Consider the following 49,917-nt stretch of genomic DNA (forward strand, 5'->3'; position numbering starts at 1 on the left):
GGTCACGGGCCGTTCGGCTACGCTCGCAGGGTCCACACGGGTGCCCCAGGAGGGGCTGAGATCGAGCTGACCGCTCGGGACCGTCGAACCTGTCCGGGTCATGCCGGCGTAGGAAGTTGAGGGCTCGAATGAGCAATTCCCTGGAAACACCCACCACCATTCCGTCTGCCTCCACGGGGACCAGCACGCCCGGGGCTGGGGGTGAAACACCCACCACCTGGGAGCAGCATCCGCAGCACCGGCTCCACTGGCTCGAGGATCCCGACCACGGCCTGCGCGTTCCGGTCACCGCCATTTCACTGGCCGACTCCCCCGACAGCCGGCCCAACGAACCGCATCTGGCCTACCGGACTGCGGGGCCCGGTTCCGAGCCCACTGCCGGACTGCCCCGGCCACGCACCGCCTGGATCGCCGCCCGCGGCGACACCGAGGAGTATGAGGGCCGGCGCCGAAACCTCCACGACGATGGCCGATCGGCTGTGCGCCGCGGCGCCGCATCGGCCGAATGGACCGGCACCGCCCCCATCCCCCGCCGCTCCCACGAGGGGCAGACGGTCACCCAGATGCACTACGCCCGTCGCGGCACCATCACCCCCGAAATGCGCTACGTCGCACTGCGCGAGGGCTGCGATGTGGAGCTGGTGCGCAGCGAGGTCGCCGCCGGCCGGGCCATCATCCCGGTGAACATCAACCACCCGGAGTCCGAGCCGATGATCATCGGCAAGGCGTTCCTGGTCAAGATCAACGCCAACATCGGCAACTCGGCAGTGACATCCTCGATCGCCGAGGAGGTCGACAAGCTCACCTGGGCCACCCAATGGGGCGCCGACACGGTCATGGACCTGTCCACCGGCGACGACATCCACACCACGCGTGAATGGCTGATCCGCAACTCCCCGGTCCCGATCGGCACCGTGCCGATCTACCAGGCCCTGGAGAAGGTCGACGGCGACGCGGCGAAGCTGACGTGGGAGATCTTCCGGGACACCGTGGTCGAACAGTGCGAGCAGGGGGTGGACTACATGACCATCCACGCCGGCGTCCTGTTGCGCCACGTCCCGCTGACCGCTGACCGGGTGACCGGGATCGTCTCGCGCGGTGGTTCGATCATGGCCGGATGGTGCCTGGCCCACCACCAGGAGAACTTCCTGTACACGCACTACGACGAGCTCTGCGCGATCTTCGCCCGCTACGACGTGGCCTTCTCCCTGGGAGATGGATTGCGGCCCGGGTCGTTGGCCGATGCCAATGATGCAGCACAATTTGCCGAACTGGACACCCTCGCGGAGCTGACCAGCCGCGCCTGGCACTTCGACGTCCAGGTCATGGTGGAAGGGCCCGGCCACATCCCCCTGCACCTCGTCCGCGAGAACGTCGAACGCCAGCAGGAGCTGTGCCAGGGGGCACCGTTCTACACGCTGGGCCCGCTGGTCACCGACACGGCACCGGGGTATGACCACATCACCAGCGCCATCGGGGCGACGGAGATCGCCAGATATGGCACGGCCATGCTGTGTTACGTCACCCCGAAGGAGCACCTGGGGCTGCCGGACAAGGACGATGTGAAGACCGGGGTGATCACCTACAAGATCGCCGCCCATGCCGCCGACGTCGCCAAGGGGCACCCCGGGGCCACGGCACGTGATGATGCCCTCTCCCGGGCGCGCTTCGAGTTCCGTTGGAACGACCAGTTCGCCTTGGGCCTGGATCCGGCCACCGCCCAGGCGTTCCACGACGAGACGCTCCCGGCCGAACCGGCGAAGACGGCGCACTTCTGCTCCATGTGTGGGCCGAAGTTCTGTTCCATGCGCATCTCCCAGGACATCCGCGACGAGTTCGGCGGGGCGTCGAGGCAACGCGAACTGGCCGATGGCATCGCCGCGGGCCTGGAGGCCAAGAGCCGCGAGTTCGCCGCAGCCGGCTCCAGCGTCTACCTCCAGGCGACGATCCCGGTCGGTCCCGCGGCCGGCTGATGCCCGCGGGCCCCGGACCGCTGCGCCCTGCCGTCAGAGTCCGGGGACCCGCGCCAGCCGGGGATGTGCCTCGCCGCGTTCGATCCAGGCGCGGACCATGGCATTGAAGAACAGGGGGTCCTCGATGCTCCACTGGTGGTGCATGCCCGGTGCCAGGCGGAACTCGGTGTTCGGGCGCACGGCAGCCACATCGGCGAAGCCCTTGCGCACCACCGCGGGCTCCCGGGCGCCGGCCACCATCAGCAGGCGCCCGGCGAAGTCTCCGAGCCCCCCGGGCAGCCCGCCGGCATAGACCTCCTCGACCAGTGCCTTCATGTTCTCCGGGCGCAGGCTCAATCCGTGGTCGGAATAGAGCTGGCGGGAATGCGCGGGGATCCCGAACGCGCCGGCCTGGACCTTCCAGAACCATTCGGCGTCCCCGAAGCGCAGCTGGGCCGCGGAGGAAACCCGGGCCGCCGCCCCGACCGGGCGCACGGAAGCCCCGGAGAACAGGGCGCTGGCAAACAATTCGGGATGCCGGGCCACCGCCCGCAACCCCACGACGCCACCGAGCGAGAGCCCGACCAGGTGGACCCTCCCGTCCTCGACCTCCTCGGCGATGAACGCTGCGACGTCGTCCGCCGCACTGTCCAGGCCCTGCCAGTCCTCCTCGGCACGGGCACCGAAACCGGGCAGGTGCGGGGTGAAGACCTGGTAGGCGGGAAACGCCTTGACCTGTGGGTCCCACATCCAGTTGGCGACGTTGCCCCCATGCAGGAACACCAGCGTCTGGGCGGATTTGCCGTCCGCCCGCGCCCGCTGAGGCCGGTGGATCTCCGGGTAGCCTGCCGGATCGGGCCGCGCGGCCGGGCCGGCGGCGGCTGCCTGCTGTGGGTCGGTGGCAGGGCGCTCTTTCATGGCAGGTCCCCTTCGACGGAGTCCAACCAGGCAAGCTCCGCATCGACGTGGGCTATGCCGTGGTCCAGCGTGGCGGCCATGAGGTAGCCGCGGCGGTCGGTGAGTGCTGCCTCGTCGAGTTCGGCGCGCAGTGCCCGGTAGGCGTCGAGCAGGTCACGCGCCTCGGTGCGTCGGGCGGCCAGCAGGCCCAGCACCTCGTCACGGGCGAGGGAACCGGAGAAGAAGATGCGCCCCAGGAACGGTTCACGGGCCGGCTGGCGGTCCAGGGTGCCGGTGAGCCATTCCTGCAGCGCCGAGCGGCCGGCGCGGGTGATGTGGTGCTCCTGCCGGGCCGGATAGTTCTCCTGCGGGACGGTATGCACGGTGGCCAGCCCCTCGGACACCAGCTGGGCGAGCGTGCGGTAGATCTGCGCCTTGTCGGCGTTCCAGAAGTGGTTGATGCTCGAGTCGAAATGCTTCTTCAGGTCATAGCCGGTCATCGGCGAAAGGCTGAGCAGCCCGAGGATCAAGCGCGCGAGGATCATGAAACCATCATGCCAGCCCGCTAGGTGAAAAGTCGCCCATGGCGGCGGCGTGTGCCTTGTCGGGCGCCGCCCGGTGGCATGACCTCCACCACGCACGACGGCGGGGAGCCCACCCGGGTGCCGGGCCGGGCTCCCCGCCGTCGTGCGGGTGGACTGCTAGGCGCCGAGGCGCTGCTTCAGTCCGTCCAGTTCGTTCTGCAGCGAAGCCGGAAGCGAATCGCCGAAGTTGGCGTACCACTCCTCGATGCCTGCCAGTTCCTGCTTCCATTCCTCCGGGTCGACCGTGACGGCAACGTCGACATCTGCGGCGGTGAACCCGTCCAGGCCGGTGAGGTCCATCGACTCGCCGGTCGGCACGTTGCCAATGGGGGTCTCGCGGGCATCTGCGGTGCCTTCGATGCGCTCGATGATCCATTTGAGCACCCGCGAGTTATCACCGAACCCGGGCCATGCGAAGCCACCCTCGGGAGTGCGGCGGAACCAGTTGACCAGGAAGATGCGCGGCAGGCGCTCCGGATTGGCCTTGGACTCGATGGAGTCCCAGTGGTTGAGGTAGTCCCCGGCGTCATAGCCGATGAAGGGCAGCATGGCCATCGGGTCGCGGCGGACCCGGCCCACGGCGCCGGCCGCAGCGGCGGTCGTCTCCGAGGAGAGGGTCGAACCCATGAAGATGCCGTTGGTCCACGAGCGGGCCTCGGTCACCAGCGGAATCGTCGTCTTGCGGCGTCCGCCGAAGAGGATCGCATGGATCTCCACGCCGTCCGGGCTGTAGAACTCCTCGGCGAGCATGTCGATCTGGTTGATCGGGGTGCAGAAGCGGGAGTTCGGGTGGGCAGCCGGGGTCCCGGACTCCGGCGTCCACTCGTTGCCACGCCAATCGGTGAGGTGGGCGGGGACCTCTTCGGTCATGCCCTCCCACCAGACACCGCCGTCGTCGGTCAGGGCGACGTTGGTGAAGATCGAGTTCCCCTTGATGATGGCACGCATGGCATTGGGGTTGGTCGCCCAGCCGGTGCCGGGGGCGACGCCGAAGAGGCCGTATTCGGGGTTGACCCCGCGCAACTCGCCTTCCTTGCCGATGCGCATCCAGTTGATGTCATCGCCCAGCGTCTCGGCCTTCCAGCCTTCGACCGTTGGATCCAGCAGCGCCAGGTTGGTCTTGCCGCACGCCGAGGGGAACGCGGCGGCGACGTTGTAGCTCTTGCCCTGCGGGCTGGTGAGCTTGAGGATCAGCATGTGCTCGGCGAGCCAGCCCTCGTCGCGCGCCATGACGGAGGCAATGCGCAGCGCGAAGCACTTCTTGCCCAGCAGGGCGTTGCCGCCGTAGCCGGATCCGTAGGACCAGATCGAGCGGTCCTCGGGGAAGTGGACGATCCACTTGTCCTCGTTGCACGGCCACGGCACGTCGGCCTGGCCGGATTCCAAGGGTGCACCCACCGAGTGCACGGCGGGGACGAAGAAGGCGTTGGTGGCTTCCATCTTGCGCAGCACGTCGTTGCCGATGAGTGCCATGATCCGCATGGAGGCCACGACGTAGGCGGAGTCGGTGATCTCGACGCCGAACTGCGGCTGCTCCGCATCCAGGGGGCCCATGACAAACGGGATGACGTACATGGTCCGGCCATGCATGGACCCCTTGAAGAGATCCTGCAGGATCGGGGTCATCTCCTTCGGGTCCATCCAGTTGTTGGTGAACCCGGCGTCGCGCTTCTCGGGCGAGCAGATGAACGTCCGCTCCTCGACCCGGGCGACGTCCTTGGGATCGGAGAACGCCGCAAAGGAGTTGGGGAACTTCTCCTCGTCGAGCCGGACCAGCGTGCCGGCGTCAACCAATTCGCCGGTCAGGCGGTTGACCTCTTCCTGGCTGCCATCGACCCAGTGGACAGCTGCCGGTTCGGTGAGTTCGACGATGCCTGACACCCAAGCCAATAGCTCGGCGTGGGTCGTCGGTGCCGTCTGACGCTCCGCGTCGAGGACCGTCTGATCGGAGCGCTCGCTCATGTCCATTCCCTCCATTGGGCTGTTGCTGGTCCTATCGATGCTAGGGCCGGACACGTTGGGCGGAATGGCACCTCGAAGTGCCACAGGTCTCGATCCGGCACCGCAACTGGCCTCTCCCCCGGATTTTCGGGCCCAAACCACGACAGAGTGTGATCAAGATCACGTAGACCGGTCTAGTTAAATATGTCGTTTCGGCGCGTTGGCGCGGAACGACCTACCCCGATTTTGCACCCCCGCCTTCAGTCTGTATAGTTATTCGAGGTCAGCGACGAGGTCGCAGATCAAGCGCCCATAGCTCAGCTGGATAGAGCGTCTGTCTACGGAACAGAAGGTCAGGGGTTCGAATCCCTTTGGGCGCACCAACAGAAAGGCCCCGCTTCGGCGGGGCCTTTCGTTGTTTCCGGCTCCGCACGCCGCCCCTCACTCCCGGGATGTGCCGCACGGCCCGAGGGTGGCCATGACCGGCGCCTGCCACCCCCTGCCCCGAGGGGCCAGGGGACCTCTTGGCACCTTTTTTGCACACTAATTGAACTGACCGGTCAGTTTGATTTAGACTGGTGGAGTGCTGATAGCAAATGAACTCTTCATCAACGGACGCCACGGGGCCCTGGTCGAATCCACCAGCCTCAGCGTGGCGGCCGGGGAACTCCTCGTGGTCCAGGCCGAGCCGCAGACCACCCGGACGGCCTTGGCCCTTGGTCTGAGCGCCCGCATGCGTCCGGACTCCGGGGCCGTCGCCTGGGAGGGTGACTCCTCCCTGGCCGGCGTCCGTCACGCCAGCATGATCGTTGATTCCCCGGAGATCAACGAACCCGAATCCCACTCCAAGGTCAGGGACCTCGTCGCCGAGGACCTGGCCCTGCACCCGGGGCCCTTCTGGCGTCGCAGCAGCATCGACGATTGGTTGGAACGCCACCATGTGACCGATCTGGCCGGCGAGTTCATCGATGCCATCGATCCGCTGGAACGACTGAAGATCATGACCCATCTGGCCCTCGAGGAGCACCAGACCAAACTCCTGGTCCTGGACACCCCCGACCGGCACGGCATTCCCGACGCCGACTGGATCGCCCACCTGGTCGAGACTGCCGCCGGACGGCGGCATCCGGCAATCATCGCCATTGTCCAGCGCATTCCCGATGCGTGGACCGGCAAGGTGGCCACCGCCGGCCGCGACAACCTCCCCCACCCCACGGAGAACCCCGCATGACCACTCTTCGACTGGCATTATCCGAACTCAAGCGCATGACCAGCGGCGTCCTGCCGTGGCTGGCCATCGTGGCCATGACCCTGGTCCCGCTGCTCTACGGCGCGCTGTACCTCTACGCGAACTGGGACCCGTATTCCCACCTGGACAACGTCAAGGTCGCGCTCGTGAACGAGGACCAGGGATCCCAGCAGGACGGCAAGGACCTGCACGTCGGGGACGACGTCGTGGACTCCCTGCTCAAGGACGCGACGTTCGGCTGGAACGTCGTGGATTCGGAGGCAGCCGCCGAGGAAGGCGTGCGCACCGGCGAATACGCCTTCGCCATGACGATTCCGAAGGACTTCTCGAAGAACCTGGCCTCCCCCGAGGACTTCGACGCGGCGAAGCAGGCCATCCTGCAGGTCACCACGAATGATGCCAACAACTACATGGTGGGCACCTTCGCCGACAAGCTAGCCGGCGAGGTCCACAACACCGTGGCCAAGGAGGTCGGCACCGAAACTGCCGACACCCTGTTGACCGGATACGGGCGCATCCACTCCCAGATGGCCAAGGCGGCCGACGGAGCCGGGGATCTCCACGACGGCGCCGTGAAGCTCGACGACGGCATCGGCTCCCTCGGCCAGGGGGCCAAGAAGCTCGACTCCGGTGCCGGTGAATTGGACGCAGGGGCCCGCAAGCTCCACGATGGCACCTCATCACTGGTGGCGGGCGAGCAGAAGCTCGTGACCGGCACGGGGCAATTGGCCTCGGGAGCCGGCAACCTGCAGGACGGCGCGGACCGCCTGGCAGGCGGCTTGGGGACGCTGGAATCCAAGACCGCGACGCTGCCGCAGAAGACCCGTCAGCTCTCTGACGGGGCTGCCTCGGCCAACGCCGCAGGAAAGAAGCTGGCCACCGGCGCGGACCAGGTCGCCGACGGCAACGAGGAGCTCAGCGCCAAGGTGGGAAGTGCAGCCGACACCATCAAGGCCCTCCAGTCCGACGCCGACCAGCGCCTGGACGGCTCCGTCCAACAGCTGATCGATGACGGCGTGATCACCGCGGACCAGGCCCAGGCCGCCCGCGCCTCGGTCAAGAAACTGGCCGCGGACTCGGGCGTCACCGCCGAAGCCGAGAAGACCAAGAAGGAACTGGCCACCGCGCAATCGCAGATCGACCAGCTCGCGGCGGGCTCCCGGCAGGTCGCCACCGGAGCCTCCCAGCTCAGTGGCGGACTGGGAACCCTCGCCACCGGAGCCGACACCCTGGCTGATTCCACACCCGCCCTCGTCGGCGGCATCTCCGACGCTGCCGACGGCGCCGACCAGCTCTCCGCCGGAGCCGGAAAACTCGCCAGCGGAGCCAACACCCTGCAATCGGGGCAGAAGAATGCACTCTCCGGCGCCCAACAGCTCAACACCGGTGCGGCATCCCTCGTCACCGGCACCGGATCGCTGAAACAAGGCACCACCGACCTGCGTGGGGGGATCTCCAAGCTGTCGTCCGGGGCGGATCAACTGGCCGACGGTTCCGGAACCCTGGCCACCAAGCTCTCCGACGGCACGAAACGGGTCCCCAACCCCTCGGACCCGCAGAAGACGCAGGTCTCGAACGTCATCGGCGACCCCGTCTCCGTGGCACAGACCGACCAGGCCAGCGCCGGGACCTACGGAGAGGGCCTGGCCCCGTTCTTCATGACGTTGGCCGTCTGGATCGGCGCCTTCATCCTGGTGCAGATCATGCGTCCGGTGACCCACCGGGCCCTGGCGTCCAACGCCGCCTCCTGGAAGATCGCGATCGGCGGCTGGCTGCCGTTCCTGTTCCTGTCCATGCTGCAGGCCACGGTGCTCTACGGCGTGGTGCTTTACGGCCTCGGCCTGGAGACGGCCCACCCGTGGCTGACCTGGGGGTTGTTCCTGATGGCGAGCGTCGCGTTCACGGCGCTGGTACAAGGCATCTGCGCCCTGCTCGGCACCCCCGGCAAGCTCGTGGTGCTGGTGCTGCTGGTGCTGCAGCTGGTCTCCGCCGGCGGCACCTTCCCCTGGGAGACCACACCGGATCCGCTGCATGTGGCCCACAACCTGTTGCCCATGGGCCACGTGATCACCGGCCTACGGCACCTGATGTATGGTGCGACGCTCGACGGACTTGTCCCGCTCGTGCTGGCGTTGCTGGGCTACGCGGCGATCGGCTTGGCCATGAGCGTGCTCGCCGTCCACCGCGGCAAGACCTGGACCCTGAAGACGCTGCACCCCGAGCTGGCGGCATGACCGGTCGGCAACGCGTCCGGGCCACCGGCTCGAAGCACAAGCTCTTCGCCGCCTCCATGACGCTGATCGGCGAGCGGGGCCACCACCAGGTCACCGTCGACGAGATCGCCGCTGCGGCCGGCGTCTCCAAGGGTACGGTCTACTACAACTTCGGCTCCAAGGCCCAGCTGATCGGCCAGCTGATCCGCTTCGGCGCGGATGTGCTCTTCGAGCGGTTGGAAAAGGGCGTCGCGGATCCCGATCCGCTCACCGGATTCCGGGACATGATCGCCGCTTCGTTGGAGTTCATGGAGGAATACCCGGCGTTCGCGCAGCTGTGGATCACCGAGCAGTGGCAGACCCCCAGCGAGTGGTCCGATACCCTCTTGGAACTGCGCGGGGAGATCATCGGCGTCATCGCCGACGCGTTGGAGCGTTTGCGCGCAACCGGTGGGCACCCGGCGCTGGAGCGCGCGGACCCGGCTGCCCTGGCCACCGCGGTCTTCGGTGCGGTGCTGATCATCGGCCGCGACAGGCATGTCTTCCACGCCGAGCGCAGCATCGCCACCTGTGTCGATGCCGTGACCGCGTTCGCCGCCATCGGCTGAGGCACCGGGCGACGCCGACTCAGGGCCGCGGGACCATGAACCCGGTGACCCGGGCGTCCCGGCCGTCGAGTTCGGCCCACGGCTTCCGCGATTCCAACAGGGTCAGCCCCAGCGTCGGATACCGGGTGGCCAGCTCCATCACCGGCTCCTCCTCCGACTCCACCGAGGCCAAGGCCATTGCCACCTCCTGGACGGTCGGCAGGTGTCCGATGACCAACAGGGTCGAGACGGCCTCGGGCGTCTCGTTGATGACAGAGACCAGTTGCGTGGCCGAGGCGCCATACACCCGCGAATCCAGATACGGGGTGGGGCCCTTCTCCCCCAGCTCGCTGGATACCCAGGCGCAGGTGGACCGGGCGCGCAGCGCGTCCGAGCACACGATGTAGTCGGGGATCCAGCCGTTCGCCACCATCCAGGCGCCCGCCGACGGGGCCTCGCGGTTGCCACGGGTGGCCAGCGGCCGCTCGTGGTCCTCGACGCCGAACGGGAACTCGGCCTTGGCATGGCGCAGGAGCATCAGGCGCTTCACATCGTGCTGGCTCATGCCACCAGTTTAGGTGCCAGCGGTTGCCGGAACAGCAGGCGGCGGAACCGTGGAGACGACGACGGCGATGCCCCGGGAAGGGGGCATCGCCGTCGTGCGCTGTGGTGCTGGATCAGATGCTGTACTCCGGGGCGGCCCAGACGATGACCTCGGGGTGCTCGTAGAAGCGGTAGCCCTGCCCACGCACAGTGCGCACGGTGTTGGCCAGGCGGCCGAGCTTGGAGCGCAGGCGGCGGATGTGCACGTCGATGGTGCGCTCGTTGGGGACCTCTTCGGCGTTGCGCCACAGGTTGGTCAGCAGCTCGTCGCGGCCGACGGTGCGGGCGCCGTTCTCCACCAGGTAGTTCAGCAGCTCGAACTCCTTGAAGGTGAGGTTCAGCGTCTGGCCATCCAGGTGGACCTCGCGGCGCGAGAGGTCGATCAACACGCCGGAGGGCCGCGGTGCGGCGGCCTGCTGGCGGGTGGCTTCGGTGCGCGGGCGGCGGGCCACCGTCGGGTCCCCCAGGGCCTGGCGCACGACGTCGATGCTCTCACCCGGGGCGCTGGCCGGTGCCAGGGCCACGGCGGCGTGGGTCTGGGCCTCCGGGGACAGCGTCTGCAGGTAGGCGCGCACCTGGGTGGCCAGCTTGCCCAGCGAGGTGCCCTGCTCCTGCGCGGTCGCCTCGTCGAGGCCGACGTAGAGAACGAAGCCGCGGGCCTCGGTGTCGCGTTCGACGGCCTGCGGGCCCGGGGTGCCATTGCCGGCCACGACCGGAGTGGGTGCGGTCACCGGCTGGCGCTCCTGCGGTGCGGGCACGGCGTGGAGCTGGCGGTAGCCCTGCGGTGCGCCATATTCCCCATGGCCGCCCCCTTGACGCTGGGCAGCCGCGCGGTTCTGCGCGTTGCGGATGGAGATGTGGACGTATCCGGACGTAACAGACATGGTGGAACCTCTAACTGTGCGAAAAGTCGGTGAACTGTCTTGGGGGCAGCTGTCCGGCGTCGTGCAGGTGGCGGCGACCGGTCCAGCCGTGCTTCGGATCTTCGGCGGGTGGGAAGAAGCTAGGCCGACATTCGACAACAGCTGCGCGCACGTCCGACTCCATGGCCCCAACGGGGGCCGCTGGCCGCGAGTGCTGCTGGTTCGATGTTCACAAGGACCAGTCTTGCCGTAATAAAACGAACCCGCAAGTAATATTCATCGCATCTGTCCATATAGTGAGACGGAATCCTTACTTTGTGAGGTGTTTCACATTGCGCAGTTCTCTGAAGTGAACCCTTTGGATGCAGCGGTTTGGCCAGTCAAGCGCTTAACGAGTGTTCGAATTGACCACTCCGAGGGCGTGATGCGAATCCTAAAACAAGGCATGCATAGTTATGCGTGACAGGCATTTTTCCGGTTCATGGGCTTGACTATCCCGGCGCTGCGGTGGGTAATTCGGGGCTCACCACCACCACGACGGGCCGGTTAGTGTAGGAGGCACAGGGTTCACAGCCCGGACACAGCTTCATCCCAGCCCGGCCCTATAGGTGCAGAGGAGTATCGACTCATGACGAACTCGCAGTTCTCCCCGAACCAGCTCCCCCGACTGGAACACCCCGATGGAACCCCCATCCGGGCCCTGGTGGTCGACGACGAGCCGTCGCTGGCCGAATTGGTGAGCATGGGGGTGCGCATGCTCGGATGGCAGGTCAAGGTTGCCGGCGATGGCCCCTCTGCGGTGCAGGAGGCGAGGTCGTTCAATCCGGACATCCTGGTGCTGGACTGGATGCTCCCCGGATTCGACGGTCCGGAGGTGCTGCGCAAGATCCGTGCGTTCCAGCCCGAGGTCCCCGCCTTGTTCCTGACCGCCAAAGATGCGGTGGAGAACCGGATCGAGGGCCTCTCCCTCGGTGGCGACGACTATGTCACCAAGCCGTTCAGCCTCGAGGAGGTGCTGCTGCGCCTGCACCGGCTCGTGGAACGCTCCGGGGCGGCGAAGGCCGACGCCGCCGAACTGGTGGTCGGGGACCTGGTCATGAACCTGGACATGCGTGAGGTCAGCCGCGGCGGGGACATCGTGAACCTCACCGCCACCGAGTTCGACCTGCTGCACTACCTGATGGAGAACTCCCGGCGGGTGATGTCCAAGAACCAGATCCTGGACAGCGTGTGGCAGTACGACTTCGGCGGCCAGGCCAACATCGTGGAGCTCTACGTCTCCTACCTGCGCAAGAAGATCGACGCCGGGCGAGAGCCCATGATCCACACGGTCCGCGGCGCCGGGTATGTGCTGAAGCCCGCGCCGTGAGCTCCACCGCTCCCCCGAAACCCACAGAGCCACCCACCGGAGCGGACCACCCGACAGGTCCCGGGCATCCGGCCAAGCACTGGTCGCTGCGGGCCCGCATGCTGGCCGCGCTCATCGCACTCCTGGCCCTGATCTGCCTGGTGATCGGCGTCTTCACGCACACGGTGATGAGCAACAGCCTGTACGGCCAACTGGACGAGCAGCTGGAACAGGCCTCCAACCGCGCTGCGGCCTTCGACGGCAACGCCTCGGGCCAGGGCAGCAATGCCCCCGACCCCCTGAATGCCCCGGGGCAGGGATCCGGCACGTTGAATGCGCGCATCGAGGGCAATACCATCCTCATCGGCGGCGTCCTGGACCGCGAGACCGGGGTACGCAAGCAGCTCAACGAGAAGGACGCCCAGCAGCTGGCCGAGGTGGCTGCCGATGCAACGCCGTCCACCCAGGACCTCTCCGTGGGCCGCTACCGGCTCATGGCCGTCACCTCCACCGATTCCGGGCACCCCGCGGCGGGCGCCTCCGGGAAGTCGATCCTGATCACCGGGCTACCCGTGGAGAACACGCGGCGGACCCTGTTCTCGCTGGACATCACCATGCTCCTGGTGGCGTCCTCCGGCCTGGTGGCCACCGGCCTGATCGGGTCGGTGATCGTGCGCCGGTCGCTGGTCCAGCTCGAGCGTGTCTCCTCGGTCGCCGGGTCGGTCGCCGAACTGCCCCTGGATGTGGGCGAGGTCCGGCTGGCCCAACGCGTCGCCGCCGCCGATGCCGAACCGGGCACGGAGGCAGGGAACATGGGCCATGCGCTCAACGCCCTGCTGGACAATGTCGAGTCGGCGCTGGAGGTCCGCCAGAATTCGGAGGCACGCATGCGCCGATTCGTCGCCGATGCCTCCCACGAGCTGCGCACCCCCTTGGCCGCCGTACGGGGGTATTCGGAACTCGTGGCCGCCACCGAACACCTCAGCGCCGACGGACGGACCTCCCTGGGACGCGTCGTGGAGCAAAGCCACCGCATGGGCTCGCTGGTGGAGGACCTGCTCCTGCTGGCCCGCCTCGACGAAGGACAGAAGCCCACCACCGTCGACGTCGACCTGACCCAGGTCGCCCTGGAAACCGCGCGCGACTTCCAGGTGGCGGCCCCCACGCACCGGTGGCGGCTCAACCTGCCCGACGAGCCGGTGGTGGTCCGCGGCGACGGGACGCAGCTGGCCCGCGTGCTGAACAACCTGCTCTCCAACGCGCGCAAGCACACCGTGGAGGGGACCACCGTGGACATCGGCGTGGCCCGCTCGGCCGACGCCCGGCATGGGGTCCTCACCGTCACCGACGACGGCGAGGGCATCGACGCGGAGTTCCTGCCCCAGGTCTTCGCCCGCTTCACCCGGGCCGACAATGCCCGCTCCGGCGCCGAGGGGACCGTGGGGCTGGGGTTGCCGATCGTGCGCGGCATCGTCGAATCCCACGGCGGAACCATCCACGTCAGTAGCCGTCCCGGGCACACCGAGTTCGAGGTCCGGCTGCCGCTGGCCTTCGACCTGCCCCCGCGTCCGGACCAGCCCCCGCAGTCCGCCGCGTAACCGGCAACCGGAGGACGTTCACAGATCCACCACAGCCCCACCCCATCGCCGCCACAAGTGCGGTGGGGAAGCTGTTTCCATGAGCCAACCACCACCCCCACCCCCTGTCAGCACCGCATCACCGACCCACTGCGCAGGACCCGCCCCGCGGACCTTCGCCCCGGTGACGGCGGCACCGATCCTGCCCGTCGCGGGGATCCCCGTGGTGGACATCGTCATCCCGGTCCACAACGAACAGGAAGGCATCGAGGCCAGCCTCCGCCGCCTGGATGCACACCTCGCGCAGACCCTGCCCTTCGACTACCGGATCACCGTCGCCGACAACGCCAGCACCGATGAAACGGTGGCCATCGCCGAACGGGTCGCCCGGGAGGTGCCGGGCATCGCCGTCGTGCATCTGGAGGAGAAGGGGCGCGGACGCGCGCTGCGTGCCGTCTGGGCCGCCTCCGACGCCCCGGTCCTGGCATACATGGACGTGGACCTTTCCACCGACCTGTCGGCGTTCGGCCCGCTGATCGCCCCGCTGCTCTCCGGGCATTCGGACCTGGCGATCGGCACCCGGCTGGGCCGCGGGGCCCGCGTGGTGCGCGGGGCCCAGCGCGAATTCATCTCCCGCGGCTACAACCTGATCCTGCACGGCTCGCTGGGCACCCGGTTCTCCGACGCCCAATGCGGGTTCAAGGCCATCCGCAAGGACGTCGCGGACCAGTTGCTGCCGCTGACCGTGGACAACGCGTGGTTCTTCGACACCGAGCTGCTGGTGCTCGCCGAACAGTGCGGGCTGCGCGTGGCGGAGGTCCCCGTCGACTGGACTGACGATCCGCACTCCAGCGTCGCGCTGGCCCGCACCGCGGCCGACGACCTGGCCGGCATCTGGCGGATCGGCAGATCGCTGGTCTCCGGGAAGATCCCGGTGGAGCGCATCCGGCGCGAACTCGGCCGCTCCGAACCGGCCCGGAACCGCAGCAACACGCTCTTCGGGCAGCTGGTGCGCTTCGGGGCGATCGGGGTGGTCTCCACACTGGCCTACCTGGCCATCTTCCTGCTGCTGCGCCACGTCACCGGCGCGCAGGCCGCCAACTTCACCGCGCTGCTGCTGACCGCGATCGGCAATACAGCGGCGAACCGGCTGTTCACCTTCGGCATCCGCGGCCGCCAGTCGGTGGTGACCCACCACGTCCAGGGGCTGCTGGTCTTCGGGATCGGCCTGGCACTGACGTCCGGTGCGCTGGTGCTGGTCCACCGCGGCGCCTCCCCCGGCAGCCTGTTGGAGATCATCGCCGTCGTGCTGGCCAACCTGGTGGCCACCCTGCTGCGCTTCGTGTTGTTCCGCCACTGGGTCTTCGGATCCACGTCCCCGATGAAGAAGTCCGAGGTCCCCGCATGAGCACCCTCTCCGATACCCAGCACGACGGCGGCACCCGGGTACCGCCGTCGTCCCCCTCCCGCTTCTCCACCGCGTGGCAGCACCTGCGCGCCCCCGCATCCACCGTGGTGCGCCAGCGCCTGGCCCTGGGGATCCTGCTGGTGGGCACCGCGGTGCTCTACCTCTGGAACCTGGGCGCCAATGGGTGGGGCAACGCGTTCTACGCGGCGGCCATCCAGGCCGGGTCCGAGAGCTGGAAGGCGTTCCTGTTCGGTTCCTCCGATGCGGCGAACTCGATCACCGTGGACAAACCGCCGGCCTCGTTGTGGATCCCGGCGCTGAGCGTGCGGATCTTCGGCCTCAGCAGCTGGTCCATCCTGGTCCCCGAGGCGCTGATGGGCGTCGCCTCGGTGTGGCTGCTGTATTCCACCATCCGCCGGGTCGCCTCGCACGCCGCTGGCCTGCTCGCCGGGGCGGTGCTGGCGCTGACCCCGGTGGCGCTGCTGATGTTCAGGTACAACAACCCCGAGGCGCTGTTGCTGCTGCTGATGACCGCCGCCGCCTACACCGTGGTGCGCGCCGTGCAGGCCGGCGAACCCCGGCCCGCGGTGGAGCCCACGGCGGAGCCCGCGGCGGGGTCCACGGGCCATGCCGCCAGCGGGAAACCCCGGATGGCGTGGTGGCACAGCACCAGCCCGGCCCTGCGCTGGATGGTGCTGTGCGGGGTGCTGATCGGCTTCGGGTTCCTGGCCAAGCAGCTGCAGGTCCTGCTGGTGGTCCCCGGGTTCGCGCTGGCCTACCTGCTCGCGTCCCCGCTGACGTGGGGCCGGAAGCTGCTGCACGTGCTCGGCGCGGGAGCCGGACTGGTGGTGGCCGCCGGCTGGTGGATCGCCCTGGTGGAGCTGTGGCCCGCCGATGCGCGTCCCTACATCGGCGGCTCGCAGGACAACTCGTTCCTGGAGCTGACGTTCGGCTACAACGGACTGGGCCGCATCAGCGGCAACGAAACCGGAAGCGTCGGCGCCTCCCAGTGGGGCGATACCGGCATCGGCCGGCTGTTCACCGGCGACTTCGCCTCCCAGATCGCCTGGCTGCTGCCCGCCGCCCTGTTGCTGGTCCTGGTGGTCGCGGCGATCGTGGTGCGCACCCACGCACTGCGGGATGCGCGCGGCCGGGCTTTCACCGCAATGTTCGTCTCCTCTGCCGCCTGGCTGGTGGTGACCTGGCTGGTGTTCAGCTACATGCAGGGCATCATCCACCAGTACTACACCGCGGCCCTGGCCCCGGCGATCGCTGCCCTCATCGGGATGGGCGGGTGGTTGCTGCACCAGTTCCTCGACCAGCTCTGGGCGCGCATCACCGCAGCCGTACTGGTGGCCGGAACCGGGTTCTGGAGCATTCACCTGCTGCACCTCTACCCCGACTTCCTGCCCTGGCTCGCCCCGGTGGTCGGCGTCGTCGCCGTCGTGGCCGCCGCGGTACTGCTGGTCCCACCGTCCTTCTGGACGTCGGAACAGACCTCCGCCCGGGTTCCCTTCCTGCGCCGCGTCGCTGGCGCCGGGCTGGTGCTGGCTTTGGCTTCCACGATCGTGGCGCCCGCCTCGTACGCCGCGGTCACCACCACCGAGGGGCGCAGCGGGTCGATCATCACCGCTGGTCCTTCCTCCGGCGGGCCCGGAGCCTTCGGCAACACCTTCGGCGGCAGGGGTGGTGGCCCCCGCGGCCCCGGTGGCCCCGCTGGCCCCGGCGGGCAAGGGGGGCAGACGCCTCCCACCATGGGCCGACCTCCCACGGGGATGGGCCCGGGCACCGGCACGATGCCGGGGCAGAACGGCATGGGCACCCTGCCCGGAGGTGCGGGCGGCGGCATGAGCGGCGGGGGGCTGCTCTCCGCGGCGACGGTCGGCGACACGTTGAAGGCGCTGCTGGAGAAGGATGCCGCTTCCTACCGTTGGGTTGCCGCTGCCGTCGGGTCGAACAGCGCTTCGGGTTACCAGCTGGCCACCGAGGACCCGGTCATGCCCATCGGTGGTTTCAACGGCTCGGACCCGTCACCGACGCTGGAGCAGTTCCAGGCCTACGTCCAGAACGGCGACATCCACTACTTCATCGGTGGCGGGATGGGCCTGCGGGCCAATGGTGGATCGAGCGCCTCCTCGGAGATCTCGGCCTGGGTGGAGGCGAACTTCGACTCCCAGACCGTCGACGGCGTGACCGTGTACGACCTGGGGTCGGCCTCGAGCACCCTGCAGGGGTAGCCATTCCCGAGGTTGTCCCGGTTCCAGGCGTCGGAACCGGGACAACTTCCGCGGGCTATCCTCGCTTGAGGCGTTCTGCCCACGCGGCCAGCAGGGCATGCACAACGCCGGGCTGGTCAAGGTGGACGTTGTGCCCCGCAGCGTCGAGTTCGGCAACGGTGGCCCGCGGGAACTGCACGGCAAGAGCTCGCTGGTCTTCGAATCCGACCACTGCGTCCTGTTTCCCCGCGACGATCAGTACGGGTCGTTCGAAACCCATCAACCGGTCCTCCGGTGGCTCGGTCAGGAAATACCGCTGGCCTAAACGGGCCATGGCACGCAGGTCCGCGGCCCGAAGCCCCGGGAGCGCTGCCCGTTGAAAGCGCTGCCAGTTCTCCTGCGACTGGATGACCGCCAGCTCGGTGTAGAGACCGCGGTCGGCAGCGTCCAGGGTTTCCAGCAACGCAGCGTCCAGCTCGAGGACCACGTGATCGGGCAAGGTCCGGTGCGCTGGCACCGGGTCGACCACCGGGGCCAGCAACGCCATGCCGAGCACCTGGTTCCCTCGCCGCGCGGCGAGCTCACGTGCCAGCAACCCGCCAAGTGAGTTCCCGACGATGGCGAAGCGCGCCGATCCGATCAGCTCCGTGACGGCCTGATCCAGCCACTCGGCGATCTCCGGCAGGCCGCCGGGGGCGTCGAGCCGTGTGGTCGATCCGAATCCGGGAAGATCCAGGTAGATCCGCTCCCAGTCGCCGGACGCGAAGACGTCGTCGAGCTCCAGCAGCACACGGTGGTCCACGCCGTTTCCGTGCAGGAAGAGCAGCGGGGTACCTGCGCCACGACGGACGACATGCGGCCGGGGCAGGACCATCGGGTGCCGTCGTGCAGTGTCTTCTAGTGCGCCAGGCCGTAGAGCCGGTCGCCGGCGTCGCCGAGGCCCGGGACGATGTAGGCGTTCTCGTCCAGCTTCTCGTCGAGGGCGGCGAGCACCAGGTGCACGCGGGCGTCGTCGCCGTAGTGCTCCTCGAGCCGGTCCAGGCCTTCAGGAGCGGCGATGAGGCAGATGCAGGTGACGTCGGAGGCGCCGCGGTCGAAGAGGAACTTGATGGACTCGATCAGCGTGCCGCCGGTCGCGAGCATCGGGTCCAGCACGAACACCTGGCGTCCGGTGAGGTCCTCGGGCAGGCGCTCGGCGTAGGTGACGATGTCCAGCGTCTTCTCGTTGCGGGCCATGCCCAGGAACCCGACCTCGGCGGTGGGAACCAGACGGGTCATGCCCTCGAGCATGCCCAGGCCGGCACGCAGGATCGGGACCACCAGCGGGGTCGGCTTGGCGAAGGCCGTGCCCGTGGTGGTGGCGACCGGGGTCTGGACCTCCACCTGGACCGTACGGACCTCGCGGGTTGCCTCATACGCCAGCAGGGTCACCAGTTCATCGGTGAGCTGCCGGAAGACCGGGGACGGGGTGCTTTTGTCGCGGAGAACCGAAACCTTGTGGGCCACCAGCGGGTGGTCGACTACCTGTACGCGCATGCCCTAAAACTACCAGCACCGACCGGCCCCTCGGCTACTGTGGGAGCGTGAAACGGGATGATGCGCGCCACGCACGGTGGATGGGGCTGGCCCTCGAGGAGGCCCGCGCGGCACTGGGCACCGGCGACGTGCCCATCGGCGCCGTCATCATCGGCCCCGACGGATCGGTCATCGCCACCGGCCGCAACGAACGCGAGGCCTCCGGGGACCCCACCGCCCACGCGGAAGTCGTCGCGATCCGGGCCGCCGCCGCAGCGCTGCGGGATTCCGGGCACGACGACGGTTGGCGGCTCTCCGAGTGCACCCTGGTGGTGACCTTGGAACCGTGCGCCATGTGCGCCGGGGCCATCGTGCTCTCCCGCATCCCGCGCGTCGTCTTCGGTGCCTGGGACGAGAAGGCCGGGGCCTCCGGTTCCGTCTTCGAGATCCTGCGCGAACCCCGGCTGAACCACTGGGTCGAGGTGTTCCCCGGCGTGCGCGAGGCCGAATGCGCGACACTGCTGACCGACTTCTTCCGGGCGATGCGGTAACGCCACCCCGCCTCCGCTGCCGTCAGCAGAGCCATTCCGCCGCCGGCAGCAGGGCGGCGACAACGCTCAAGCGGCCCAGCACGCTGGAGGCATGAGCGAACAACCAGAATCACGCAGCCTCTTCGACCGCCACATGCGCCAACACCTGCTGATGCATCGCGTCCTGGTCCTCGACGGCCCCCTCGACGACGACAACGGCATGATGCTGGCCTCGCAGATGATGGCCCTGGCCGACGACAACCAATCGGACATCTCGCTGTGGATCCACTCCCCCGGCGGTTCGGTCCCCTCCATGCTCGCCCTGCGGGACATCATGCGGATCATCCCGAACGACGTCTCCACACTGGCCCTCGGTCTGGCCTGCTCCGCGGGACAGTTCCTGCTCTCCTCGGGCACTCCGGGCAAGAGGCGGGCACTGCCGCGGGCCCGGATCCTGATGCACCAGGGCTCGGCGGGGATCGGCGGTTCATCGGCCGAGGTCGAGGTCCAGGCCAACGATCTGCGCCACACCCGCGACACCGTCCTGGGACTGATCGCCGAGGATACCGGCCAACCACTCGAGCGGATCTTCGAGGACTCGCTCCACGACCGCTGGTACACCGCAGCGGAGGCACTGGAGTACGGATTCATCGACGAGATCGCCGACTCCTACGCGACAATCGCGCTGACGCGGAACCGCCATGCCGGGCTGGGGGTGGACCGATGAGCAGCTACACCATCCCCAACGTCATCGCCCGGACCGGCAACGGCGAGCGCATCATGGACGTCTACTCCCATCTGCTCTCCGAACGGATCATCTACCTGGGCACCGCCATCGATCCGGGAGTCGCCAACGCGCTGATCGCCCAGCTGCTGCATCTGGATTCGGACTCCCCCGGCACGCCGATCGACCTGTACATCAACTCCGAAGGCGGAGACCTGCCCTCGATGCTGGCCGTCTACGACACCATGCAGTACCTGAAGTCGCCGGTGTCCACCATCTGCGTCGGACAGGCCATCGGCGCGAGTGCGGTGCTGCTCACGGGCGGTGCCGCCGGGCAGCGCATGATACTCCCCCACGCCCGCGTGGTCTTGCACCAGCCTGCCGGCCAGGGCCGGGGCACGATTCCGGATCTGATCCTGCAGGCCGATGAGCTGCTGCGGATCCGCGGCGCCGCCGAACGGGTGCTCTCCCGCCACACCGGCAAGGACCTGGCGGTGTTGCGCGCCGATACCGATCGGGAGCGGGTCTTCACCGCGGAGGATGCGCTGGCCTACGGCCTCGTCGACGAGGTGTTGGACCGGGTGCCCTCGGCGCCCCTGATGGTCGGAGCGTAGGCGGGCCTGTCAGGTCGGCGGGGTGCTCAGGCCGCCAGGGCCAGGACAGGCTGGGAGCCGAGGTCCGCCGTCGTACCCGCGGAGGTTCCGGACGCTGGTGCGGCAGTGGTGGAGTAGCCGCGCTGGCCGGTGGACGTCAGGATCTGGACGGGTGCCGAAGCGTGGAGTTGGGCTGCGACTTGCCAGGTGAGGTCCAACAACGTGGTGCCCAGGGCGCCGGCGACGGCGGCGATCATCTCGCTGGAGGGTTCCTTGATGCCACGCTCGATCTCCGAGAGGTACTGCGGGGAGATACCGGCGAGGCGGGCGACGTCGGCCAGTCGGTCTCCGCGGATGGTGCGCAGCAGCCGGAGGCGGCGGCCCAGGACCACGCGCCACAGCGGTTCGGGGCCCCACCGTTCGTCATTGGTGGGGCGTCCGGTGCGGAAGGCTGGGTCGCGGTGCAGGTCCATGCTTCACCGTAGGCCCGGTCTCCCCCGGTATGTCACCCCATTCTGCTGCAGGCAGAGCGGGGCTCGTTTTGGGCCGACCCGGCGTCGTCCGCTACAATAGTCCAGTCTGGTGACGTGTCCGAGCGGCCGAAGGTGCAACACTCGAAATGTTGTTTGGTGAAAGCCAACGTGGGTTCAAATCCCACCGTCACCGCCAGTGAAAACCCCCGGTTCGCCGGGGGTTTTCTTCATTTGCGACAACGGCATGGTGCATGCATCGTGCAGAAGCTTTTGCTACTAGCGGCCCAGTAGCCCTTGTGCCTCACGAAGTAGCCCATCGGCGGTCCCCCTTCTCCCCTCGCCCGATTACTCCGGGCACTGCGCCACGGGAAAGCGAACAGAAGCGAACAGATGATTACCGCGGCATCCCGCGGTTTTCGGTGCGGGTTCATGGGCCCTCCGGATCCCTCTCAGAGTCGGGGCCCATGTCCCCATCGAACCTGGGCCACCCTCATGCACGCCGGGGACGGAATTCCACATGTACTTTCGGATGCATTTCTACCCTGTTTTTGCCATGCGTTCCGGCGTATGCTCAAGCCATGACCACCGCAATGGCCTCCGATCAACGGCCCGGGCTGCACGCCCACCAGGACTCCGTCCGGCTCCCATTCCCCGAGCTCGTCGCGCGACTGCGCGAGGTGCTCGGCGTGCGCCTGGTCGCCTATATCGGCGGCGTGAAGTCGACGCGCTCGGTCTCCAGCTGGGCCGAGGGAACGAGCACACCCGGCGAGACCGACCAAGACCGGCTGCGCCATGCCTTCCACGCGGCAGCGCTGCTGCGCGACCGCTACGACGCAACGACGGTGCAGTCCTGGTTCAAAGGCATGAACCCCACCCTGCACGATGACGCGCCGGCACACGTGCTGCGAGAGGCCGACCCGATGGACGGTGCCCGCGAGGTCATCGCCGTAGCGAAATCGTTCGCCTTCATCGGATGAGCAGCCCGCCGCGAATGGCACCCCCCGAGTTGGAGATCGAGGGGTCCGGAGAGCCCTATCTGGTGTGGCGGGTGGGACATGCTCCGGATCCGTGGGCGTGGACATCTTGGGACTATGCCGACGACGAGGGGCTATTCGGCGGTCGCTGGGATGACCAGCTGGGGGAGTTTCGCACCATCTACACCGCCAACAGTCTCCTGGGCTGCCTGCTGGAGCTCCTGGCCCACTTCCGTCCCTGCCGCGAACTGCTAGTCGAGCTCGACCAGATTGAGGACGACGACGGCAGCATCGGCAACCAGCCCGAGGCCCCTGAAGGCGCAGTGGGCCACACGTGGCTCGAGGGCCGGGTGTATGGATCGGCGCTGCAACGCGGCCGGTACTGCTTCATCACCCACTCCCGGAGCATCGCCACGCTCATCACCCGGTACCCGCTCCACGAACACGGGCTGACCCCTGCCGACGTGGACACTGCCCTCCTGAAGGATGCAGGAAACCGCTTGCTCACCCGGAACATCGCCCGATGGGTGTATGACCGGAATGACGGGACGAGCCCCATCGACGGCATCAGGTTCAATTCCCGCCACGGGGACGAGATCCGCGTCTGGGCCGTGTTCGAGCGCGCCGGCGACCCACCCCGCCCCCAGCTGGTCGAGCCCTCCGACGAGACTTCGGGGATCGGCTCGGACCTGCCCGAGCTGTTGGAAGCTTTCACCCGGTTCGGCCTGCATTGGCACGAAGGCTGACTGCCGGCACCACGTATTCCCGCCTGCACCTCTGACGCCGAGGTGCCAGCCGACGCAAAACGTGTCCCTGGAGCGCATGGAGACCGACTGGCCGCTCGATCCCATCCGTGCGCCGCGCACGTCACAGCAAGTGGTTTTGCTCACCTCTCTTGAGACCGCCTCCCGAGCCGACGGAACCCGCAGGGAAGCAGACATCGCAACCCGGTGAACGTCCTGCCAGAAATTGCAGCTGGCCCCCTTGCCGCGTTCCACGCACGGGCGACCACGCGACCACGCGAGATGTTGCGCCGGATGGAATCTGGCTACTGGCTCGTCGACCCCTTCTGCAGCAACTAGGCCCTCGGCCCGGGCTAGACGAACCGTGCCCGACATGGCAACGCTCGTTCTGGTAGCACGGTGCTACCGTGATGATATGTCTAGGACCAGCCAGCCGACCCGCCTCCCTTCGGACGTTTACGAGTCCGCCCTGGCGGCAACGCTCGTCACCTCGCGCACCGTGCCGCAGCAGATCGCGCACTGGGCGCGCCTCGGCCGTGAATTGGAGATGTCACCGCAGCTGAACCACCGGGCGATCGCCCGGACCCTCGCTGGCGCCAGTTCATACGACTCGCTGGGAGAACAGGAACAGGCGATCGTCCGCGAACAATGGGCCGAGCGTTCGACGGCCTTACGCGATGGACTGGACTACGAAGCTGAGTTCATGGCTGCAGGAGAGTCCTATTCGGAGCTCGACGAGAACGGCAACGTCGTCGTGCACCGAGGCCGCGGCTGATGCCCCTGCTGCATCTGCTGGCAGGGCCCAACGGCGCCGGTAAGTCCAGCTACGTGCGCGACGTCCTGGCGCCCGCCACAGACCTGCCGTTCATCAACGCCGGCGAGATCGCGGCTGCACAGTGGCCCGAAGCGCAGGTAGAACACGCGTACGAGGCAGCCCGGATAGCAGAGGCACAGCGCCGCGAGCGGATGGCTGCGGGGGATTCCTTCATCTCCGAGACGGTGTTCTCGCACCCGAGCAAGATCCGGCTCGTCTCGGATGCCTCCGACGCCGGCTATCTCGTGCATCTGCACGTGATCATGGTCCCTGTCGACCTCTCCGTCCAACGCGTACTCGAACGAGTTCGCCGCGGCGGCCACGATGTGCCCGAAAAGAAGATCCGCGAACGCTTCGAGCGACCGTGGAAGAACATCGCGTCGGCCATCCCGCTTGCCGACGTGACAGAGGTGTTCGACAACGGCAGTGCACGCTCGCCGTTCAGGCTGTGCGCGACGTACCAGCACGGCGCACCCGTCGGCACCCCCAGCTACCCGGCATGGACACCTGGCGAGATGGGCGCATAACAGCCTGCTGGAAGCGCAGCACCCTGACGGCTCCGACCCAAATAGTCACTGTTTGCCGCGGCATGGCCCCAGCCCCTCAGAGCGGGTGACAAAATCGGGCGTGCTGGTGAAGCATCTGATTCCCGCGACGAGGGGCACGCCCCTGCTGTACTGCTTCCCAGCGTGGATTCACGTCGCCACATCGAAGTTCGCGCCTTTTCTTCTGCCCGGATTGAGTCCGCTGTCGACACAGCATTCCATCCCAGCGACGACCAGGACTCCCCGCCAGCTGCTGGACCATGCGGTTCAACTCCCGCCTCAACGACGCTCGGGACGTTCCGCATTTCGATTGGATGGCAATGGGGACTTCTCCCCATATACCGACTGCGAAGTCCCCCCTAGCGTGAAGAACGTCAATTCATCAACCCTTGGGAGGAACCGTGACCATCCGCCGCAAACTCACCGCAGGAGCACTCGCCTTCGGAGTCCTCGCAGGCGCCACCGTTGCCTCGGCCGCCCCTGCGGCCGCCGGAACAAGTATCGGGTCGAGCTACAACGGGGCCAGCCACGTCTACTACAAGTTCTACGCCTCGAACAACACGTTCTGCATCAAAAAGACGGCCGGAACGGCATACAGGGCGTTCGTGCGCTTCCCCGGATACGTCAGGCTATCGACCAACGTACCCAACCAGTGGACTTGCATTCGACTCACCGACTGGGGCATGAAGGAAGGACATTCGGCAAGCTTCACGCTGTCCATGACCCGGTACTCCAAGAAGGTCTACTCTTCCTCGTCGGGTCACGTACGCATCTGATCCCTCCCCTGCACGGGACGGAAGGCAATAGCCGAAAACGCAGCCCTTGCGGGCTCGGCTCAGATCGGGGCCCAAACGGGCTCCGATTCCTTCTGCCAGGAGAGGCGACCTCCTGGGATCCCTTGAACGCCGCGAGTGCCGGCGGCCCGCGGCAGGCTCCGTGGATATTGGCCGCCTATTTCGCAGTGATTGCAGGGATCTGGCACCCCGGGCGTATTCACTGGACCACCCCTCGGTGCGGTCCTGCATTTCGACGCCCTCAAAGTCGGGGTAGCGCTTTTCGCCTTGGAGCATTTTCACGACGCCCACTGGCCCCGGAGGGGAACCCTCCCCGACCACCCCCGCGGCGGGTCAGTTCCTCGGGGCCTGGACTCCACGCTGACTGATGTGGTCGGCGGCGCAAACGACTTCCCGACCTTCACACAGGCACTTCCCGTTGGCGCTTTGGGCCGTCGGCACCAGCTATCGAGGCGCCCGACACAGACGGGCCGGGTTCGGGAAATACCAGACCAAAGTCCAGCTTCTGCGGGCCGAACTGGACGAGGTGAAACGCCAGATCGACACTGGACCCTGACGCACGCGCCGCGCTACCGGTCGAGCTTGGCGACCGTCAGCAGGAAGACCGAATCCTCGATGGCCTCGACGGAGTTCATGCCCGGAGGGACGACCAGCAGGTCCAGGTCCCGTCCCTCCCATTTCTGCTTTTCCGCGACCAGGCAGATCCGCCCTTTCAAGACCAACAGCGTGGCCTCGCCGGGGTTCACGTGGTCGTCCAATTCCTGGCCGGCGGCCAGTGCAATCACCGTTTGCCGCAAGACCTGTTCATGCCCGCCATAGACGGTGCTGGCACTTCGTCCACTCGCGACACGTCCTGCGGTTTCCAGATGCTCGCGCCCCAGCGCGGTGAGCGATAGCTTCTTCATCGATGGCCTCCTGGCGCCATCCTACCGGCCCGGTCGCGGATCATGTGATCTGCGCCACTAACCGGCGGGCTCGATTCCCGCCAGCCGCTCCCGGCGGACGCGTCTGACCGTATGGAAGATCCTGTGGGCCAACACCACCAGCGCGGCCCACCCCAGGCCGAGGACCCAGGCAACGGCCACGTCGGTGAGCCAGTGGTGCCCCAGGTAGACCCGGCTGAGCCCGATGAGCACGACGTAGGCGGCGCATCCGGCGATCATCCAGGCCCGGGCCGCCCGTTTCTCCAGTTCCAGGAACCACAGGTAGGCGATGACCGCGATGATGGCGGTGGCGTTGAGCGTGTGCCCGCTGGGAAACGACGGGGAGCTCTCAAACGGCGGGATGGCGTCGGCCCGATCGGGGCGGGCCCGGCCGATCAGGTTCTTGCCCGCAACGGTCATCGCCAGCGAGCCCAATGCTGCCGAGACGATCAGCAAGGCAGGCCGCCAGGACTTCGAGGACCTGGTCAACGCGGCGATCGCCAGAACCGCGATGATCGGCATGCCCACGGTCCCGCCGGTGTTCGTGAACCAGGTGATGACGGTGTTCAGTTCCGGGGAGCGCCACGACATGACCCACGCCAGCAGCGGATGATCGAAGCCGGCCAGGTCAGCGGATTCGGCGACGCCCTCGTAGATCTCCGCGGCCAAAGCGGTCATCAGCACGACGAACACGGCGCCGAGGGCCAGCGTGATCCACATGGCCCCATAGGGTCCGAGTCGGGAGGCGAGGTTTTCCGCCGTCGTTCTCAGTACTCCTGAAGCGCGTCCGTCCGGCGGGGTGGGGGAAGTTCGGGACATGCTGAAAGACTAGCGCCATGGCATTGAAGGTTCTGGCAATCGGGAAGAAGCACGAGTCGTGGGTGGCGGACGGGATCGAGCGCTACGCGAAGCGGATGAAGAAGCCCTTCGACGTGTCCTGGCAGTTGCTGCCTCATTCGTCCCGCGAGGGCGATGCCGCCCGGACCGAGGAGTCCGCGCGCATCCTCGCGAAGGTCTCCGCCCAGGACTACGTGGTGTTGCTGGACGAGCGCGGAACGAACATCGATTCCCCGGCCCTGGCACGGACCCTGCAGCGGCCGCTGGATACCTCCCGCACCGTGGTCCTGGTGATCGGGGGCGCCTACGGGGTGGACACGTCGGTGCACCAGCGCGCCGATTTCACCTGGAGCCTGTCGAAACTGGTGTTCCCCCACCAGCTGGTCCGGTTGGTCCTGGCCGAACAGCTGTACCGGGCCCAGGAGATCGCCGGGGGCCGGCCGTACCACCACCAGTAGCCTCTGTGGTTTCCGCGGGGTGCCGTGGGGGCCAACGGGGCCAACGCGTCGGTGCTTCGGCGTAGGCTTTCAGCGATGGCAGATCAGCCCGATGCAGCCGCCGTACTCGAACGGTTCACGCCCGCCACCCGCGAGTGGTTCACGGGCGCCTTTGCCGCGCCGACGACAGCCCAGGTCGGTGCGTGGGACGCCGTGTCATCGGGCAGCAATGCACTGGTGGTCGCCCCGACCGGTTCCGGCAAGACACTCTCCGCTTTCCTCTGGGCGTTGGATGGGTTCATCCGCCACAGCAGCGAACCGGCCGAGCTGCCGCTGGCCCCCCTGCCGGCTGGGGGCGCCGGGAAGAAGCCGCGGGCCCCGAAGCGGCCGACGCGCGTCCTGTACATCTCGCCGCTGAAGGCCCTGGGCGTGGACGTCGAACGCAACCTGCGCGCCCCGCTGATCGGCATCACCCAAACGGCCAAGCGGCTTGGCCTGCCCGCTCCGGAGATCACCGTGGGTGTCCGGTCCGGCGACACCCCGCAGAACGAGCGCCGCAAGCTGCTCACCCATCCACCGGACATCCTCATCACCACCCCCGAGTCGTTGTTCCTGATGCTCACCTCCAAGGCGCGGGAAACCCTGGCGGGTGTGGACACGGTGATCCTCGACGAGGTGCACGCCGTCGCGGGGACCAAGCGTGGTGCGCATCTGGCGGTTTCGCTGGAACGCCTCGACGCGTTGCTGGCGAAGCCGGCACAACGGATCGGGCTCTCGGCCACGGTGGAACCACGCACCGAGGTGGCCCGCTTCCTCGGCGGGAACCGGCCGGTGAACATCGTCGCCCCTCCATCGGAGAAGACGTGGGACCTGACCGTGACGGTCCCGGTCGAGGACATGACCGACCTTCCAGCAGCCGCTGCCGCCCACGATCTGGGACCGGCCACCGGGCTGCAACCGCAGGCGAGCATCTGGCCGCATGTGGAGGAGAAGATCGTCGACCTCATCGAGGCGAACCACTCGACGATCGTGTTCGCGAATTCGCGGCGCCTGGCCGAACGGCTGACGGCGAACCTCAACGAGATCCACGAGGGACGCCAGCAGCTGGAGGGCACCGACCCCTGGGCGGTGCCCGGTGAAGATGCTGCACCGAAACAGGCTCCCGCGCAGGTCATGGCGCAGGCCGGCGCCTCCTCCGGGGCGGATCCGGTGCTGGCGCGCGCGCACCACGGGTCGGTGTCCAAGGACCAGCGGGCCACGATCGAGGACGACCTGAAGTCCGGGCGGCTGCGCTGTGTGGTGGCGACGTCATCGCTGGAACTGGGCATCGACATGGGGCTGGTGGACCTGGTCATCCAGGTAGAGTCCCCGCAGTCGGTCGCCTCCGGACTGCAACGCGTGGGCCGGGCCGGGCACCAGGTCGGAGAGGTCTCCACCGGGGTGTTCTTCCCCAAGCACCGCTCCGACCTGGTCAACACGGCGATCACCGTGGAACGGATGCGTGCCGGGCAGATCGAGGCGCTGTCCATCCCGGCGAACCCGCTGGACATCCTGGCGCAACAAACCGTCGCCGCCGCAGCGCTGGGCGAGGTGGACGTGGAGGAATGGTTCGACGTGGTGCGCCGCTCCGCGCCGTTCGCCGCGCTGCCGCGCTCCGCCTTCGACGCGACCCTTGACCTGCTGGCCGGCAAATACCCCTCCGACGAGTTCGCCGAACTGCGCCCGCGGATCATCTGGGACCGCGACGCCGGCACCTTGTCCGGGCGACCCGGCGCCCAACGCCTGGCCGTGACATCCGGCGGGACGATCCCGGACCGCGGATTGTTCGGGGTGTTCCTCATCGGGACCGAGGAGCAGGCCAACGGCGGGCGCCGGGTGGGCGAACTCGACGAGGAGATGGTCTACGAATCCCGCGTCGGGGACGTCTTCGCGCTCGGGGCGACCAGCTGGAAGATCGAGGACATCACCCACGACCGGGTCCTGGTCTCCCCCGCGTTCGGACAACCCGGCAAGCTGCCGTTCTGGAAGGGCGACTCGCTGGGCCGTCCCGTGGAGCTCGGGCGGGCGCTGGGACGTTTCCGGCGCGAGCTGGTGGGGTCCGGCGAGGACGTGGCGGCCGGCCGGCTGGGGACGATCGGGCTGGACGCCTGGGCCGCGGCGAACCTGTCCGGCTACCTGCACGAACAGCAGGAGGCCACCGGGGTCATCCCCAGCGACACCACGCTGGTGGTCGAGCGGTTCCAGGACGAGCTCGGCGACTGGCGGGTGGTGCTGCACTCCCCGTTCGGCCTGCCCGTGCACGCCCCGTGGGCGCTGGCCGTCGGGGCCCGTCTGCACGAGCGGTACGGGATGGACGGCTCGGCGATGGCTGCCGACGACGGGATCGTGCTGCGGGTGCCGATGATGGACGACGAGCCGCCCGGCGCCGAGCTGTTCCTCTTCGACCCGGACGATCTGGAGCGGATCGTCACCAACGAGGTCGGCGGGTCCGCGCTGTTTGCCTCGCGGTTCCGCGAATGCGCCGCCCGGGCGCTGCTGCTGCCCCGGCAGAACCCCGCCAAACGCACGCCGTTGTGGCAGCAACGCCAGCGGTCGGCCCAACTGCTGGACGTGGCCCGGAAATACCCGTCGTTCCCGATCATCCTCGAAACCGTGCGCGAGTGCCTGCAGGACGTATACGACCTCCCCGCGCTGCGCGCGATCGCCGCCGATTTGGAGGGCCGCGGCCTGCGGATCGTGGAGACCACGACGCGTCAGCCGTCGCCGTTCTCCCAGACGCTGCTCTTCGGCTACGTGGCCCAGTTCCTCTACGAGGGCGATTCGCCGCTGGCCGAGCGCCGGGCCGCCGCCCTGTCGATCGACCCGTCGCTGCTCGGGGATCTGCTGGGACGCACCGAACTGCGCGAACTGCTGGACCCCGATGTCATCGCGCAGACCGAGGCCGAACTCCAGCGGGTGGCGCCCTCGCGACGGCTCAAGGGCCTGGAGGGGGCCGCCGACCTGCTGCGGTTGCTGGGTCCGCTCGGCGTGGAGGACTTGGCCGCGCGGTTGCGTCCCCCCGGCGCGGCCACCGATGGCGAAGAGCCCGACGACGCCGATTCCGCATCCGGGGGCGCCTCGCTGCCGCTCGACGACGCCGAGGCGTTCGCCGACACCCTGGCCCGCTCCCACCGGGCGCTGCGGCTGAACCTCAACGGGCGGCCGGTGCTGGCCGCCATCGAGGACGCCGCCCGGCTGCGGGACGGACTCGGGGTGCCGTTGCCCATGGGCGTACCGCTGGCCTTCATCGAACCGGTCGCCGACCCGCTCGGGGACCTCATCGGCAGGTATGCACGCACGCACGGGCCGTTCACCGTCGCCGAAGCCGCAGCCGGGCTGGGCCTGGGCACCGCCGTCGTGCTGAGTATCCTGAAGCGGCTGGCCACCGAATCGCGGGTCGTCGAGGGGGAGTTCCGTCCGGCGGACGGCGGGTCGGCGGCCGGGGTTCCTGCGGCGAGTGAATGGTGTGATGCCGAGGTGTTGCGGCGGATCCGCCGGCGGTCGCTGGCGGCGCTGCGCGCCGAGGTCGAGCCCGTGGACGATGCCACGTTCGGGCGGTTCCTGCCCGCCTGGCAGTTCGTCGGCGAGGACCTGCGCGGGATCGACGGGGTGGCCACGGTGATCGACCAGCTGGCCGGGGTGCCGGTGCCGGCGAGCGCCTGGGAGTCGTTCGTGCTGCCGGCGCGGGTGCGGGACTACCAGCCCGGGATGCTCGACGAGCTCATGGCCACCGGCGAGGTGCTGTGGTCCGGGACCGGGTCGCTGGCCGGAAACGACGGCTGGATCGCCCTGCACCCGGCGGCAGATGCCGCGTTGACGCTGACCCCGGATGCGGATTTCGAGCCGACCGGTCTGCAGGAGCAGATCCTCGGGGTGCTCGGCAGCGGCGGCGGCTACTTCTTCCGCCAGGTCACCGAGGGGCTCGGCGTCACCGGGCAGGACGAGGCAGTGCTGGCAGCAGTGTGGGAGCTGGTGTGGGCCGGTCGGATCGGCAATGACACCTTCGCCCCGGTGCGCGGGCTGCTCGGCGGCGGGAAGACCGCCCACAAGCCGCGCGGTGCCGCCCCGCGCGCCCGCTCCCCGCGGTTGGGACGCCTGCGGTCCCCGCGTGGACCCGGCCAACACGACCCGGCGCTGGGGGCCGTGGGATTGCGCCCGGTGGGGCCGGGGGCCCAGGCCGCCGCGGCGCCGGCCCAGCCGCGGGCCGCAGGACGCTGGTCGCTGTTGCCGGCCGCCGAATCCGATCCGACACTGCGCGCCCATGCCAGCGCCGAGTTCCTGCTGGACCGCTACGGGGTGCTGACCCGCGGGTCGGTCATGGCCGAGAACGTCCCCGGCGGGTTCGGCATGCTCTACCGCGTGCTGGCCCGGCTGGAGGAAGCCGGACGCACCCGGCGCGGGTACTTCATCGAACACCTCGGAGCCGCCCAGTTCTCCGTCCCGGCGACGGTCGACCGGCTGCGCGGGCACACCCGGGACACCGATCTGGACGCCGCCGGGCTGGACGCCGGAGGCGGGGCGCGGGTCCCCGCGGCGATCGCCTTGGCGGCCACCGATCCGGCCAACCCGTACGGTGCGGCCCTGCCCTGGCCGGGGCTCGCCCCGGAGGACGGCACGGAGGTCTCCCCCACGGGGCAGCGCCCCGGGCGCAAGGCCGGCTCCGTCGTCGTGCTGCTCGATGGCCGGCTTGGCCTCTACCTGGAACGCGGGGGCAAGACGGCCCTGGTCTTCACCGACGACCCGGCGGAACTGGAGGCCGCGGCACGGGCGCTGGTGGCCGCGCTGCGGACCGCCCGGGTGGAGCGCATCGCCCTGGACAAGGTCAATGGCCGGCCCGTCCCGGACACCGCCGTGGCGGCGGCGCTGCTGGCCGCGGGATTCCACTCCTCACCCAACGGGCTGAGGTTCCGCCCGTGAGTCGCCGGACGCCGACAGGTATAGTGTGACCCACTCCACTTTTCCGTGAGGCGACAAAGGATGTGACGGGGCGTGCCAGAGGGCGACAGTGTCTACCGTGCGGCGCGCCGCCTCGATGCGGCGCTGAGCAACCGGCCGCTGCAGTCCAGTGACTTCCGTGTCCCGACCTTCGCCACCCTGAATCTGGCCTCCCACACCGTCAGCTCGGTGATCTCCCGGGGCAAGCACCTGCTCATCCGGGTCTCCGACGTCAGCATCCATTCGCACCTGTCCATGGACGGGCACTGGGACGTCTACGCACCCGGCGAACGCTGGCGCGCCCCGGCGTTCAAGGCGCGCTGCGTGCTCAAGAACGCCGACTTCCAGGCCGTCGGATTCGACCTGGGGTTCCTGCGCGTCATCCGCACCGCCGATGAGCCCGAGGCCGTGGGACACCTGGGCCCGGATCCGCTCGGCGCCTCCTGGGACCCCGAGGAGGTGCACCGCCGGCTGGCTGCCATGCCCGAGAGGCCGATCGCCCTGACGCTGCTGGACCAGCGGGTCATCGCCGGGTTGGGCAACATCTACCGCTCGGAACTGATGTTCCTGCTCGGGCTGCACCCGCGCACCCCCACCGGCCAGGTCCCGGACGCGGACCACCTCATCGACTTGTCCTATCAGCTGCTGCACGCCAACAAGGACCGTTCCCGCCGGGTCACCACCACCCCGCCGATGCGCGACCAGTATTGGGTCTATGGCCGGGCCGGGCGCCCGTGCCTGCGCTGCGGGGGCCCGGTCGAACACCGCAAGCTCGGCCAGCCCCGCCCGCCGGCCGGGCTGGGCCGGCGGTCCGGGGTCCTGCCCGCCGGACCGGCCCAGGCAATGGTGCATGACGCCGAACCGGGCAACCTCCAACTCAAACCGAGCACCGCGCAGACGGCCCCGGACCTGCACGATCGCGGCATGGACATCAACGAGCGCGACATCTACTTCTGCCCGTCCTGCCAGCCGGACCCGCGGGTCTGAGCAGGCCGCCAACCATGGGACCATGGCTGGATGGCCATGCAATCCCCGCTTCCCGTGCGCGACGGCGTCAACGCGACCCGCCTGCGCATCCCCCGGGAGGGCCCGTGGGCGACCGTCATGGACTACATGCTCGAACGCTTTGGCCACGTGGACCCCGAGGGCATCATCCGCCGGTTCCACACCGGGGAAGTCGTCGGCCTCGGTGCCGAACCGCTGACCCCCACCACGCCGCTGGGCGTGCACGACTTCCTCTGGTACTACCGCAATCTGCCCGACGAACCGCGGCTGCCGGTCACCGAGACCATCCTGTTCCAGGACGAGAACCTGCTGGTGGTCGACAAACCACATTTCCTGCCCACCACCCCGGGCGGACGATTCGTGCAGGAATCGGCGCTGGTGCGGCTGCGTAACCGTCTGTCCCTGCCGGAGCTGATCCCCATGCACCGACTGGACCGCGCCACCGCCGGCGTCATCCTCTTTTCCACCAACCCCGCCACCCGCGGCGCCTACCAGACCCTGTTCGAACGCCGCCGGATCGAGAAGGAATACCGCTGCGTCTCGGCGCTTCCCGCCGACTGGGAAACCCCAGTGCACGACGGCGGCGCCTCCCCCGCGCCCGGCTCCCCTGCCGTCTCCGGCACCGGCCGCCACGGGCAGGATGTCCGCCAGCTCACCGGGGAGCACCGGGCACGGGCCGCCGACTTCCCGCTGGAGTACCGCAACCGGATGACCAAGGAGAAGGGGTACCTGTTGGCGCTGACCCAGCCCGGGGAACCGAACTCCGAGACGCGGATCGACCTGCTGGCCACCGGGGTCAGCACCGGAGTCCACGCGGGCACCGCCGTCGGGCTCTTCCGATTGCGCCCCCATTCGGGCAAGACCCACCAGCTGCGCGTGCACATGGCCGCCCTGGGCCTGGGCATCGTCAACGACCCGTTCTACCCGGTCCTGCTGGACAAGGCCCCCGACGATTTCACCCGCCCGCTGCAGCTGCTGGCCCATTCGATCTCCTTCACCGACCCGCTCTCCGGGGCCCCGGTGACGTTCACCTCGGAACGCACCCTGGGCGAGTTCCCGGGTCCCGCCGACTGAGCCGGGCTGCATGTCGGCGCTGTTACTTCCATTTGGCAGAGGTAAACGGCCATGTGGGGGTCACAATCCGGCCACAGCATCGTGGGGAGCACGTCAATGTCCCTCATGCCGCCTACGGCATTGGGTACTCTTGGAGCGGTGGTGTTGGGAGGAATCATTGCCAAGGCAATCAGCGGTTAAAGGGGATTCCACGTCATGACAGAAACACGCCAGGATACTTCGGCTGCCTCCGAGGCGTTGGAGCGACTGCGTGCCACACAGCCGAGCACCCCGGCGCCCGCCGCAACGGACAACACGGCGGCCGGCACCCCTTCCCCCGCTCCGGCGCCCCCCCGGCCCGCGGCCACCGATCCGGCCACCGGCTCCGGGGCTTCCGGGACCCGGCCCGCCACGAAATTGCCGCCGAAACCGCTGCGCTCCCCCGAGGGCGCCGTGGACGACAGTGCCGCCCCCTCACGCCACTTCGCGGCACCGGGACGTCGCGGCGGTGCCGAAGACGAGAAGGCCACCAACCGGCTGAACACCTGGCTCGATGGGCTTGAATCCCCCGACTGGCGGGAACTGGGCGCCAAGGCCAAGGCCACCACCCTGGAAACCGTTGCCACACAGCGGGCCAACGCACGCCAGCGGGCCGAGGCCCGCGAGGTGGCACGCGCGAAGAAGGCCAAGCTGCGTGCCGAACGCGAAGCCGTGGAACGTGCCGAGGCCGAGGCCGCCGCCGAACGGCAGGCCGCCGCCGATGAAGCCGCCCGCAAGGCCGCGGAAGAAGAAGCTGCCCGGCAAGCCGCCGAAGACGCAGCCGCCCGGAAGATCGCCGAAGCGGAAGCCGCCCGGCAGGCCGCCGAGGAGGCAGCCGCACGGGCCGCCACCTCCAGCGCCGATCTGGAATTGCTCGTGGAGAGCGCCCGGGACGCCATCGTCGATGCCGCGGCCCATCCGATTCCACGCACCGCCGAGGAAGTACGCAATACCAGCTCCTTCTGGGTCGAGGACGAGGGCCCCGTCTACGTGCCGCCCTACAACCTGCCCTCCCGGGACCCCAACCCGGAGGAATCCCGGGACGATCTGGTGCGCCGGGTCATCGTTTCGGTGGTCGCCGCCCTCTCCCTGGCCCTCGGTTTCCTCGGGTTGGGCTGGTTCGGCGGAGCCACCGCACACTCAGACGCCGACTCCCCGTTCCGCCCCCGCACCGCGCTGCTGGTGCCGGGCATTGATTCGTACATGATCTGGGGCGTGCTGTTCGTCTGGATCGCGCTCTACGCGATCTACCAATGGCATCCGAGCCAGCGTTCGTCCTACCGGCAGCGCGAAATCGGCTACCTCACCGCAGGCGCCGGGCTCCTGGGCGCCTTGTGGCTGCTCGCCGCCCGCGCCTCGCTGGTCTTCCTCGCGGTGATCCTGGCCCTGGCGCTGACGACCGTGCTGGTCTATGCCGTGAGGCGCATGAACCAGCGCACGGCCCGCTCCACCATGGAGCGCGTCTTCGTCGACGGCCCGGGCGCCCTGTACATGGGCTGGGCCCTGGTGTTGCTGCCCGCGACCCTGAGCATTGCGCTGACCCGATCAGGGTTCAGCCTGCTGCTGCCCGCTTCCTGGTGGGGCGTGCTGGTCATGGTGGGGGCCACCTGGGCGGCCGTTTCGATGTCCATGTCCGAGCGCGGTCGCATCGTGCTGGCCCTGGGTTACGCCTGGGGGCTGTTCTGGATCATGCTCGACCGCTTGATCGGCCCGTTGTTCTCCACTCCGGTGGCCATCATCTGTGGGCTGTGCGCCTTCATCGTGCTGTTGGCCACGGAGAACCGCAGGTACCAGATCGGCCATGCCGAACGCCGTGCCGAGCGGGGCCAGCGCACCGAGTTCTAGAGGGGTCTAGACCGGCGACCAGCGTCCGCGGATCCTCCGCAACACCACAAGGCGCTGCGTCTGCGCCACCTGTTCGACCTCGGCCCGCATCACGGCAGCGGCCGAGCGCGCGGCCCGGGCATCGGCGTCGTGCTCTTCCTCCTCGACGGTGAAGCGCAGGGTGATCCGCGGGACGCCTGCGACGATGTCGAGCTGTTTCGCCTCCACATGGTGGCGGGTGGCCAGGGCGGCCTCGGCGGTGTCCATGACCGCCTCGGGCGGGTGGCCGGCGCGCAGGCCGAGGATGTTCAACTGGACGCGGAAGGAAGGCACCGACCCAGCTTAGGCGGGTCGGTGCCGCCGCGGAAAAACCGGCCTCAGGAGATCGCTGAGATCCCGGTGACGGCCCGGCCGACGATGAGCTGGTTGACGTCCTGGGTGCCCTCATACGTGTAGATGGCCTCCGCGTCGGCGAAGATCCTGGCCATCCGGTGGTCGGTGACGATTCCGTTGCCGCCCAGCGCGGCACGGCCCAAGGCGACTGATTCCCGCATCCGCTCCGTGGTGAACGCCTTGGCCAGGGCCGCCTGGTCCATCCGCTCGGTGCCCCGGGCCTGGGCGTGGGCGATCTGGGCCATCAACGCCAACGAGGCGGTGGCGTTGCCCAGCATGGTCGCCAGCTTCTGCTGGATCAGCTGGAAGGCTGCCAGCGGGCGGCCGAATTGTTCGCGCTCGAGCACGTAGGCCCGGGCGACGTCGAAGGCAGCCAGTTGTTGCCCGACCGCCAGCCAGCCGACCATGATCCGGCTGGAGCGCAGCAACTGGTTGGTGTCCGCAAACGATTCGATGCCGGGGAACCTGTCGGCTTCCGGGACCCGGACGTCGCGCAGGACGACGTCGGCGTTCTGCACGGTCCGCAACGAGATCTTGTTCTCGATCCTCGAGGTGGACACCCCGGGCAGGGAGGTGTCCAGGACGAACCCGCGGACGGTGCCGGTCTGCTCATCCTGGGCCCAGAGCAGCATGTGTTCACAGAACGTGCCGTTCCCGATCCAGCGTTTGGCCCCGTTGATGATCCAGTGGTCCCCGTCGCGGCGGGCCCGGGTTTCCATGCCCTTGGCGACGTCGGAGCCGTGATCCGGTTCGGTGAGGGCGAAGGCTCCGGTGGTGCGCAGTGCCGCGGCGTCGGCCAGGTAGCGCTCACGCTGGCCCTGCGTGCCGAAGTCGTACAGGGACTCGACGAAGAGGTCGTGGTGGATCATGAAGAACGTGGCCAGCGAGGCGTCGGCCCGGGCCAGTTCGGCGATGAGCAGCCCGTGGAACAGGTGGGAGTAGCCGTGCCGGGTGGGCGTGCTGATGCCCAGGGCGCCGAGTTTCGGCAGCAGGTGGAACGGGAACTGCTCCGTGGTCCACCAGGTCCCGGCGTACGGGGCCACGTGCTCGGCGACGAATGCCCTGACCTCCTCGAGTTTCGCGCGCTCGCGCTCGTCGAGTTGTGATTCGACGTCGAGGAAGTCGGCGCCCGGCAGGGTGTGTGGCCGGCGGGTGGAGGCTGCGCCGTCGTCCTGTTCAACCACGGTCCCCGCCTACTTCGGTGCCATGCGGATGGCGCCGTCCAGCCGGATGGTCTCGCCGTTGAGCATCTGGTTGGCGACGATGTGCTCCACCAGCGCCGCGTACTCCGCTGGCTTTCCCAGCCGGGAGGGGTGCGGGACCTGGGCGCCGAGCGAGTCCTGGGCTTCCTGGGGCAGTCCGGCGAGCATGGGGGTTTCGAAGATGCCCGGGGCGATGGTCATCACGCGGATGTGCTGGCGGGCGAATTCGCGGGCCAACGGGAGGGTCATGGCGGCGACGCCACCCTTGGAGGCAGCGTAGGCGGGTTGGCCGATCTGCCCGTCGAAGGCGGCGACGGAGGCGGTGTTGACGATGACTCCGCGTTCCTCGGTGGCGGTTTCGCCGTTGAGGATCGGCTCCGTCGCGGCCATGGCCTCGGCGGCCAGCCGGATGACGTTGAAGGTGCCGATGAGGTTGACGGCCACGACCTTCTGGAAGGCCTCCAGGGGCAGGACGCCCTCGCGGCCGAGGACCTTGCCGGGGGTGGCGACGCCGGCGCAGTTGACCAGGATGCGCAGCGGGGCTAGATCGGAGGCGACCTGCACTGCAGCGCGCACCTGGTCTTCCTGGGTGACGTCGGCGGCCACGAACCGGGCGCGTTCCCCCAGTCCGGCGGCGGTGTCCTCCCCCGCCGAGGACGGCAGGTCGAGCAGGACCACGTGGGCCCCGGCGTCGTAGAGCTTCTTGGCGGTCGCGGCGCCCAGGCCGGACGCGCCGCCGGTGATGAGGGCCGAGGCCCCGGCGATCTCCATGGTTTCTCCCAACGTGCGGCACACACCGCTCGGTTAATGGTTGCTAACTCAAATCACACTCTAGTGCGTGGACCCCGCGGACTCCACCCCTGCGCGACATAGGATGTGGGGCATGACTTCCGCATCCGGCAGCCGCCCCTTCCTGCTGATCTCCACCCGCGACGACCCCCAGGCCGCCGAGGACGAGGTCCGGGGATTCCTGGCGGCAGCGGACCTCTCCCCCGGCGACCTGGTGGTCCATGCACTCGATGCCACGCCGCTGCCGGCGGATCTGGATCTGGACGCCTATTCGGGGATCCTGCTCGGTGGCGGCCCGTTCAACTCCTCGGACCACCCCGCCCGCAAATCGACCACGCAGGTGCGCGTCGAAGCCGAGTTGGCGGCGCTGCTGGACCGCCTGCTGGAGCTCGACTTCCCGTTCCTGGGCGCCTGCTACGGAGTGGGCACCCTCGGCGTGCACCAGGGCGGGACGGTGGACCGCACGTACGGCGAACCCGTCGGGACCGCCCATATCGAGCTAACCGAAGCCGGGATCCTGGATCCGATCGCCGCCGGACTCCCCCGGGACTTCGACGCCTTCGTCGGACACAAGGAGGCCATCTCGGAACTGCCCGGGAACGCGGTGCTGTTGGCGACCTCGGCCACCTGCCCGGTACAGATGTTCCGCATCGGCACCAACCTCTACGCGACGCAGTTCCACCCCGAACTCGATGCCGACGGCCTGGCCACCCGCATCGAGGTCTACCGGGACGCCGGATATTTCCCGCCCGAGATCGCCGGCGAACTCACCGAGCTGGCGCATGCGGCCGACGTGTCCCATGCCGCGACGGTCCTGCGGAACTTCGTGCGCAGGTACCGGCGCTAGGAACCCGCCGCCGGTTTGCGCGCGCGCTTCGGCGCCTCCTGGAACCCGTTTTGCGCATAGGGGGCCTGCCCTGCCTCGAGCATCTGCACGTATTCGGCTGCCTTGCGCGTCTTCGAGGCGGCCTGTTTCAACGTGTGGATCCTGTAGTAGAGCGCATAGCGGTTGGTCCCATTGAGCCGGTCGTACGCTTCGCGCGCCACCGGATGCCCCGCGAACGCCTCGACGAGCTCCGGGGGCAGCTGCGCACTGGCGGCCCCGGCATACGCGGCATCCCATCGTCCGTCGGCGCGGGCTGCTTCCACCTCGGCGAGTCCTGCGGCCGCCATCCGGCCGTCGGCGAGGAGCCGATCGACCAGCCCGACGTTGATGGCCGACCAGGCACTCCCGGGCCGGCGCGGGGTGAACCGCAGCAGATAGCTTCCCTCGTCCCGACTGCCCGCCTGCCCATCGATCCAGCCGAAGCACAGGGCCTCGTCCAGGGCCGCAGCACGAGTCAGCGCCGTGACCTCACCGCCCTTCTTGTGCAACACCAGCCGAACTCCTGCAGCGGTGGCGTGGTTTTCCTCGAGCCAGGCGCGCCAGGCGGCGACATCGGGGAGCAGGAGTTCGGTCAGTGGCGGCATCATGGACCCAGTCCAGCAGACCCGGGGGCCCCGGGTCTAGACACCCAGATGCTAAGTTGCTAGCATCCTATCCATGCCACTCGACACGACCCCGGATCCGGACCGCAAGGTCCAATTCAATGTCTATCTGCCCGCGGGCCTGGCCCGCGCGGTCAAGCACGCGGCCATCGACGCCGAAACCTCGTTGTCCGCCTATGTCGCCGACGCCCTGGAAACCCACCTGAAGGAGAAGCCCTGATGCTGCGCGTCACCCCGATCATCTTCACCGAGAACGCCGAGGGCTGGTCCCAGCTGCTCGAGGCGGTCGGCCTGCAACGTGCCGTCCACGCCGACGGCTGGCAGGAATTCGATGCACTGTCCGGACGCTACCGCCTCCACGCCCCCGAGGCCGACCATCCCGCCGGCACCACGCGGCTCGCCTTCGAGGTCGGGGACCTGGACGAATTCGCCCGGCGCACCCGGGAAGCGGGCACCGCCGTCGTCCTCACCGAGGAGGGCCACGGCCGGACTGCCACCATCACCGGGCCCGATGGGCTGTCCTTCGTCGCCACCGTCGAGTCAGCGCGTCCGGAGCCAACCGCCGCCGACCCCGCCCTGCGCGTGCTCGCCTTGTGGATGACACCCGACGCGGAGGGATCCGCGGCAACTCTGCGGAACATCGGCGCCCGCCCCGACATCGCCAGCGACACCGGTGCCTGGGTCCAGTTCCGCGCCAAGAACGGCGGGCTCGTGGCCACCCACTCCGGCTCCACACCGCATGCGGTTCCGAGTTTCCAGTACGACGGCGACATCGCGCAGTTGCGGGCCCGGCTGGTCGAGGCGGGGCTGGCCGCCGAGCTGATCGACGAGTCGTATGGTCGCACCGTGCGCCTGCCCCACCCCGACGGCGGCGATGACCTCTGGATCAACGAGACCCAGCGGGACCTGTACGGTTACCACCGCGTGGACGCCCAGCGGCGCGGGAGGGAATAGGTTTATTCGGGTGTGGACCCCTAGTCCGCATCCCAAAGGTGGAGAGTGCCTGAGGGCTCCCCCACCGTCATCGGCGGCTCATACAGGGCCGTATTCGTAGAATCCCCGAAGCATGGCTTCGTTGGACTCCACGAGGTGGGCGCGCATCTCGGATTCAGCTTCTGCAGCGTTCCCACTGGCTACTGCTTCGAAAATCGACTGGTGGGCAGCTCGCTCGGTTTCCGAGGCAACGTGGCCCTCGACGACCGGCATGAGGTAGTGCAACCGGCTCACCTCATCCGTCAAGGCCCTCACGACTGAGGCCGCGCGGTGGTTTCTCGACGCAGCGACGCAGGCGAGGTGGAAATCGCGTGCAGCTACCAGACGTTGGTCAAGCGAAGCGCTCCCGCTGAACTGGTTGTTCATGTGGCCCCGCAGTGCGAACACCAGTTCTTCCGTGACGTTGCGGGCAGCGGCCGCCAAGAGCGGTGGTTCAACAATGAGTCGCAAATCCATCACCTCGCGCACATCATGGAAGCTCAGGCTGCGGACCATGTAGCCCTTCCGGGGCAGAACGGTCACCAGGGACTCCACGGCGAGCATTTGCAGGGCCTCGCGAACCGGCGTCTTGGACACTCCATATGCCAAGGCCAATTCCGGCTCCAAAACTACCTCGCCGGGCCTGAGCTCCGCATGGAGGATCTGTTCGCGGATCAGGTCCCTGACACGCTCCGTCTGGGACTGGCGCGGCTTCGGCGGGCCGCCCTTGGCAACCCCCGGGGTACTACTACCTGACATGGCACCTCCCTAGATCAGTTGAAGCCCGCCGGCAACGGGAATGACCGTTCCCGTCACATAATCCATGCTCAGCAGACCCGAAACAACTTCGGACACGTCCTCTGGCGTGCCGAGGCGCCGCGCGGGCGCATTTTCGGCAATGAATTCACGCAGCTCCAGCCAATCCTGGGTCAGCGGCGTGTCAATGTATCCGGGTGCAACCGCATTGACCCGGATCGCTGGGCCAAGCGCCTTGGCAAGAAGTCTGGTTAGATGCACGACTCCCGCTTTACTGACCGCATACGGTATCGAACTTCCGGCAGCAGTGATGCCCGCGAGCGAGGCAGTATTGATGATCTGCCCACCCGTAGTGGCCAAATACGGACGAGCGGCCCGGGAAACGTTCCACGGACCTTTCAGGTTCACGGCCATAACCGAGTCCCAGAATTCGTCATCCACGGCGTCCATATCCGAATGCGGGATCTGTCTGGCAATACCGGCATTGTTGATGACAGCATCCAACCGACCGAACTGGCCAATGGCTTCCGATACGAGCATTCGGGCGTCGATGAGCGAGCTGACGTCAGCCTCGACGTAGATCGAGCCGTCCAGCGCCTCCGAAAGCCGTCGTCCCGCGTCGGCCGTCTGGTGCCCATTGAGGACAACTGACCAACCGTCAGCGTGCATTCGGGTGGCGATGGCGGCTCCGATGCCGCTGGAAGAACCCGTAACCAGACCTACTCGTTTCACTGTTCATCCTCCCGTGGGCCGCTCAATGCCGAACCGGCGGCGGGGCCGTTCGCTCCATAGTTGGTCACGAGCGCAGCCAGCGAATGCCCCGCGTGCCCGGCATCGACCGCCGCCCCGAACGCGCCGCGGATCGGGCCGAGCAGTGTTGAGTCCACACCCGCCTCGTTCATGAGATTCGCAACGAGACGCTGGACCTCGATCAGCCCGCCTATTGAGGCACCCCCGTCATCAAAGTCACCAGCACACGCAGCGGGCAGCTGCATGTCCAACATGGCGCTCGCGGCCCAACCGCCCATCAGCGCGCTATGGGCAACTTCAGGATCAATTCCGTTGGAGCGGACCAAGGCGGCTGCTTCTGCCGCTACCACGGCATGTGCCGAGACCAGGAGTTGGTTGATGAGCTTGACCTTGAGCCCACTGCCAACGCCACCGACGTGGACCAGTCGACTGCAGTAGCTGTGCAGGATCGGGGCCAGCGACTCGAAGACGGGCCCGTCAGCTCCGATCATAGTGACAAGCGTCCCCTCCAGTGCACCCCGGGGACCACCAGAGACCGGGGCGTCAGCAAAGGCCGCCCCGTTCTCGGCCAATGCGTGCGAGATTTCCACGGCAAGGCCAGGGTCAAACGTCGCATGCTCGGCAAACAGCTGGCCGGGACGGGCCGATTCGGCGATACCTCCGGGACCAAGATAGACAGCGCGGATTACTGCACTATCAAGCAGGCAGCCAAGTACGATGTCGGACGATCTGACCACGTCCTGCACACTAGCTGGAGCAGCTGCTCCTGCTTCCACGAGGGGTCTCAACTTCAGGGGGTCCCGGGCCCACACACCTACGTGGTATCCGGCCTCCAGGAGACTAAGGACCATTCCGGATCCCATGGCTCCGGGGCCGAGAAAACCCACAGCGGGCAACGTGGGGTTGGTCGATAGTCGTTCCATTTTCAAAGCTCCCTGGGTCCGAGTTTGCGCGTTCATATCTGCATTTTCTGCGCGTCGAAACCTGCTGCGAACCGTGCTCCCGGTCCACTGCCTGTGTCGGTGCCGGTTACTGTCGGGTCGTGTCGCAGGAAGTCAAAATCGCAGCCTTCATCGGCCTGCAAGACGTGTCGCTGGTGCAACCAAGCGAAACCTCGAGAGGGCCGTTGTGGGTTTACAAAGGCCGGGCGTGAGGCCAGCTCAGTGTCGGTGAGGAAATGTCGAATGGTCCCTGCAGTCACGTCCAACTCGATTTCATCTCCGCTGCGCAGAATTCCAAGTGGCCCTCCAGCGGCGGCCTCGGGCGTTATGTGCAGGACGACCGTTCCCGTGGACGTTCCCGACATGCGTGCGTCGGAAAGTCGAACCATGTCCCGAACGCCCGCACGATGGAGTTTTGAAGGAATCGGGATGTGGCCGACTTCTGGCATGCCGGGAGCCCCGAGAGTACCCATGCCGCGGAGGACCAGCACGCTGTCGGCATCCACGTCCAGGTCCGGGTCATCGATACGGGAGTTGAGGTCCGCGATGCCGTTGAAGACGACCGCACGTCCCCGATGCTGTTGCAGGGCCGGATTGTAGATTCCTGCTGCCTTCAGGACAGCACCTCGTGGTGCCAGGTTCCCGCGAAGCATGACCAACGCGCCGCGGGGAGACAACGGCTTGCCGCGGCTGGAGATGGCCGGGTGATCCTCGAAGGTTCCCACGGCCAAGACATTCTGCCAGGTGGAGCCATCCGCCGTGGGCGTCGACAAATGGATCACTTCTCGGATTCGGTTGACGATGGCAGGGATGCCACCGGCTTTCTCAAGGTCCGCCAGCAGGTGAGCGCCGCCTGGACGGACATTGGCGACGTACTCTGTGCTGGAAGACCAGTGTTCGAAATTCTCGGCACCAATCCTCAACCCGGCACGTCCAGCGATGGCCTCCAGATGAATGACGGCGTTGGTCGATCCGCCGAGTGCGCTGACAACGCGGAACGCGTTCTCCAACGACTTCATCGTCACCAGATGTTGCGGCTTGACGTCGGCCCGTGCTGCCCAGACTGCTCGGCGTCCGGTAGCCCGGGCGAGTTCTCTGCGGCTGGCGCCGTTCGCGGGAGGCAGCGCCGAACCTGGCAAAGCGAATCCCAGCATCTCCGCCACAGCCGCCATAGTAGTCGCCGTCCCCATGACGTTGCAGGTTCCGACGCCGGTATTGACGCTACCTTCCAATGACAACCAGTCCGCATCGCTCACTTCCCCGACCCTGCGCGACTCGCACAGCGGCCAGACGTCGTCCACTGTGAATTCACTGTTGCGCTTGAAGCAGGAAACAGGACGAGGACCGGCGGTCAACATTACCGCCGGCTTGTCGGCGCTCACTGCACCCATCAATTGTGCCGGGACCGTCTTATCGCAACCCCCCAAGAGGACAACGCCATCGATGGGTGAACTGGAGATCATCTCCTCGACGTCCATCGACATGAGATTGCGCAGATACAGACTGGTGGGTCGAGTAAACGGCTCCGAGATGGAAATCGTCGGGAATTCCAATGGCAACCCCCCTTCCTCACGGATCCCCGCTTTGACCTCAGCCGCGAGTGATGCCAAGCCGGCGTTGCATGGATTCAATTCGCTTGAGCTGTTGGCAATGCCGATGACCGGGGACTTCCTGACATCGTCGGCCGAAAAACCCTCTCCTCGCAGAAAGATCCGATGCATCAGTCCATCTTGTCCTTCGTCGGCGAACAGCGCACCGCCGGCTTGGATTAGATCCCGTTGTGACATCGACTCTCCTCGGGTAATGTGACCTGCATTACCAGAATGCTACAGATATATCTCTGTAATTCAAACCTGGTTGTCGACCAGGCCGTAGGCCCTCGAAAGGAAAACCATGCAGGATAGCAACCTCGCACAGAAGCGGAAGGTTTTTGCCGCCAGTGCTATCGGCACCACCATCGAGTGGTACGACTTCTTCATCTATTCCACCTCCGCCGCGCTAGTGTTCAGCAGCCAGTTCTTTTCTGCCATGGACCCATCAACGGCCCTGCTGACCTCCATGGCAACTATTGGAGTGACATTCCTAGCCCGCCCCCTCGGCAGTGCCATAATTGGACACTTCGGAGACAAGCTGGGGCGCAAGAAGATGCTCGTCCTCACCTTGGGCATCATGGGCGGTGCAACATTCCTGGTTGGAGTGCTACCGACGTACGCCCAAGTCGGCGTATGGGCGCCGGTACTCCTGGTTGTCCTTCGGTTCTTGCAAGGATTCAGCGCCGGTGGCGAATGGGCCGGGGCGGCATTGATGGCAGTCGAGCACGCTCCCGCCAAGAAGCGCGGGCAGTGGGGATCAGCCTCTCAGATCGGCACGCCGATCGGTCTGATCCTGGCTACTGCGGTTTTCCTGTTGATGGTCTCTGTGACCTCGGACGCACAGTTCATGGCCTGGGGCTGGCGCATCCCGTTCTTTGTCAGCATTCTGATGGTTCTCGTCGGCTACTACATCCGGGCCAAGATCGACGAAAGCCCCGCTTTTGCCGAGATGAAGAAAACGCACGATCTGGACCGCACACCCCTATATGAAGTCTTCCGTCTCCACAAACGGCCCCTCATCATCGCCGCCGCGACGTTCCTCGGTAACAACATGGCTGGCTATATCTTTCTCTCCTTCCTACTCTCGTATGCCACGAACACTCTAGGCATGCACAGCGACACCATGCTCGGAGTGCAAATCACCGGATCCGTGGTGTGGCTGATCTCCATCGCGGCCTCCGGCTACCTCACGGACCTCGTTGGAGCTCGACGGCTCTACCTCATCGGTTTTTCCCTTCAGGTGATCTGGGCGGTCCCTTTCATGCTGCTGGTCGGCACATCCAACCTCTTCTTCATTTACGTGGCTGCTGTGATCCTCACCGCCAGCCTCGGTCTTTCCTACGGAGGGCAGTCCGCGCTGTTTGCCAGCCTGTTCCCGACGCGCGTTCGATATTCGGGCGCCTCCATCGCATACGCCCTCGGAGCAATCCTGGGTGGCGGCCCGGCACCGTTCGTGGCCACCTGGTTGATCCAGAGCACAGGATCTGCTCTTTCCGTAGGCCTCTACCTGCTCTTCGCCGGGTTGATTTCATTGGTGGCCACCCTGGCCATTCGCAAATCCGATCTAGTGGGGCTGCCCCACGGCCCCGGAGCCGACGCAACAGCTCAAGAACTGGCGGAGGCTGGATCCTAGCCAATTGCATCCCCAAGATTGAGGAACGACGAGCAACTGAGGCCCGCCGCCATCGCTGCGGGCCTCAACCGTATCGGGGGGCCCATCACGCCCCTCGCCACGCCTATTTACGGAATGGAACCAAGACAGTACTGCCCATCCTTCCTACAGATTCGTCGTCGCTATCGCCGGTCGTCGGAACCGGAGGGAATAGGCCGTGACTGCGCGCCGTTGGCCACTGAAGTGACCCGACTCTTCGAACCCGTGACCCTATCCGCCCCCGCTGGCCCTGGCCTGACGCTGCGCAACCGCGCCACCTTGGCGCCGATGTGCCAGTACTCGGTGACCGCCAAGGACGGAGTGCCCCACGCCTGGCACCTGACCCATCTGGGGTCCCGGGCCGTCGGCGGCTTCGGCCTGGTCTACACCGAGTCCACCGCCGTCTCCCCCGAGGGGCGCATCTCCGACCAGGACACCGGGCTGTGGAACGACGCCCAGCGCGACGCCTGGGTACCCATCGTCGATTTCATCCACTCCCAGGGGGCAGCGGCCGGGATCCAGCTGGCCCACGCCGGGGCCAAGGCCTCCACCTACCCGTGGCTGCCCGCGGCCGCAGCCTCCGGCGCGCGCGGCACCATGCCACCGGAAGAGGGCGGATGGCAGACGCTCGCCCCGTCGGTCACCGACGTCCACGGGCTGGACGCCCCGGCGGAGATGACCATCGAACAGATCCAGGCCTCGATCCAGGACTGGTCGGAGGCGGCACGGCGCGCGGATGAAGCCGGGTTCGACGTGATCCAGCTCCACGCCGCCCACGGCTACCTGATCCACCAGTTCCTCTCCCCGCTGGCCAACCAGCGCACCGACGCCTACGGCGGCAGCTACGAAAACCGCACCCGATATGCCCGCGAGGTCATCACCGCGGTACGCGCCGTCTGGCCGGAGCACAAGGTCCTGGGCATCCGCTTCTCCGGCGAGGACTGGGTCGAGGGAGGCTGGCGGATCGCCGATACCGCCCGCTTTGCCGCCGAGGCCCGCGAGCTGGGCGTCAGCGCCTTCGACCTGTCCAGTGCAGGGATCGGCGCCTTCCACGGGCCCACCGGCCCCGGCTACCAGGTGACCCTGGCGACCGCGGTGAAGGAGGCGTTGGCCGGCACCGATGCCTTCGTCACCGCCGTCGGGATGATCACCGAGGCGTCCCAGGCCGAGCACATCCTGGTCACCGGGCAGGCCGACGGGGTCAGCATCGGGCGGGCCGCCCTCGTCGAGCCCTACTGGGCGGCCATCGCCGCCCGGGAACTGGGGATCGACCGGGATGAGAACCCCCGCGCTCCGCAGTACTGGCGCGCCGGCTGGTAGGTCGCGGCGGCCGGGACACCGGCCCCCCACGCAACGAGGTCCGGGTGATGTCGGCCGAAGCAGTGCTTCGGTCCACGCCACCCGGACCTCGTTCGTTTCCGGGACCCTGCGGTCAGGCTGCCGGTTCGGTGCTCCGGCGCCGCAGGAACAGGCTGAGCACGATCAGTGACAGGCTCACGATGGCCGCGGTGAGGAACCCATGCCGGAACCCCTGCACCTGGGACTCGATGGCGTTTGCCCCGCCGAGTGCTGCAGCAGCGGTGGAGGAAGCCATGATGCCCACCAACAGGGCGGTGCCGGCGGCGCCACCCAGCTGCTGCAGCGTGCTCAGCACGGCGGAACCGTGGGAGTGCAGCCGGTGCGGCAGCGGGTTCAGACCCGTGGTGAACGCCGGGGTGAAGATGAAGGAGAAGCTGACCGACATGGCCAGGTGCAGCACCAGCAGCCACCAGATCGGGGTGTCGGAAGCCAGCCGCGAGTAGGAGAACATCACCGCGGCCAGCAGCACGGACCCGGGAACCATCAGCGGGCGCGGGCCCACCTTGTCATACATCCGCCCCACGAACGGCGCCAGCAGGCCCATCAGCAGGCCGCCGGGCAACAGGAGCAGGCCGGTGCCCAGCGTGTCGAGTCCGCGCACGTTTTGCAGGTAGATCGGCAGCAGGATGATGACCCCGAACAGCGAGACCATCGCCAGGACCATCAGCACCAGCGAGATCGTGAAGTCGCGGTAGGTGAAGGGCCGCAGATCCAGCAGGGCCCGGTCCTTCTTCTGCAGGCGCAGCTGCAACAGCGTGAAGGCGGCCAGGGCGACCACTGCCACGGCCAGCGCGACCAGGGCACCGGCGTCGGGCCCCTGCCCACCACCGTCGTGGCCACCGCCGATCTTGCTCAGCCCGTAGACCAGTCCGCCGAATCCGGGGATGGCCAGCAGGATGGACGGGATGGACAACGGCATGGTTCCGGCCTCGGCGACCCGGGAGAGCCGGCGGGCACCGGCAAAGAGGGCGATCAGGGCGATCGGCAACACGATCAGGAACATGAACCGCCACGGCAGGAACTGCAGGATCAGCCCGGAGATGGTCGGGCCAATGGCCGGGGCCACGGAGATCACGATCGACACGTTGCCCATCACGGCGCCGCGGCGCGACGGCGGCACCAGGTCCAGGACAGTGGTCATCAGCAGCGGCATCATGATCGCGGTGCCACTGGCCTGGATCACGCGGGCCCCCAACAGGACCTCGAATCCGGGGGCAACACCGGCCAGCAGGGTTCCGGCCGAGAACAGGCCCATCGCCAGGATGAACACGGTGCGCATGGAGAAGCGCTGCAGCAGGTAGCCGGTGGCCGGGATGACCACGGCCATGGTCAGCATGAAGGCGGTGGCCAGCCACTGCACCGCGTCGGCGCTCACGTCGAAGGCGACCATCAGGCGGGGCAGTGCCACGTTCATGATGGTCTCATTGAGGATCACGACGAACGCCGACACCAGCAGCACGCCGATCGTCATTTTGGCTTCCGGGGCCAGGCGCCCATCGGGGACGACGGCGGTGTCCGCCGCGGCAGGATGCCCCGGGCTCACGGGGTGGTCTTCGGATAGCACGAGGGGTCCTCTGGTAGATCGATCGACGGCGGGCCGCCGTGGACGGGCATCGACGGGGAGGAAGGGCACGAAAGAGTGATCGAGGCTTCCAAACCACTATAAACCGGCATTCCCCGGCGCGTATTCCCAACGTGGTGTATTCCACAGGTCATTTCAGTCAAGTAGTGCCCATTAGCGTGGTGTAAGAGGCCAGCCCGCTGGGCGTGGCTCCCGAACGTGAGGCGG

The 49,917-nt window shown here is 67.7% G+C and carries 45 protein-coding genes, 2 tRNA genes and 1 riboswitch; of the genes, 28 read left to right on the top strand and 19 right to left on the bottom strand.

Annotated elements, in window-relative coordinates; genetic code table 11:
- The first annotated feature begins 26 nt into the window (after positions 1-26).
- Positions 27-132: riboswitch (TPP riboswitch) on the top strand.
- Positions 129-1,973 (top strand): phosphomethylpyrimidine synthase ThiC, encoded by a 1,845-nt coding sequence (gene thiC / locus ABD088_RS07270; protein ID WP_343901114.1) that lies wholly within the window; start codon positions 129-131, stop codon positions 1,971-1,973. It overlaps the preceding riboswitch by 4 nt.
- A gap of 33 nt (positions 1,974-2,006) precedes the next feature.
- On the opposite strand, the gene ABD088_RS07275 is transcribed toward thiC, so the two are convergent.
- The 3 genes from ABD088_RS07275 to ABD088_RS07285 form a co-directional block, all read right to left on the bottom strand.
- Positions 2,007-2,870: an alpha/beta fold hydrolase gene (locus ABD088_RS07275; protein WP_343901115.1), complete on the bottom strand. Its 864-nt coding sequence runs from the start codon at positions 2,868-2,870 to the stop codon at positions 2,007-2,009.
- A complete protein-coding gene (locus ABD088_RS07280; protein WP_343901117.1) occupies positions 2,867-3,394 on the bottom strand; it encodes a PadR family transcriptional regulator in 528 nt (175 codons plus the stop codon). Before ABD088_RS07280 ends, ABD088_RS07275 begins: the two co-directional genes overlap by 4 nt.
- A gap of 156 nt (positions 3,395-3,550) precedes the next feature.
- A complete protein-coding gene (locus ABD088_RS07285) occupies positions 3,551-5,395 on the bottom strand; it encodes a phosphoenolpyruvate carboxykinase (GTP) (RefSeq protein ID WP_343901118.1) in 1,845 nt (614 codons plus the stop codon).
- A gap of 285 nt (positions 5,396-5,680) precedes the next feature.
- Between ABD088_RS07285 and ABD088_RS07290 the strand changes: the two genes are divergently transcribed.
- The 4 genes from ABD088_RS07290 (at position 5,681) to ABD088_RS07305 (ending at position 9,444) form a co-directional block, all read left to right on the top strand.
- Positions 5,681-5,757: transfer RNA gene (locus tag ABD088_RS07290), tRNA-Arg, on the top strand.
- Positions 5,758-5,957: 200 nt separating this feature from the next.
- A complete protein-coding gene (locus ABD088_RS07295) occupies positions 5,958-6,605 on the top strand; it encodes a P-loop NTPase family protein (RefSeq protein WP_343901120.1) in 648 nt (215 codons plus the stop codon).
- The gene (locus ABD088_RS07300) at positions 6,602-8,857 is read left to right on the top strand and encodes a YhgE/Pip family protein (RefSeq protein WP_343901121.1); all 2,256 of its coding nucleotides are present in this window, start codon (positions 6,602-6,604) and stop codon (positions 8,855-8,857) included. The genes ABD088_RS07295 and ABD088_RS07300 overlap by 4 nt, the downstream gene beginning before the upstream one ends.
- Positions 8,854-9,444 (top strand): TetR/AcrR family transcriptional regulator, encoded by a 591-nt coding sequence (locus ABD088_RS07305; RefSeq protein WP_343901122.1) that lies wholly within the window; start codon positions 8,854-8,856, stop codon positions 9,442-9,444. The genes ABD088_RS07300 and ABD088_RS07305 overlap by 4 nt, the downstream gene beginning before the upstream one ends.
- A gap of 19 nt (positions 9,445-9,463) precedes the next feature.
- Here the strand turns inward: ABD088_RS07305 and ABD088_RS07310 are convergent, their stop codons facing one another.
- Both ABD088_RS07310 and ABD088_RS07315 read right to left on the bottom strand, forming a co-directional pair.
- Complete coding sequence (locus ABD088_RS07310; RefSeq protein WP_343901124.1) at positions 9,464-9,988, bottom strand: SixA phosphatase family protein; 525 nt, start codon at positions 9,986-9,988, stop codon at positions 9,464-9,466.
- Between the two features lie 112 nt (positions 9,989-10,100).
- Positions 10,101-10,910, bottom strand: coding sequence for a winged helix-turn-helix domain-containing protein (locus tag ABD088_RS07315; RefSeq protein ID WP_343901125.1), 810 nt, complete (start codon positions 10,908-10,910; stop codon positions 10,101-10,103).
- Between the two features lie 607 nt (positions 10,911-11,517).
- Between ABD088_RS07315 and ABD088_RS07320 the strand changes: the two genes are divergently transcribed.
- The 4 genes from ABD088_RS07320 to ABD088_RS07335 all read left to right on the top strand — a co-directional run bounded on the left by ABD088_RS07320 (position 11,518) and on the right by ABD088_RS07335 (position 17,459).
- Positions 11,518-12,258 (top strand): response regulator transcription factor, encoded by a 741-nt coding sequence (locus tag ABD088_RS07320; protein ID WP_343901127.1) that lies wholly within the window; start codon positions 11,518-11,520, stop codon positions 12,256-12,258.
- Positions 12,255-13,835, top strand: coding sequence for a sensor histidine kinase (locus ABD088_RS07325; protein WP_343901129.1), 1,581 nt, complete (start codon positions 12,255-12,257; stop codon positions 13,833-13,835). Before ABD088_RS07320 ends, ABD088_RS07325 begins: the two co-directional genes overlap by 4 nt.
- A 79-nt stretch (positions 13,836-13,914) precedes the next feature.
- The gene (locus ABD088_RS07330; RefSeq protein WP_343901131.1) at positions 13,915-15,222 is read left to right on the top strand and encodes a bifunctional glycosyltransferase family 2/GtrA family protein; all 1,308 of its coding nucleotides are present in this window, start codon (positions 13,915-13,917) and stop codon (positions 15,220-15,222) included.
- Positions 15,219-17,459 carry an ArnT family glycosyltransferase gene (locus tag ABD088_RS07335; protein WP_343901133.1) on the top strand — a complete coding sequence of 747 codons (2,241 nt, stop codon included), beginning with the start codon at positions 15,219-15,221 and terminating at the stop codon, positions 17,457-17,459. Before ABD088_RS07330 ends, ABD088_RS07335 begins: the two co-directional genes overlap by 4 nt.
- Before the next feature lie 55 nt (positions 17,460-17,514).
- On the opposite strand, the gene ABD088_RS07340 is transcribed toward ABD088_RS07335, so the two are convergent.
- Both ABD088_RS07340 and upp read right to left on the bottom strand, forming a co-directional pair.
- On the bottom strand, positions 17,515-18,312 hold the full coding sequence (locus ABD088_RS07340; RefSeq protein WP_343901135.1) for an alpha/beta fold hydrolase: 798 nt from the start codon (positions 18,310-18,312) through the stop codon (positions 17,515-17,517).
- 23 nt (positions 18,313-18,335) lie between these two features.
- Positions 18,336-18,974, bottom strand: a complete 639-nt coding sequence (gene upp, locus ABD088_RS07345; RefSeq protein ID WP_343901136.1) for a uracil phosphoribosyltransferase — start codon at positions 18,972-18,974, stop codon at positions 18,336-18,338.
- 47 nt (positions 18,975-19,021) lie between these two features.
- Here upp and tadA point away from each other — a divergent pair, with 47 nt between their 5' ends.
- The 3 genes from tadA (at position 19,022) to ABD088_RS07360 (ending at position 20,821) form a co-directional block, all read left to right on the top strand.
- Positions 19,022-19,504 (top strand): tRNA adenosine(34) deaminase TadA, encoded by a 483-nt coding sequence (gene tadA, locus ABD088_RS07350; RefSeq protein ID WP_343901138.1) that lies wholly within the window; start codon positions 19,022-19,024, stop codon positions 19,502-19,504.
- A 91-nt stretch (positions 19,505-19,595) separates the two neighbouring features.
- The gene (locus ABD088_RS07355) at positions 19,596-20,210 is read left to right on the top strand and encodes a ClpP family protease (RefSeq protein ID WP_343901140.1); all 615 of its coding nucleotides are present in this window, start codon (positions 19,596-19,598) and stop codon (positions 20,208-20,210) included.
- Positions 20,207-20,821 (top strand): ClpP family protease, encoded by a 615-nt coding sequence (locus tag ABD088_RS07360; protein ID WP_343901141.1) that lies wholly within the window; start codon positions 20,207-20,209, stop codon positions 20,819-20,821. The genes ABD088_RS07355 and ABD088_RS07360 overlap by 4 nt, the downstream gene beginning before the upstream one ends.
- A gap of 26 nt (positions 20,822-20,847) precedes the next feature.
- On the opposite strand, the gene ABD088_RS07365 is transcribed toward ABD088_RS07360, so the two are convergent.
- Positions 20,848-21,273, bottom strand: a complete 426-nt coding sequence (locus ABD088_RS07365) for a helix-turn-helix domain-containing protein (protein WP_343901143.1) — start codon at positions 21,271-21,273, stop codon at positions 20,848-20,850.
- 108 nt (positions 21,274-21,381) lie between these two features.
- On the opposite strand from ABD088_RS07365, the gene ABD088_RS07370 reads away from it, so the two are divergent.
- The 6 genes from ABD088_RS07370 to ABD088_RS07395 all read left to right on the top strand — a co-directional run bounded on the left by ABD088_RS07370 (position 21,382) and on the right by ABD088_RS07395 (position 25,125).
- Positions 21,382-21,469, top strand: a tRNA-Ser gene (locus ABD088_RS07370).
- Between the two features lie 382 nt (positions 21,470-21,851).
- Positions 21,852-22,250, top strand: a complete 399-nt coding sequence (locus ABD088_RS07375) for a hypothetical protein (protein ID WP_343901144.1) — start codon at positions 21,852-21,854, stop codon at positions 22,248-22,250.
- Between the two features lie 14 nt (positions 22,251-22,264).
- The gene (locus ABD088_RS07380; RefSeq protein ID WP_343901145.1) at positions 22,265-22,993 is read left to right on the top strand and encodes an RES domain-containing protein; all 729 of its coding nucleotides are present in this window, start codon (positions 22,265-22,267) and stop codon (positions 22,991-22,993) included.
- A 412-nt stretch (positions 22,994-23,405) separates the two neighbouring features.
- The gene (locus ABD088_RS07385) at positions 23,406-23,765 is read left to right on the top strand and encodes a TA system antitoxin ParD family protein (RefSeq protein ID WP_343901146.1); all 360 of its coding nucleotides are present in this window, start codon (positions 23,406-23,408) and stop codon (positions 23,763-23,765) included.
- Complete coding sequence (locus ABD088_RS07390; RefSeq protein ID WP_343901148.1) at positions 23,765-24,331, top strand: ATPase; 567 nt, start codon at positions 23,765-23,767, stop codon at positions 24,329-24,331. Before ABD088_RS07385 ends, ABD088_RS07390 begins: the two co-directional genes overlap by 1 nt.
- Positions 24,332-24,750: 419 nt before the next feature.
- Positions 24,751-25,125 (top strand): hypothetical protein, encoded by a 375-nt coding sequence (locus tag ABD088_RS07395; protein ID WP_343901149.1) that lies wholly within the window; start codon positions 24,751-24,753, stop codon positions 25,123-25,125.
- 587 nt (positions 25,126-25,712) lie between these two features.
- Here the strand turns inward: ABD088_RS07395 and ABD088_RS07400 are convergent.
- Positions 25,713-26,048, bottom strand: a complete 336-nt coding sequence (locus ABD088_RS07400; protein ID WP_343901150.1) for a cupin domain-containing protein — start codon at positions 26,046-26,048, stop codon at positions 25,713-25,715.
- A gap of 57 nt (positions 26,049-26,105) precedes the next feature.
- Positions 26,106-26,885 (bottom strand): phosphatase PAP2 family protein, encoded by a 780-nt coding sequence (locus ABD088_RS07405; RefSeq protein WP_343901152.1) that lies wholly within the window; start codon positions 26,883-26,885, stop codon positions 26,106-26,108.
- Positions 26,886-26,902: 17 nt separating this feature from the next.
- On the opposite strand from ABD088_RS07405, the gene rlmH reads away from it, so the two are divergent.
- The 5 genes from rlmH to ABD088_RS07430 all read left to right on the top strand — a co-directional run bounded on the left by rlmH (position 26,903) and on the right by ABD088_RS07430 (position 36,256).
- The gene (gene rlmH / locus ABD088_RS07410; protein ID WP_343901153.1) at positions 26,903-27,361 is read left to right on the top strand and encodes a 23S rRNA (pseudouridine(1915)-N(3))-methyltransferase RlmH; all 459 of its coding nucleotides are present in this window, start codon (positions 26,903-26,905) and stop codon (positions 27,359-27,361) included.
- A gap of 75 nt (positions 27,362-27,436) precedes the next feature.
- The gene (locus ABD088_RS07415) at positions 27,437-32,296 is read left to right on the top strand and encodes an ATP-dependent helicase (protein WP_343901155.1); all 4,860 of its coding nucleotides are present in this window, start codon (positions 27,437-27,439) and stop codon (positions 32,294-32,296) included.
- A gap of 72 nt (positions 32,297-32,368) precedes the next feature.
- Positions 32,369-33,301 carry a DNA-formamidopyrimidine glycosylase family protein gene (locus ABD088_RS07420; protein WP_343901157.1) on the top strand — a complete coding sequence of 311 codons (933 nt, stop codon included), beginning with the start codon at positions 32,369-32,371 and terminating at the stop codon, positions 33,299-33,301.
- Positions 33,302-33,337: 36 nt separating this feature from the next.
- Entirely contained in the window at positions 33,338-34,393 is a 1,056-nt protein-coding gene (locus tag ABD088_RS07425) for a pseudouridine synthase (protein WP_343901183.1), read from the top strand.
- Between the two features lie 195 nt (positions 34,394-34,588).
- Entirely contained in the window at positions 34,589-36,256 is a 1,668-nt protein-coding gene (locus ABD088_RS07430) for a hypothetical protein (protein WP_343901158.1), read from the top strand.
- 6 nt (positions 36,257-36,262) lie between these two features.
- Here the strand turns inward: ABD088_RS07430 and ABD088_RS07435 are convergent, their stop codons facing one another.
- From ABD088_RS07435 to ABD088_RS07445, 3 genes are read right to left on the bottom strand one after another with little or no spacing between them, the layout of a single operon-like run.
- Positions 36,263-36,568 (bottom strand): hypothetical protein, encoded by a 306-nt coding sequence (locus ABD088_RS07435; protein ID WP_343901160.1) that lies wholly within the window; start codon positions 36,566-36,568, stop codon positions 36,263-36,265.
- 44 nt (positions 36,569-36,612) lie between these two features.
- Positions 36,613-37,812 carry an acyl-CoA dehydrogenase family protein gene (locus tag ABD088_RS07440; RefSeq protein WP_343901162.1) on the bottom strand — a complete coding sequence of 400 codons (1,200 nt, stop codon included), beginning with the start codon at positions 37,810-37,812 and terminating at the stop codon, positions 36,613-36,615.
- A gap of 9 nt (positions 37,813-37,821) precedes the next feature.
- On the bottom strand, positions 37,822-38,601 hold the full coding sequence (locus ABD088_RS07445; RefSeq protein WP_343901163.1) for a 3-hydroxyacyl-CoA dehydrogenase: 780 nt from the start codon (positions 38,599-38,601) through the stop codon (positions 37,822-37,824).
- A 112-nt stretch (positions 38,602-38,713) separates the two neighbouring features.
- Between ABD088_RS07445 and ABD088_RS07450 the strand changes: the two genes are divergently transcribed.
- Positions 38,714-39,466 carry a glutamine amidotransferase gene (locus ABD088_RS07450; protein ID WP_343901164.1) on the top strand — a complete coding sequence of 251 codons (753 nt, stop codon included), beginning with the start codon at positions 38,714-38,716 and terminating at the stop codon, positions 39,464-39,466.
- On the opposite strand, the gene ABD088_RS07455 is transcribed toward ABD088_RS07450, so the two are convergent.
- Positions 39,463-40,092: a YdeI/OmpD-associated family protein gene (locus ABD088_RS07455; RefSeq protein WP_343901166.1), complete on the bottom strand. Its 630-nt coding sequence runs from the start codon at positions 40,090-40,092 to the stop codon at positions 39,463-39,465. The two genes, ABD088_RS07450 and ABD088_RS07455, sit on opposite strands and share 4 nt — an antisense overlap.
- 70 nt (positions 40,093-40,162) lie before the next feature.
- On the opposite strand from ABD088_RS07455, the gene ABD088_RS07460 reads away from it, so the two are divergent.
- Together ABD088_RS07460 and ABD088_RS07465 are read left to right on the top strand one after the other, a co-directional pair.
- The gene (locus ABD088_RS07460) at positions 40,163-40,327 is read left to right on the top strand and encodes a CopG family transcriptional regulator (protein ID WP_343901167.1); all 165 of its coding nucleotides are present in this window, start codon (positions 40,163-40,165) and stop codon (positions 40,325-40,327) included.
- Positions 40,327-41,061: a VOC family protein gene (locus ABD088_RS07465; RefSeq protein WP_343901168.1), complete on the top strand. Its 735-nt coding sequence runs from the start codon at positions 40,327-40,329 to the stop codon at positions 41,059-41,061. The genes ABD088_RS07460 and ABD088_RS07465 overlap by 1 nt, the downstream gene beginning before the upstream one ends.
- Positions 41,062-41,139: 78 nt before the next feature.
- Here ABD088_RS07465 and ABD088_RS07470 read toward each other — a convergent pair whose 3' ends face one another.
- The 4 genes from ABD088_RS07470 to ABD088_RS07485 are packed head-to-tail and all read right to left on the bottom strand — an operon-like array spanning position 41,140 to position 45,313.
- On the bottom strand, positions 41,140-41,838 hold the full coding sequence (locus tag ABD088_RS07470; RefSeq protein ID WP_343901169.1) for a GntR family transcriptional regulator: 699 nt from the start codon (positions 41,836-41,838) through the stop codon (positions 41,140-41,142).
- A 9-nt stretch (positions 41,839-41,847) separates the two neighbouring features.
- Positions 41,848-42,567, bottom strand: a complete 720-nt coding sequence (locus tag ABD088_RS07475) for an SDR family NAD(P)-dependent oxidoreductase (protein WP_343901171.1) — start codon at positions 42,565-42,567, stop codon at positions 41,848-41,850.
- Entirely contained in the window at positions 42,564-43,544 is a 981-nt protein-coding gene (locus ABD088_RS07480) for an NAD(P)-dependent oxidoreductase (RefSeq protein ID WP_343901173.1), read from the bottom strand. Before ABD088_RS07480 ends, ABD088_RS07475 begins: the two co-directional genes overlap by 4 nt.
- The gene (locus ABD088_RS07485; protein WP_343901174.1) at positions 43,541-45,313 is read right to left on the bottom strand and encodes a dihydroxy-acid dehydratase; all 1,773 of its coding nucleotides are present in this window, start codon (positions 45,311-45,313) and stop codon (positions 43,541-43,543) included. Before ABD088_RS07485 ends, ABD088_RS07480 begins: the two co-directional genes overlap by 4 nt.
- A gap of 106 nt (positions 45,314-45,419) precedes the next feature.
- Between ABD088_RS07485 and ABD088_RS07490 the strand changes: the two genes are divergently transcribed.
- Together ABD088_RS07490 and ABD088_RS07495 are read left to right on the top strand one after the other, a co-directional pair.
- Positions 45,420-46,751 carry an MFS transporter gene (locus tag ABD088_RS07490; protein WP_343901176.1) on the top strand — a complete coding sequence of 444 codons (1,332 nt, stop codon included), beginning with the start codon at positions 45,420-45,422 and terminating at the stop codon, positions 46,749-46,751.
- 222 nt (positions 46,752-46,973) lie between these two features.
- Complete coding sequence (locus ABD088_RS07495; protein WP_343901178.1) at positions 46,974-48,089, top strand: NADH:flavin oxidoreductase/NADH oxidase; 1,116 nt, start codon at positions 46,974-46,976, stop codon at positions 48,087-48,089.
- 112 nt (positions 48,090-48,201) lie between these two features.
- On the opposite strand, the gene ABD088_RS07500 is transcribed toward ABD088_RS07495, so the two are convergent.
- Complete coding sequence (locus ABD088_RS07500) at positions 48,202-49,692, bottom strand: MDR family MFS transporter (protein ID WP_372711211.1); 1,491 nt, start codon at positions 49,690-49,692, stop codon at positions 48,202-48,204.
- Positions 49,693-49,917: the final 225 nt, after the last annotated feature.

Source organism: Arthrobacter rhombi (genome assembly GCF_039526245.1).
In the GTDB taxonomy this organism is placed as follows: Bacteria; Actinomycetota; Actinomycetes; order Actinomycetales; family Micrococcaceae; genus Arthrobacter_H; species Arthrobacter_H rhombi.

Excerpts from the sequence above, each read along its gene's own strand:
- thiC (WP_343901114.1), top strand. The coding sequence starts at position 129 with ATGAGCAATTCCCTGGAAACACCCACCACCATTCCGTCTGCCTCCACG.
- ABD088_RS07275 (WP_343901115.1), bottom strand. The coding sequence starts at position 2,870 with ATGAAAGAGCGCCCTGCCACCGACCCACAGCAGGCAGCCGCCGCCGGC.
- ABD088_RS07280 (WP_343901117.1), bottom strand. The coding sequence starts at position 3,394 with ATGATCCTCGCGCGCTTGATCCTCGGGCTGCTCAGCCTTTCGCCGATG.
- ABD088_RS07285 (WP_343901118.1), bottom strand. The coding sequence starts at position 5,395 with ATGAGCGAGCGCTCCGATCAGACGGTCCTCGACGCGGAGCGTCAGACG.
- ABD088_RS07300 (WP_343901121.1), top strand. The coding sequence starts at position 6,602 with ATGACCACTCTTCGACTGGCATTATCCGAACTCAAGCGCATGACCAGC.
- ABD088_RS07305 (WP_343901122.1), top strand. The coding sequence starts at position 8,854 with ATGACCGGTCGGCAACGCGTCCGGGCCACCGGCTCGAAGCACAAGCTC.
- ABD088_RS07310 (WP_343901124.1), bottom strand. The coding sequence starts at position 9,988 with ATGAGCCAGCACGATGTGAAGCGCCTGATGCTCCTGCGCCATGCCAAG.
- ABD088_RS07315 (WP_343901125.1), bottom strand. The coding sequence starts at position 10,910 with ATGTCTGTTACGTCCGGATACGTCCACATCTCCATCCGCAACGCGCAG.
- ABD088_RS07320 (WP_343901127.1), top strand. The coding sequence starts at position 11,518 with ATGACGAACTCGCAGTTCTCCCCGAACCAGCTCCCCCGACTGGAACAC.
- ABD088_RS07330 (WP_343901131.1), top strand. The coding sequence starts at position 13,915 with ATGAGCCAACCACCACCCCCACCCCCTGTCAGCACCGCATCACCGACC.
- ABD088_RS07335 (WP_343901133.1), top strand. The coding sequence starts at position 15,219 with ATGAGCACCCTCTCCGATACCCAGCACGACGGCGGCACCCGGGTACCG.
- ABD088_RS07340 (WP_343901135.1), bottom strand. The coding sequence starts at position 18,312 with ATGGTCCTGCCCCGGCCGCATGTCGTCCGTCGTGGCGCAGGTACCCCG.
- upp (WP_343901136.1), bottom strand. The coding sequence starts at position 18,974 with ATGCGCGTACAGGTAGTCGACCACCCGCTGGTGGCCCACAAGGTTTCG.
- ABD088_RS07355 (WP_343901140.1), top strand. The coding sequence starts at position 19,596 with ATGAGCGAACAACCAGAATCACGCAGCCTCTTCGACCGCCACATGCGC.
- ABD088_RS07360 (WP_343901141.1), top strand. The coding sequence starts at position 20,207 with ATGAGCAGCTACACCATCCCCAACGTCATCGCCCGGACCGGCAACGGC.
- ABD088_RS07365 (WP_343901143.1), bottom strand. The coding sequence starts at position 21,273 with ATGGACCTGCACCGCGACCCAGCCTTCCGCACCGGACGCCCCACCAAT.
- ABD088_RS07375 (WP_343901144.1), top strand. The coding sequence starts at position 21,852 with ATGACCACCGCAATGGCCTCCGATCAACGGCCCGGGCTGCACGCCCAC.
- ABD088_RS07380 (WP_343901145.1), top strand. The coding sequence starts at position 22,265 with ATGGCACCCCCCGAGTTGGAGATCGAGGGGTCCGGAGAGCCCTATCTG.
- ABD088_RS07385 (WP_343901146.1), top strand. The coding sequence starts at position 23,406 with ATGTCTAGGACCAGCCAGCCGACCCGCCTCCCTTCGGACGTTTACGAG.
- ABD088_RS07390 (WP_343901148.1), top strand. The coding sequence starts at position 23,765 with ATGCCCCTGCTGCATCTGCTGGCAGGGCCCAACGGCGCCGGTAAGTCC.
- ABD088_RS07400 (WP_343901150.1), bottom strand. The coding sequence starts at position 26,048 with ATGAAGAAGCTATCGCTCACCGCGCTGGGGCGCGAGCATCTGGAAACC.
- ABD088_RS07405 (WP_343901152.1), bottom strand. The coding sequence starts at position 26,885 with ATGTCCCGAACTTCCCCCACCCCGCCGGACGGACGCGCTTCAGGAGTA.
- rlmH (WP_343901153.1), top strand. The coding sequence starts at position 26,903 with ATGGCATTGAAGGTTCTGGCAATCGGGAAGAAGCACGAGTCGTGGGTG.
- ABD088_RS07415 (WP_343901155.1), top strand. The coding sequence starts at position 27,437 with ATGGCAGATCAGCCCGATGCAGCCGCCGTACTCGAACGGTTCACGCCC.
- ABD088_RS07425 (WP_343901183.1), top strand. The coding sequence starts at position 33,338 with ATGCAATCCCCGCTTCCCGTGCGCGACGGCGTCAACGCGACCCGCCTG.
- ABD088_RS07430 (WP_343901158.1), top strand. The coding sequence starts at position 34,589 with ATGACAGAAACACGCCAGGATACTTCGGCTGCCTCCGAGGCGTTGGAG.
- ABD088_RS07445 (WP_343901163.1), bottom strand. The coding sequence starts at position 38,601 with ATGGAGATCGCCGGGGCCTCGGCCCTCATCACCGGCGGCGCGTCCGGC.
- ABD088_RS07450 (WP_343901164.1), top strand. The coding sequence starts at position 38,714 with ATGACTTCCGCATCCGGCAGCCGCCCCTTCCTGCTGATCTCCACCCGC.
- ABD088_RS07455 (WP_343901166.1), bottom strand. The coding sequence starts at position 40,092 with ATGATGCCGCCACTGACCGAACTCCTGCTCCCCGATGTCGCCGCCTGG.
- ABD088_RS07460 (WP_343901167.1), top strand. The coding sequence starts at position 40,163 with ATGCCACTCGACACGACCCCGGATCCGGACCGCAAGGTCCAATTCAAT.
- ABD088_RS07465 (WP_343901168.1), top strand. The coding sequence starts at position 40,327 with ATGCTGCGCGTCACCCCGATCATCTTCACCGAGAACGCCGAGGGCTGG.
- ABD088_RS07470 (WP_343901169.1), bottom strand. The coding sequence starts at position 41,838 with ATGTCAGGTAGTAGTACCCCGGGGGTTGCCAAGGGCGGCCCGCCGAAG.
- ABD088_RS07480 (WP_343901173.1), bottom strand. The coding sequence starts at position 43,544 with ATGAACGCGCAAACTCGGACCCAGGGAGCTTTGAAAATGGAACGACTA.
- ABD088_RS07485 (WP_343901174.1), bottom strand. The coding sequence starts at position 45,313 with ATGTCACAACGGGATCTAATCCAAGCCGGCGGTGCGCTGTTCGCCGAC.
- ABD088_RS07490 (WP_343901176.1), top strand. The coding sequence starts at position 45,420 with ATGCAGGATAGCAACCTCGCACAGAAGCGGAAGGTTTTTGCCGCCAGT.